46 protein-coding genes, 12 tRNA genes and 6 rRNA genes (2 of these 64 only partly in view) are annotated in these 57671 nt (G+C 42.9%); all 64 read right to left on the reverse strand.

Annotated elements, in window-relative coordinates:
• Nucleotides 1-345: the 5' portion of a PIN/TRAM domain-containing protein gene (locus SJY16_RS00380; RefSeq protein WP_377887116.1), read on the reverse strand. It extends 753 nt beyond the left edge of the window; the window shows 345 of its 1098 coding nt (coding positions 1-345); its start codon is at nucleotides 343-345; its stop codon lies off the left edge, out of view.
• A gap of 159 nt (nucleotides 346-504) precedes the next feature.
• The gene (gene disA / locus SJY16_RS00385) at nucleotides 505-1566 is read right to left on the reverse strand and encodes a DNA integrity scanning diadenylate cyclase DisA (RefSeq protein ID WP_377887117.1); all 1062 of its coding nucleotides are present in this window, start codon (nucleotides 1564-1566) and stop codon (nucleotides 505-507) included.
• A 3-nt stretch (nucleotides 1567-1569) separates the two neighbouring features.
• On the reverse strand, nucleotides 1570-2943 hold the full coding sequence (gene radA / locus SJY16_RS00390) for a DNA repair protein RadA (protein ID WP_377887118.1): 1374 nt from the start codon (nucleotides 2941-2943) through the stop codon (nucleotides 1570-1572).
• A 193-nt stretch (nucleotides 2944-3136) separates the two neighbouring features.
• Nucleotides 3137-5578 carry an ATP-dependent protease ATP-binding subunit ClpC gene (clpC, locus tag SJY16_RS00395; RefSeq protein ID WP_377887119.1) on the reverse strand — a complete coding sequence of 814 codons (2442 nt, stop codon included), beginning with the start codon at nucleotides 5576-5578 and terminating at the stop codon, nucleotides 3137-3139.
• Complete coding sequence (gene mcsB / locus SJY16_RS00400; RefSeq protein WP_377891995.1) at nucleotides 5575-6669, reverse strand: protein-arginine kinase McsB; 1095 nt, start codon at nucleotides 6667-6669, stop codon at nucleotides 5575-5577. Before mcsB ends, clpC begins: the two co-directional genes overlap by 4 nt.
• Nucleotides 6669-7202 (reverse strand): protein-arginine kinase activator protein McsA, encoded by a 534-nt coding sequence (mcsA, locus tag SJY16_RS00405; protein WP_377887120.1) that lies wholly within the window; start codon nucleotides 7200-7202, stop codon nucleotides 6669-6671. Before mcsA ends, mcsB begins: the two co-directional genes overlap by 1 nt.
• 29 nt (nucleotides 7203-7231) lie before the next feature.
• Entirely contained in the window at nucleotides 7232-7696 is a 465-nt protein-coding gene (locus SJY16_RS00410) for a CtsR family transcriptional regulator (protein ID WP_224885290.1), read from the reverse strand.
• A gap of 145 nt (nucleotides 7697-7841) precedes the next feature.
• The gene (locus SJY16_RS00415; protein WP_377887121.1) at nucleotides 7842-8555 is read right to left on the reverse strand and encodes an MgtC/SapB family protein; all 714 of its coding nucleotides are present in this window, start codon (nucleotides 8553-8555) and stop codon (nucleotides 7842-7844) included.
• A gap of 334 nt (nucleotides 8556-8889) precedes the next feature.
• Nucleotides 8890-9006, reverse strand: a 5S ribosomal RNA gene (gene rrf, locus SJY16_RS00420).
• Between the two features lie 239 nt (nucleotides 9007-9245).
• Nucleotides 9246-12174 (reverse strand): 23S ribosomal RNA (locus SJY16_RS00425).
• 261 nt (nucleotides 12175-12435) lie between these two features.
• Nucleotides 12436-13986 (reverse strand): 16S ribosomal RNA (locus SJY16_RS00430).
• A 167-nt stretch (nucleotides 13987-14153) separates the two neighbouring features.
• Nucleotides 14154-14229: transfer RNA gene (locus SJY16_RS00435), tRNA-Ala, on the reverse strand.
• A 12-nt stretch (nucleotides 14230-14241) separates the two neighbouring features.
• Nucleotides 14242-14318 (reverse strand) — tRNA-Pro (locus SJY16_RS00440).
• Nucleotides 14319-14335: 17 nt separating this feature from the next.
• Nucleotides 14336-14412 (reverse strand) — tRNA-Arg (locus tag SJY16_RS00445).
• A gap of 18 nt (nucleotides 14413-14430) precedes the next feature.
• Nucleotides 14431-14505 (reverse strand) — tRNA-Gly (locus tag SJY16_RS00450).
• 8 nt (nucleotides 14506-14513) lie between these two features.
• Nucleotides 14514-14598: transfer RNA gene (locus SJY16_RS00455), tRNA-Leu, on the reverse strand.
• Nucleotides 14599-14604: 6 nt separating this feature from the next.
• Nucleotides 14605-14680 (reverse strand) — tRNA-Lys (locus SJY16_RS00460).
• A 16-nt stretch (nucleotides 14681-14696) separates the two neighbouring features.
• Nucleotides 14697-14772 (reverse strand) — tRNA-Thr (locus SJY16_RS00465).
• A gap of 51 nt (nucleotides 14773-14823) precedes the next feature.
• Nucleotides 14824-14899 (reverse strand) — tRNA-Val (locus SJY16_RS00470).
• 9 nt (nucleotides 14900-14908) lie between these two features.
• Nucleotides 14909-15025, reverse strand: a 5S ribosomal RNA gene (gene rrf / locus SJY16_RS00475).
• Nucleotides 15026-15264: 239 nt separating this feature from the next.
• Nucleotides 15265-18193, reverse strand: a 23S ribosomal RNA gene (locus SJY16_RS00480).
• Between the two features lie 253 nt (nucleotides 18194-18446).
• A tRNA-Ala gene (locus SJY16_RS00485) sits at nucleotides 18447-18522 on the reverse strand.
• 61 nt (nucleotides 18523-18583) lie between these two features.
• A tRNA-Ile gene (locus SJY16_RS00490) sits at nucleotides 18584-18660 on the reverse strand.
• Nucleotides 18661-18772: 112 nt separating this feature from the next.
• Nucleotides 18773-20323: ribosomal RNA gene (locus SJY16_RS00495) — 16S ribosomal RNA — on the reverse strand.
• The 16S, 23S and 5S rRNA genes sit together here with 10 tRNA genes alongside, the layout of an rRNA operon.
• A gap of 284 nt (nucleotides 20324-20607) precedes the next feature.
• Nucleotides 20608-22095, reverse strand: a complete 1488-nt coding sequence (gene lysS / locus SJY16_RS00500) for a lysine--tRNA ligase (protein ID WP_377887122.1) — start codon at nucleotides 22093-22095, stop codon at nucleotides 20608-20610.
• A gap of 284 nt (nucleotides 22096-22379) precedes the next feature.
• Entirely contained in the window at nucleotides 22380-22598 is a 219-nt protein-coding gene (locus SJY16_RS00505; protein WP_377887123.1) for a helix-turn-helix domain-containing protein, read from the reverse strand.
• Nucleotides 22550-23074 (reverse strand): 2-amino-4-hydroxy-6-hydroxymethyldihydropteridine diphosphokinase, encoded by a 525-nt coding sequence (gene folK / locus SJY16_RS00510; RefSeq protein ID WP_377887124.1) that lies wholly within the window; start codon nucleotides 23072-23074, stop codon nucleotides 22550-22552. The genes SJY16_RS00505 and folK overlap by 49 nt, the downstream gene beginning before the upstream one ends.
• Nucleotides 23067-23432 carry a dihydroneopterin aldolase gene (gene folB, locus SJY16_RS00515; RefSeq protein ID WP_377887125.1) on the reverse strand — a complete coding sequence of 122 codons (366 nt, stop codon included), beginning with the start codon at nucleotides 23430-23432 and terminating at the stop codon, nucleotides 23067-23069. Before folB ends, folK begins: the two co-directional genes overlap by 8 nt.
• Nucleotides 23433-23444: 12 nt before the next feature.
• Nucleotides 23445-24272 (reverse strand): dihydropteroate synthase, encoded by an 828-nt coding sequence (folP, locus tag SJY16_RS00520; RefSeq protein WP_377891997.1) that lies wholly within the window; start codon nucleotides 24270-24272, stop codon nucleotides 23445-23447.
• A 67-nt stretch (nucleotides 24273-24339) separates the two neighbouring features.
• Nucleotides 24340-25197 carry an aminodeoxychorismate lyase gene (gene pabC / locus SJY16_RS00525; RefSeq protein WP_377887126.1) on the reverse strand — a complete coding sequence of 286 codons (858 nt, stop codon included), beginning with the start codon at nucleotides 25195-25197 and terminating at the stop codon, nucleotides 24340-24342.
• Nucleotides 25188-25772: an aminodeoxychorismate/anthranilate synthase component II gene (pabA, locus tag SJY16_RS00530; protein ID WP_377887127.1), complete on the reverse strand. Its 585-nt coding sequence runs from the start codon at nucleotides 25770-25772 to the stop codon at nucleotides 25188-25190. Before pabA ends, pabC begins: the two co-directional genes overlap by 10 nt.
• Before the next feature lie 3 nt (nucleotides 25773-25775).
• Nucleotides 25776-27218, reverse strand: a complete 1443-nt coding sequence (gene pabB / locus SJY16_RS00535) for an aminodeoxychorismate synthase, component I (RefSeq protein WP_377887128.1) — start codon at nucleotides 27216-27218, stop codon at nucleotides 25776-25778.
• A gap of 185 nt (nucleotides 27219-27403) precedes the next feature.
• Complete coding sequence (gene cysK / locus SJY16_RS00540) at nucleotides 27404-28327, reverse strand: cysteine synthase A (protein ID WP_377887129.1); 924 nt, start codon at nucleotides 28325-28327, stop codon at nucleotides 27404-27406.
• An 87-nt stretch (nucleotides 28328-28414) separates the two neighbouring features.
• Nucleotides 28415-29296: an Hsp33 family molecular chaperone HslO gene (hslO, locus tag SJY16_RS00545; RefSeq protein WP_377887130.1), complete on the reverse strand. Its 882-nt coding sequence runs from the start codon at nucleotides 29294-29296 to the stop codon at nucleotides 28415-28417.
• A 184-nt stretch (nucleotides 29297-29480) separates the two neighbouring features.
• Nucleotides 29481-30266 carry a type III pantothenate kinase gene (locus SJY16_RS00550; protein ID WP_377887131.1) on the reverse strand — a complete coding sequence of 262 codons (786 nt, stop codon included), beginning with the start codon at nucleotides 30264-30266 and terminating at the stop codon, nucleotides 29481-29483.
• 168 nt (nucleotides 30267-30434) lie between these two features.
• Nucleotides 30435-32366 carry an ATP-dependent zinc metalloprotease FtsH gene (gene ftsH, locus SJY16_RS00555; protein ID WP_377887132.1) on the reverse strand — a complete coding sequence of 644 codons (1932 nt, stop codon included), beginning with the start codon at nucleotides 32364-32366 and terminating at the stop codon, nucleotides 30435-30437.
• Nucleotides 32367-32436: 70 nt separating this feature from the next.
• Entirely contained in the window at nucleotides 32437-32976 is a 540-nt protein-coding gene (gene hpt / locus SJY16_RS00560; protein ID WP_377887133.1) for a hypoxanthine phosphoribosyltransferase, read from the reverse strand.
• A gap of 21 nt (nucleotides 32977-32997) precedes the next feature.
• Nucleotides 32998-34383, reverse strand: a complete 1386-nt coding sequence (gene tilS, locus SJY16_RS00565) for a tRNA lysidine(34) synthetase TilS (protein ID WP_377887135.1) — start codon at nucleotides 34381-34383, stop codon at nucleotides 32998-33000.
• Nucleotides 34384-34455: 72 nt separating this feature from the next.
• Nucleotides 34456-35427 (reverse strand): serine/threonine protein kinase, encoded by a 972-nt coding sequence (locus tag SJY16_RS00570; protein ID WP_377887136.1) that lies wholly within the window; start codon nucleotides 35425-35427, stop codon nucleotides 34456-34458.
• Nucleotides 35396-36127 (reverse strand): hypothetical protein, encoded by a 732-nt coding sequence (locus SJY16_RS00575; RefSeq protein ID WP_377887137.1) that lies wholly within the window; start codon nucleotides 36125-36127, stop codon nucleotides 35396-35398. Before SJY16_RS00575 ends, SJY16_RS00570 begins: the two co-directional genes overlap by 32 nt.
• 75 nt (nucleotides 36128-36202) lie before the next feature.
• Entirely contained in the window at nucleotides 36203-38662 is a 2460-nt protein-coding gene (spoIIE, locus tag SJY16_RS00580; RefSeq protein WP_377887138.1) for a stage II sporulation protein E, read from the reverse strand.
• A gap of 509 nt (nucleotides 38663-39171) precedes the next feature.
• A tRNA-Glu gene (locus tag SJY16_RS00585) sits at nucleotides 39172-39246 on the reverse strand.
• Between the two features lie 11 nt (nucleotides 39247-39257).
• Nucleotides 39258-39334, reverse strand: a tRNA-Met gene (locus SJY16_RS00590).
• Nucleotides 39335-39487: 153 nt separating this feature from the next.
• Nucleotides 39488-39940: a S1 domain-containing RNA-binding protein gene (locus tag SJY16_RS00595; RefSeq protein WP_270182896.1), complete on the reverse strand. Its 453-nt coding sequence runs from the start codon at nucleotides 39938-39940 to the stop codon at nucleotides 39488-39490.
• A 75-nt stretch (nucleotides 39941-40015) separates the two neighbouring features.
• Nucleotides 40016-40399, reverse strand: a complete 384-nt coding sequence (locus tag SJY16_RS00600; RefSeq protein WP_377887139.1) for an FtsB family cell division protein — start codon at nucleotides 40397-40399, stop codon at nucleotides 40016-40018.
• Nucleotides 40400-40411: 12 nt separating this feature from the next.
• Nucleotides 40412-41002, reverse strand: coding sequence for a spore cortex biosynthesis protein YabQ (gene yabQ / locus SJY16_RS00605; RefSeq protein ID WP_377887140.1), 591 nt, complete (start codon nucleotides 41000-41002; stop codon nucleotides 40412-40414).
• Entirely contained in the window at nucleotides 40999-41307 is a 309-nt protein-coding gene (yabP, locus tag SJY16_RS00610; protein ID WP_377887141.1) for a sporulation protein YabP, read from the reverse strand. Before yabP ends, yabQ begins: the two co-directional genes overlap by 4 nt.
• Before the next feature lie 126 nt (nucleotides 41308-41433).
• Entirely contained in the window at nucleotides 41434-41694 is a 261-nt protein-coding gene (locus SJY16_RS00615) for an RNA-binding S4 domain-containing protein (RefSeq protein ID WP_270182898.1), read from the reverse strand.
• 13 nt (nucleotides 41695-41707) lie between these two features.
• Nucleotides 41708-43168 (reverse strand): bifunctional methyltransferase/pyrophosphohydrolase YabN, encoded by a 1461-nt coding sequence (yabN, locus tag SJY16_RS00620; protein WP_377887142.1) that lies wholly within the window; start codon nucleotides 43166-43168, stop codon nucleotides 41708-41710.
• Between the two features lie 4 nt (nucleotides 43169-43172).
• The gene (locus SJY16_RS00625; protein WP_377887143.1) at nucleotides 43173-44765 is read right to left on the reverse strand and encodes a putative polysaccharide biosynthesis protein; all 1593 of its coding nucleotides are present in this window, start codon (nucleotides 44763-44765) and stop codon (nucleotides 43173-43175) included.
• Nucleotides 44766-44869: 104 nt separating this feature from the next.
• On the reverse strand, nucleotides 44870-45400 hold the full coding sequence (gene spoVT / locus SJY16_RS00630) for a stage V sporulation protein T (RefSeq protein ID WP_377887144.1): 531 nt from the start codon (nucleotides 45398-45400) through the stop codon (nucleotides 44870-44872).
• 148 nt (nucleotides 45401-45548) lie between these two features.
• Nucleotides 45549-49082: a transcription-repair coupling factor gene (mfd, locus tag SJY16_RS00635; RefSeq protein WP_377887146.1), complete on the reverse strand. Its 3534-nt coding sequence runs from the start codon at nucleotides 49080-49082 to the stop codon at nucleotides 45549-45551.
• A gap of 94 nt (nucleotides 49083-49176) precedes the next feature.
• Nucleotides 49177-49407: an anti-sigma-F factor Fin gene (fin, locus tag SJY16_RS00640; protein ID WP_377887147.1), complete on the reverse strand. Its 231-nt coding sequence runs from the start codon at nucleotides 49405-49407 to the stop codon at nucleotides 49177-49179.
• Between the two features lie 56 nt (nucleotides 49408-49463).
• A complete protein-coding gene (pth, locus tag SJY16_RS00645; protein WP_377887148.1) occupies nucleotides 49464-50021 on the reverse strand; it encodes an aminoacyl-tRNA hydrolase in 558 nt (185 codons plus the stop codon).
• Nucleotides 50022-50144: 123 nt separating this feature from the next.
• Nucleotides 50145-50795 carry a 50S ribosomal protein L25/general stress protein Ctc gene (locus SJY16_RS00650; RefSeq protein WP_377887149.1) on the reverse strand — a complete coding sequence of 217 codons (651 nt, stop codon included), beginning with the start codon at nucleotides 50793-50795 and terminating at the stop codon, nucleotides 50145-50147.
• 92 nt (nucleotides 50796-50887) lie between these two features.
• Nucleotides 50888-51838, reverse strand: coding sequence for a ribose-phosphate diphosphokinase (locus SJY16_RS00655; RefSeq protein WP_377887150.1), 951 nt, complete (start codon nucleotides 51836-51838; stop codon nucleotides 50888-50890).
• Nucleotides 51839-51937: 99 nt separating this feature from the next.
• Nucleotides 51938-53305, reverse strand: a complete 1368-nt coding sequence (gene glmU, locus SJY16_RS00660; RefSeq protein WP_377887151.1) for a bifunctional UDP-N-acetylglucosamine diphosphorylase/glucosamine-1-phosphate N-acetyltransferase GlmU — start codon at nucleotides 53303-53305, stop codon at nucleotides 51938-51940.
• A gap of 208 nt (nucleotides 53306-53513) precedes the next feature.
• A complete protein-coding gene (gene spoVG, locus SJY16_RS00665) occupies nucleotides 53514-53804 on the reverse strand; it encodes a septation regulator SpoVG (protein WP_224885464.1) in 291 nt (96 codons plus the stop codon).
• A gap of 139 nt (nucleotides 53805-53943) precedes the next feature.
• Nucleotides 53944-54318, reverse strand: coding sequence for a RidA family protein (locus SJY16_RS00670; RefSeq protein ID WP_377887152.1), 375 nt, complete (start codon nucleotides 54316-54318; stop codon nucleotides 53944-53946).
• Entirely contained in the window at nucleotides 54315-55169 is an 855-nt protein-coding gene (gene purR / locus SJY16_RS00675) for a pur operon repressor (RefSeq protein WP_377887153.1), read from the reverse strand. The genes SJY16_RS00670 and purR overlap by 4 nt, the downstream gene beginning before the upstream one ends.
• 60 nt (nucleotides 55170-55229) lie before the next feature.
• Complete coding sequence (ispE, locus tag SJY16_RS00680; RefSeq protein WP_377887154.1) at nucleotides 55230-56096, reverse strand: 4-(cytidine 5'-diphospho)-2-C-methyl-D-erythritol kinase; 867 nt, start codon at nucleotides 56094-56096, stop codon at nucleotides 55230-55232.
• 709 nt (nucleotides 56097-56805) lie between these two features.
• Nucleotides 56806-56988, reverse strand: a complete 183-nt coding sequence (locus SJY16_RS00685; RefSeq protein ID WP_377887156.1) for a small, acid-soluble spore protein, alpha/beta type — start codon at nucleotides 56986-56988, stop codon at nucleotides 56806-56808.
• 144 nt (nucleotides 56989-57132) lie between these two features.
• Nucleotides 57133-57390, reverse strand: a complete 258-nt coding sequence (veg, locus tag SJY16_RS00690) for a biofilm formation stimulator Veg (protein WP_377887158.1) — start codon at nucleotides 57388-57390, stop codon at nucleotides 57133-57135.
• Between the two features lie 214 nt (nucleotides 57391-57604).
• Nucleotides 57605-57671, reverse strand: the 3' end of a protein-coding gene (gene yabG / locus SJY16_RS00695) for a sporulation peptidase YabG (RefSeq protein WP_377887159.1). Its footprint extends 812 nt past the window's final position; only the last 67 of its 879 coding nucleotides appear in the window; its start codon lies off the right edge, out of view; it ends in the stop codon at nucleotides 57605-57607.

The following is a 57671-nucleotide window of genomic DNA, read 5'->3' on the forward strand; positions in this document are numbered from 1 at the left end:
CAGCACGTTGCTAATGACTGGCAGCTTAATTTCAGCCAGAGGCATATTAATTAAAAATGCAACTATAAGTCCAATAATCAGCCCAATTGTCCCAAATAACACATCACCAACAGGTGCTTTAACAACCTTCTCTTCAATAATACGAATAAAGTCAACGATATAATCTGTTATCCAAAAAGTTGCTAAGAAAAATAGCACCGCTCCAATGACAGCACCTGCATACGAGTTGCTGAAAACGGCTGGTATGTCACCTATATTGAGTAATTGAATAAATTCTGGCAAATAAACTAAGCCCAGTGCTCCGCCTAAAATGATAAAAAATAACTGAATGATCCACTTTATCATTGACGTTTTCACCTCCTTCTATCATTATATACAATTTACTAAAATTGAAACGTTATTCTTGAAGTTTGCGAATTTTATAGTATGATAATAGGTTAGCTTTTATACCTATAAATTAATTATAGAGTAGCACAGCCCCTATTGATTGTCTATTTGTTAGCCCTATATATGCCGGTCTACAAACAACTGTTCTTGAATCCGCTTCAGGCCTGCCTTTATCTTTTTCGCGCGAATTTCACCAATACCTTCTACCTTATCTAACTCTTCGATGGAAGCTGTTGAAATATCATTGAGGTTTCCAAAGCTGGCAACGAGGTTTTCTATAATATTTGAAGGTAAGCGAGGAATCTTATGTAGAATTCGATATCCTCTCGGTTTAACAGCTTCGTTTTGTTCTTCGTAACCCAATATTTTCATAATAGAATGATCTTCGAGCAGATCATCACTAGTCAATTTCTTAAGTCTTTTCATCACGTCCGCAGGGGTTTCATCAACGTCTTTAACATAATCCCCGATCAACCATCTTGCCTCTGCTTCAAGGTTTGTGACCAACTCTTCCATCTGCATGCTGATCAAGCGACCTTCAGTACCGAGCTCATTAATATAATTTAATATTTCCTGCTTAATTCGAAGTACCATCTCTATTCTATGAATAACTTGTGCTACCTCTTGTAAGGTCGCAAGCTCTTCAAATTCAAGAGCACCAAGATCCGTAATTCCTTGATCTAGCACTGATTTGTACTTCTCTAGCGTCTGCATCGCTTGATTGGCTTTCGTTAAAATAACGCCAATCTCTTTCAATGAATAGCGGATGCTCCCTTGATAGAGCGTAATGACATTCCTTCTTTGCGAAATTGAAATCACTAGATTGCCTGTTTGCTTGGCAACCCGTTCTGCGGTTCGATGGCGAATCCCTGTTTCCGTTGATGGAATTGCCGTATCAGGAATTAACTGCGTGTTTGCATATAGGATTTTATTCGCTTCTTTATTAAGAATAATGGCGCCATCCATTTTTGCAAGTTCATAGAGATATGCAGGGGTAAAGCGACAGTCGATTGAAAAGCCTCCATCAACTAAATCTTGCACCTTCCCGTTATAACCAACAACGATTAACCCACCTGTTTTCGCTCGTAATATATTATCTATACCATGTCTTAACATCGTACCTGGCGCAACAATCTTTAAAATGTCATTGATTACCTCCTGCTTTTTTTCTGTCTCCATCAGTTACCCTCCTAATGCTTCGTTTAATGCTTCATCTACGGTTTGGACGCCTACAACCTGAATGCCTTCTGGAAATGTCCATCCCCCAATATTCTTCTGTGGAATAATTGCTCGCTCAAAGCCTAGCTTAGCCGCTTCCTGCACACGTTGTTCTATTCTAGATACTCGTCTAATTTCACCTGTGAGGCCGATTTCTCCTACAACGATATCCGTTGCTCTCGTTGGTTTATCCCGGAAACTAGATGCAACGGAGACTGCAATAGCTAAATCGATTGCTGGTTCATCTAACCGTACACCACCCGCTACGTTAAGGTATGCATCCTGATTTTGAAGCAATAGTCCAACCCTTTTCTCAAGCACAGCCATTAGTAAGGATACCCTGTTATGATCAATACCCGTCGCAGTTCTTCTAGGATTCCCAAAACTCGTTGGTGATATGAGTGCTTGAATTTCCACTAGAACTGTTCTCGTCCCTTCCATGGAAGCGACTACTGTTGAGCCAGCTGCACCAGTAGACCGCTCTTCAAGGAAGATCTCTGAAGGATTGAGCACTTCTTCGAGTCCATCTTCTTTCATTTCGAAAACACCTATTTCATTCGTTGAGCCAAATCTGTTTTTGACACCCCGAAGAATTCTAAACGTATGATGGCGTTCTCCTTCAAAATATAAAACAGCATCTACCATATGCTCAAGAAGACGAGGTCCTGCAATCGCCCCTTCTTTTGTTACATGACCTACGATGAAAATCGCAATTCCACGCGTTTTTGCAATCCTCATTAGCTGCGAGGTACATTCTCTTACCTGAGAAACGCTTCCTGGTGCAGATGTAACTTCCGATCGAAATATCGTCTGAATTGAATCAATTATGACGAGTTTCGGCTCTATTTCATCTATCGCTTTACTAATATACTCTAAATCAGTCTCCGCTAATACAAATAGTTTTTCAGCGTCTACTCCTAATCGGTCTGCTCGAAGCTTTGTTTGCTTCACCGACTCTTCCCCAGATATATAAAGGACTGGATGATCTCTGTCTGCGAGTTTTGAAGAAGTTTGTAGTAATAACGTAGACTTTCCTATTCCGGGGTCGCCCCCTACGAGTGCGAGAGATCCAGGAACGATTCCTCCACCTAGTACGCGGTCAAGCTCCACGATCCCAGTTAAAATTCGATCCTCTTTCTCCTTTTTGACGTTTCGAATCGATTCAGGTTTGCTTGTTGTTGTATCACTGGATGTTACGAATCTTCTGCGATCTGTATCCGAAGGCACAAACTCTTCTACCATCGTATTCCACTGGTGACATCCTGGACATTTCCCCATCCACTTAGGAGATTCATACCCACAGTCCTGACACATAAATTTCGTCTTTTTCTTAGCCAAGCTCTTCCCCACCTTTACTTTACCGAACACTTTTTCTTTTATTATCATATCATAATTTTCAAGGTCCTATGACCTTACAACACTTGCATATGTAGTGGAAAATACTGCTCATTTTCCTTTTCCCTTAATTGATTCGAAACATGCCTATTAAAATTAGAAAACCGGAAGACAGCAGCCTTCCGGTTAAATCTCTTTACTTAGATGTCGCTTCAGACAGTGTTTCAACTACGAAATCATCATTGTTGTAGTCGATTTTCACTCGCTGACCTTTCTCGATGTTTCCTCTTAATAGCTCTTCAGAAAGGCGGTCTTCGATGTGACGTTGAAGGGCTCTTCTTAACGGACGAGCTCCATAATCTGGATCATAACCCTCTTCTGCAATCTTATCGAGAGCCAGATCAGAAAGTTCGAAATCAATACCGTGGTCTGAAAGACGATTCTTAAGCTGGTTCGCCATGAGAACGATGATTTCTTTCAAGTGTCTCTTCTCGAGAGAGTGGAACACAATGATTTCATCGATACGGTTCAAGAATTCTGGACGGAACGTCTTCTTCAGCTCATCCATCACTTTATCTTTCATATCTTGATATTCTTCGCCTTCAGATCCCGTTGTAAAACCAACGTATTTATTACGCTTCAATGTGCTTGCTCCTACGTTTGAAGTCATAATAACGACTGTATTACGGAAATCAACTACACGCCCTTTAGAATCAGTTAAACGTCCATCTTCTAACACTTGTAAAAGGATGTTAAATACATCTGGGTGTGCTTTTTCAATTTCGTCAAGCAAAATAACGGAATATGGCTTACGTCTAACCTTTTCAGTAAGCTGGCCACCTTCTTCATAACCTACATAACCTGGAGGTGATCCTACTAGTCTAGACGTTGCATGTTTCTCCATATATTCTGACATGTCGATTCTGATGACCGAATCTTCTTCACCGAAGAGAGTTTCAGCAACTGCTCTTGCAAGTTCTGTTTTACCTACACCAGTAGGTCCTAAGAAAATGAATGATCCAATCGGTCGCTTCGGATCTTTAAGCCCCGCTCGTGCTCTTCGAACCGCTTTTGAAATGGATTTAACAGCTTCTTCTTGCCCAATCAAGCGATTATGAAGAATCTCTTCCATTTTCAACAAACGCTCTGTTTCTTGTTCTTCAAGTTTAGAGACAGGAATTCCGGTCCAATTTGCTACCACAATCGCAATATCATCAGGGGAAACCTCCTGATTCTCTTTACCTTGCTTTTCTTTCCATTCTTTCTTTGTCTGCTCAAGTTCTTCTCTCAAGCGTTGCTCAGAATCTCGTAAAGATGCTGCTTTCTCAAACTCTTGACTCTGAACTGCTGCATCTTTCTCCTTGCGAACTTCTTCAAGCTTTTTATCTAGTTCTTTTAAGTTTGGAGGAGCAGTATAGGAACGTAGACGTACTTTTGAAGCAGCTTCATCAATTAAGTCAATGGCTTTGTCTGGTAGGAAGCGATCAGAAATGTAGCGATCAGAAAGCTTCACTGCAGCGTCAATTGCTTCGTCTGTAATCGTCACACGATGGTGAGCTTCATAGCGATCCCGTAAACCTTTTAGGATAAGCGCTGATTCATCACTCGTAGGTTCGTTTACTTGGATCGGTTGGAAACGACGCTCTAATGCTGCATCTTTCTCAATATACTTTCTATACTCATCTAGTGTAGTTGCTCCGATACATTGTAGCTCACCACGTGCTAGTGCTGGCTTTAAGATGTTAGATGCATCGATTGCACCTTCCGCTCCTCCAGCGCCGATTAATGTGTGTAGCTCATCAATGAATAGAATGATGTTTCCTGCCTGACGAATTTCATCCATCACTTTCTTTAGACGGTCTTCGAATTCACCACGATACTTCGTACCAGCTACTACAGTTCCCATATCTAGTGTCATAACACGCTTATCACGAAGAGTTTCCGGAACTTCGTTATTAATGATTTGTTGTGCAAGCCCTTCAGCAATCGCTGTTTTACCTACACCAGGTTCACCAATAAGAACTGGGTTATTCTTTGTTCTACGGCTTAACACTTCGATTACCCGTTCGATTTCTTTGCTACGACCAATTACTGGGTCCAGGCCACCGTCACGTGCAATTACAGTTAAATCTCGAGCAAGGCCATCTAGAGTTGGAGTATTTGCACTAGCTCCTGCTCCCTGATGACTAGATGAAGAGCTTTCGTTACTTCCTAAAAGTTGTAGAACCTGCTGACGAGCTTTATTTAAACTAACGCCAAGGTTATTAAGTACTCGTGCTGCTACTCCTTCACCTTCACGTATTAAACCTAACAGAATATGCTCTGTTCCAACATAAGAGTGACTTAGTTTACGAGCTTCATCCATTGATAGTTCAATTACTTTTTTTGCACGAGGTGTATAGTGAATGGATTGAACAGAATCCTGTCCTCTCCCAATTAGCTTCTCTACTTCTTTTTGGATTTTTTCAGAACCAAGCCCAAGAGCAGTCAATGCCTTAGCAGCTATCCCTTCACCTTCACGAATCAAGCCTAATAGGATATGTTCTGTCCCGACATTGTTATGACCAAGACGAATGGCTTCTTCCTGCGCTAATGCGAGCACTTTTTGAGCACGCTCTGTAAATCGTCCAAACATCATCGTTCATCACCCTCCGATTTCTTCAATTGTTTTTCTAGTTCAAGTCGTTCTCTGATTAATGTAGCTCGTTTAATATCTCGTTCTGCAGGATTAAGACTAGCTCCTGCATATTGCTGAAGAAAACCTGGTTGAGTTAAAATAACTAGCTCATTAAGTATTGACTTAGTTATACCAGCAACAAGACCGATATCAATTCCTAATCGAACATTTGAAAGGCACTTGGCAGCTTCCTTCGATTGAATGATTCTGCTATTCTCAAGAATTCCTAAAGAACGATATATTCTGTCTTCTAATTCAATTCTTGAATTATCTAGCAACATCCTTCTTGCTGAGCGTTCTTTTTCAATTACTTGCCTAACCACACCCTGAAGGTCCTCGATAATATCTGTTTCACTTTTACCTAGCGTAATTTGATTAGAAATTTGAAAAATATTACCCTGGGCTTCACTTCCCTCACCATAACTCCCTCTAACAACAAGGCCAAGTTGATTAATGGCGGGGATAATGTGATTTAACTGCTGTGTTAACACTAATGCTGGTAAATGCATCATCACTGAAGCTCTCATCCCTGTTCCAACATTCGTCGGACAGCTAGTTAAATACCCTTTTCGTTTATCAAACGCATAATCAACTTTACTTTCAATCCAGTCATCAAGAGAGTTTGCGAGATTTAATGCTTCCTTAAGTCTAAACCCAGCCTTCAAACATTGAATACGAAAATGATCTTCCTCATTAATCATAATGCTGATCGTCTCATTTTCACTAAGTAAAACTGCTCCATTTTTGGATTGTTCTACAAGGTTGGGGCTAACCAGGTGTTTCTCTACTAGAACTCTTTTTTGAGTTGGCTTTAGTGCTTCTATCTCAATTAGTTCTAGTTGCCCAATCTGTTCATTGGGTGCTTCATTAAATTTAGTTCTAACACTTTCAAGAACTTCTAAGTTTTGTTTCCCATTAGAAAGTACAGGAAAAACATAATTTTTCAAATTACGAGCAAATCTTATTCGACTACTCATAACGATATCTGAATCTGGTCCTTCGTCTTTCATCCATGGGCTAACAGCTTCGCTAATAAAACGCTGAAGTGACATCATTCTCCCCCTTCCGACGCTTTATATTCGAGAGAACGAATTAAATCTCTAGTTTCAGCAGCTTTTTCAAATTCCTCCTGCTGAATATACTCTTGCATCTTACTTCGGAGGTTTTGAACTTTACGTTCAATTTCGATCGCTGCTCCAGCGCGTTTTGGTAATTTACCAGAATGAACAGAATTACCACCATGAACCTTTTTAAATATAGGATCAAGGTTTTCTGAAAACGTATTGTAACACTCTGAACAACCAAATCGACCAACTTGCGTGAACTGTTGATACGTTAGCCCACATTTCGGACAACTTTGTCGCTCTTTATTGTAAATAGGGTGTGAAGAACTTTCGTTGATTGGTGTTTCAAAATTTAGTAACCCCGATAATAAGTTATGGATAGAAAAATGGTTAGTGCCTGGCTCAACATCACCTTTTTCTTTGGCACACATTTCACAGATATGGAATTCTGTTTTTTGTCCATTTACAATCTTGGTGAAATGGAGCGTAGCAGGACGCTCACCACATTCCTGGCAGGTCATAGGGCAACCCTCCTATTTGTACACTAATGCTATTGTTTATACTTCAGTGCCGTCAGCATTGCACGCAACATATTCGCTCTTAGGTGGTCTCGAAGTGGTAATTCAATAGTAATAACTGTTCGATCGAGAACACTTAGCATTAACTTCGCTTCCCGACCCGATATTACCTCTTCTTCTAACAGCCTAAGAATAATATTTTCAGATACTGCCTGTGGCACTTGATTTTTTACAATATTAAGCATGTCATCAATTAAATCCGCATGAGTTTCGGGTTTCACCTTCAAAATTCTTATATAACCGCCTCCACCCCTTTTACTTTCCACAATATATCCTTTTTCAATCGTAAAGCGGGTGTTGATAACATAATTAATCTGTGAAGGAACACATTGAAACTTATCAGCAATCTCACTTCTTTTAATCTCAACGGCATCTCTACCTTCTACCATCAAGATTTTTTTAATATATGCTTCAATTACATCGGAAACATTTCGCACTACTCTGCCTCCTCTCCGTCCCCAAACTGACTTTGACTATATTTGACGTTAAGTATATTATAACGTGTTTCTTGTGTATTGGAAAGTAACATGTCTCTTCATATTGCGGACGTGAACCTTACCATCATTCCCAGAAATAGTGCATTCATTCCTTGCAATTTATTCTTTTTATCTTATCAATTTCTTTAAGATGATCCACAAGAGTCGAGAGTTTCATTGAATTATTTGTATTAACAAGAATTGAATACGTGTAAATTCTTTCGTCCCTTTCGTAATGAGTTTCTTTCGGGTCGTCTGTTTTCATTTCTAGAACGCTAATATTCATTTCTTCGATTTTTTCTATAACGGATTTTAACGATAGTCCTTCTTCTACAAATAGATTGATCCAATGTTGAGATTTAGACATGTAGAGTTTCTCGATTTTACTTAAGAAAACCAAGCTCAACACAACAATCAATGTTGTGAAAACAGCTTCATACAACATCCCTACTCCTACTACCAATCCTATTCCAGCAACTACCCAAATCGATGCTGCAGTGGTTAGTCCCCTTACTGTCCAACCATTCGCTAAAATAGTACCAGCGCCTAAAAATCCTATACCACTAATAACATATGATGGAATACGAGAAGGGTCAAAATTAATATTCGCATGCGTTTCATTGTAATCTTCAAAACCAAACAAAGATAATAACATCATCAAACATGCTCCAACACCAACAAGAATATGAGTTCTAAAACCTGCTGGATGCCTTTTGAATTCTCTCTCGCTTCCTATAACTCCACTTAATACTGCCGCAATCAAGATACGTAGCGATATCGTACCAAAATTGTCCGCTAGTGTGATATTTAATACTTCCATTTGATATCCCTTTCTCTTAATTTTCTATCGTTTTATATTACCCTTCTTCTAGCAATAATTAACGTTCGATATTAGTATGAGTTCCAACAATCCTCGGTGTGAAATATGCGGCGAACTCCCCAGCTGCGCGATCCTGGATCCTCATAGATCTCCGACTATCTACTCCGGTCCAGTCTCACTTGCTTCCTCGAATTTCTTGCTTCTCCCACCCCTACGAAGCTTTCGAGGATGTTCTTGAATGTAAATCATGATGGAATACCACCTCACGGTACTACTCAAACGAAAAAAACATATAAAAAAGCCAGAGATCATAATGACCTCTGACTTCTCACTTGCCTAGCGACGTCCTACTCTTGCAGGGGGAGATCCCCCAACTACCATCGGCGCTGAAGAGCTTAACTTCCGTGTTCGGCATGGGAACGGGTGTGACCTCTTCGCCTTCATCACTAGACTGACAGGATGTTAGTCGTTCGATGTTCACCACAGGACGTGGTGGAACTTAGTCGAACTTCTTTTCATTCCCTGAAAACTAGATAGCACTCAACAACGTATTCCAATATTTTTTCGCGATGTCTAGTGCCGCAGGCTATATTCTTGTCCATTTCACTCTTTCACTTCAGGCGAAAAACGCCTTCTGTTCAAGAGCTCCAATGGTCTGCGAATATGACCAAGCCTGCTTTACTTTTCGTTTTGGTTAAGCCCTCGATCGATTAGTATTCGTCAGCTCCACGTGTCGCCACGCTTCCACCCCGAACCTATCAACCTCATCATCTCTGAGGGATCTTACCAGCTTGACGCTGTGGGAAATCTCATCTCGAGGGGGGCTTCATGCTTAGATGCTTTCAGCACTTATCCCTTCCACACGTAGCTACCCAGCTATGCTCCTGGCGGAACAACTGGTACACCAGCGGTGTGTCCATCCCGGTCCTCTCGTACTAAGGACAGCTCCTCTCAAATTTCCTGCGCCCGCGACGGATAGGGACCGAACTGTCTCACGACGTTCTGAACCCAGCTCGCGTACCGCTTTAATGGGCGAACAGCCCAACCCTTGGGACCTACTTCAGCCCCAGGATGCGATGAGCCGACATCGAGGTGCCAAACCTCCCCGTCGATGTGGACTCTTGGGGGAGATAAGCCTGTTATCCCCAGGGTAGCTTTTATCCGTTGAGCGATGGCCCTTCCATGCGGAACCACCGGATCACTAAGCCCGACTTTCGTCCCTGCTCGACTTGTAGGTCTCGCAGTCAAGCTCCCTTGTGCCTTTACACTCTGCGAATGATTTCCAACCATTCTGAGGGAACCTTTGGGCGCCTCCGTTACTCTTTAGGAGGCGACCGCCCCAGTCAAACTGCCCACCTGACACTGTCTCCGCACCGGATCACGGTGCTGGGTTAGAATGTCAGTACAGCCAGGGTAGTATCCCACCGACGCCTCCACCGAACCTAGCGGTCCGGCTTCTATGGCTCCTACCTATCCTGTACAAGCTGTACCAAAATCCAATATCAGGCTACAGTAAAGCTCCATGGGGTCTTTCCGTCCTGTCGCGGGTAACCTGCATCTTCACAGGTACTATAATTTCACCGGGTCTCTCGTTGAGACAGTATCCAAGTCGTTGCACCTTTCGTGCGGGTCGGAACTTACCCGACAAGGAATTTCGCTACCTTAGGACCGTTATAGTTACGGCCGCCGTTTACTGGGGCTTCGATTCAGAGCTTCTCCCGTAAGGGATAACCCCTCCTCTTAACCTTCCAGCACCGGGCAGGTGTCAGCCCCTATACATCGCCTTGCGGCTTGGCAGAGACCTGTGTTTTTGCTAAACAGTCGCTTGGATCTTTTCACTGCGGCTCCCCTGGGCTATTCACCCGAGGAAGCACCCCTTCTCCCGAAGTTACGGGGTCATTTTGCCGAGTTCCTTAACGAGAGTTCTCCCGATCGTCTTAGGATTCTCTCCTCGCCTACCTGTGTCGGTTTGCGGTACGGGCACCTCTTTCCTCACTAGAGGCTTTTCTTGGCAGTGTAGAATCAGGGACTTCGGTACTTAATTCCCTCGCCATCACGACTCAGCCTTCGCGGTGAACGGATTTGCCTATTCACCAGCCTAATCGCTTGGACGCGCATTTCCAGCAGCGCGCTCTCCCTATCTTTCTGCGTCCCCCCGTCGTTCAAACGGAAAGGAGGTGGTACAGGAATATCAACCTGTTATCCATCGCCTACGCCTTTCGGCCTCGGCTTAGGTCCCGACTAACCCTGAGCGGACGAGCCTTCCTCAGGAAACCTTGGGCTTTCGACGGACAAGATTCTCACTTGTCTTTCGCTACTCATACCGGCATTCTCACTTCTAAGCGCTCCACCAGTCCTTTCGGTCTGACTTCGCAGCCCTTAGAACGCTCTCCTACCATTGTCGTAAGACAATCCACAGCTTCGGTGATACGTTTAGCCCCGGTACATTTTCGGCGCAGCGTCACTCGACCAGTGAGCTATTACGCACTCTTTAAATGATGGCTGCTTCTAAGCCAACATCCTGGTTGTCTAAGCAACGCCACATCCTTTTCCACTTAACGTATACTTTGGGACCTTAGCTGGTGGTCTGGGCTGTTTCCCTCTCGACTACGGATCTTATCACTCGCAGTCTGACTCCCGCGGATAAATCGTTGGCATTCGGAGTTTGACTGGATTCGGTAATCCGGTAGGGACCCCTAGTCCAATCAGTGCTCTACCTCCAAGATTCTTGCCGCGAGGCTAGCCCTAAAGCTATTTCGGAGAGAACCAGCTATCTCCGGGTTCGATTGGCATTTCACCGCTACCCACACCTCATCCCCGCATTTTTCAACATGCGTGGGTTCGGGCCTCCATTCAGTGTTACCTGAACTTCACCCTGGACATGGGTAGATCACCCGGTTTCGGGTCTACGACCACGTACTATTTCGCCCTATTCAGACTCGCTTTCGCTGCGGCTCCGCCTTCTCGGCTTAACCTTGCACGGGATCGTAACTCGCCGGTTCATTCTACAAAAGGCACGCTGTCACCCATTAACGGGCTCCAACTAGTTGTAGGCACACGGTTTCAGGTTCTCTTTCACTCCCCTTCCGGGGTGCTTTTCACCTTTCCCTCACGGTACTGGTTCACTATCGGTCACTAGAGAGTATTTAGCCTTGGGAGATGGTCCTCCCGGATTCCGACGGGGTTTCACGTGTCCCGCCGTACTCAGGATCCGTCTCGGAGGGCAGCGGATTTTGACTACAGGATTGTTACCTTCTCTGATGGACCTTTCCAGGTCGCTTCGTCTATCCGTGCCTTTGTAACTCCAATGAGACGTCCTACAACCCCAGAGGGCAAGCCCTCTGGTTTGGGCTGATTCCGTTTCGCTCGCCGCTACTCAGGAAATCGCGATTGCTTTCTCTTCCTCCGGGTACTGAGATGTTTCAGTTCCCCGGGTATGCCTTCTATCTCCTATGTATTCAGAAATAGATACCATCCCATTACGGATGGTGGGTTCCCCCATTCGGAAATCTCCGGATCAAAGCGTACTTACTGCTCCCCGAAGCATATCGGTGTTCGTCCCGTCCTTCATCGGCTTCTAGTGCCAAGGCATCCACCGTGCGCCCTTAGTAGCTTAACCTTAGATTTCATTAGAAACAAAGTCTCTAACTCCATCGATGCACATCGTAAGATGTGACTAACTAAGAAATAACGCAAAAAATAATTCTTTATTGGATGTCGTTGTTTATGCTATCTAGTTTTCAAGGAACGTGGCTACTTCTTGAATCCGCTAATGCTTCATCAAATCAGCCTGTTTTGAAAGAATACAATCATTCTTTCAAAACTAAACGAAACGCTCATGCAAGTTTGGCAACCAATGTTGCCTCGTAATTCTCCATAGAAAGGAGGTGATCCAGCCGCACCTTCCGATACGGCTACCTTGTTACGACTTCACCCCAATCATTTGTCCCACCTTCGGCGGCTGGCTCCAAAAGGTTACCTCACCGACTTCGGGTGTTACAAACTCTCGTGGTGTGACGGGCGGTGTGTACAAGGCCCGGGAACGTATTCACCGCGGCATGCTGATCCGCGATTACTAGCAATTCCGGCTTCATGCAGGCGAGTTGCAGCCTACAATCCGAACTGAGAACGGCTTTATGGGATTCGCTTCACCTCGCGGTGTCGCAGCCCTTTGTACCGTCCATTGTAGCACGTGTGTAGCCCAGGTCATAAGGGGCATGATGATTTGACGTCGTCCCCACCTTCCTCCGGTTTGTCACCGGCAGTCACCTTAGAGTGCCCAACTGAATGCTGGCAACTAAGATCAAGGGTTGCGCTCGTTGCGGGACTTAACCCAACATCTCACGACACGAGCTGACGACAACCATGCACCACCTGTCACTCTGTCCCCCGAAGGGGAACGTCCTATCTCTAGGAGTGGCAGAGGATGTCAAGACCTGGTAAGGTTCTTCGCGTTGCTTCGAATTAAACCACATGCTCCACTGCTTGTGCGGGCCCCCGTCAATTCCTTTGAGTTTCAACCTTGCGGTCGTACTCCCCAGGCGGAGTGCTTAATGTGTTAACTTCAGCACTGAGGGTGGAACCCCCCAACACCTAGCACTCATCGTTTACGGCGTGGACTACCAGGGTATCTAATCCTGTTCGCTCCCCACGCTTTCGCGCCTCAGCGTCAGTTACAGACCAGAGAGCCGCCTTCGCCACTGGTGTTCCTCCACATATCTACGCATTTCACCGCTACACGTGGAATTCCACTCTCCTCTTCTGCACTCAAGTCCCCCAGTTTCCAATGGCCCTCCACGGTTGAGCCGTGGGCTTTCACATCAGACTTAAGAGACCGCCTGCGCGCGCTTTACGCCCAATAATTCCGGACAACGCTTGCCACCTACGTATTACCGCGGCTGCTGGCACGTAGTTAGCCGTGGCTTTCTGGTTAGGTACCGTCAAGGTACCGCCCTATTCGAACGGTACTTGTTCTTCCCTAACAACAGAGCTTTACGACCCGAAAGCCTTCGTCACTCACGCGGCGTTGCTCCGTCAGACTTTCGTCCATTGCGGAAGATTCCCTACTGCTGCCTCCCGTAGGAGTCTGGGCCGTGTCTCAGTCCCAGTGTGGCCGATCACCCTCTCAGGTCGGCTACGCATCGTTGCCTTGGTAAGCCATTACCTTACCAACTAGCTAATGCGCCGCGGGCCCATCCTACAGTGTTAGCTCGAAAGCCAACTTTCAACATTGCATCATGCGATGCTATGTATTACCCGGTATTAGCTCCGGTTTCCCGGAGTTATCCCAGTCTGCAGGGCAGGTTGCCCACGTGTTACTCACCCGTCCGCCGCTGAGAAATAGGAGCAAGCTCCTACTTCTCCGCTCGACTTGCATGTATTAGGCACGCCGCCAGCGTTCGTCCTGAGCCAGGATCAAACTCTCCGATAGAAAGTCTAATCTAGCTTTAAAACTTGTTGTTTCCGTAGAAACAATTTCTTGCATGGCGTTTCGTTCAGTTTTCAAAGATCGATTTGTTTCTTTCAATGTCGTTTTCAGCGACTTTATTAATGTAACACATTAACTCAATCGAAGTCAACAACTTTTTTAAAGAAAATTGGTGGAGCCTAGCGGGATCGAACCGCTGACCTCCTGCGTGCAAGGCAGGCGCTCTCCCAGCTGAGCTAAGGCCCCATTTTGTATAAGTGGTCGGGAAGACAGGATTTGAACCTGCGACCCCTTGGTCCCAAACCAAGTGCTCTGCCAAGCTGAGCTACTTCCCGAGAATGTTGTTTAAAAATGGCGCGCCCGAGAAGACTCGAACTCCTAACCTTCTGATCCGTAGTCAGACGCTCTATCCAATTGAGCTACGGGCGCAAAAACATATTATTATATTGGAGCGGAAGACGGGATTCGAACCCGCGACCCCCACCTTGGCAAGGTGGTGTTCTACCACTGAACTACTTCCGCAATTGAATTGGTGCGGGTGAAGGGACTCGAACCCCCACGTCGTAAGACACTAGATCCTAAGTCTAGCGCGTCTGCCAATTCCGCCACACCCGCAAAAAATGGTGAGCCATGAAGGACTCGAACCTTCGACCCTCTGATTAAAAGTCAGATGCTCTACCAACTGAGCTAATGGCTCTCTTCTACCGAAAAGATGGTGCCGGCCAGAGGACTTGAACCCCCAACCTACTGATTACAAGTCAGTTGCTCTACCAATTGAGCTAGACCGGCAAAAACTATGTAATTAAATTGTAATTTGTGCCCTTTCGGGCAAAAAATAAATGGTGGAGGATGACGGGCTCGAACCGCCGACCCTCTGCTTGTAAGGCAGATGCTCTCCCAGCTGAGCTAATCCTCCACTATATAAGCCTAGCGACGTCCTACTCTTGCAGGGGGAGATCCCCCAACTACCATCGGCGCTGAAGAGCTTAACTTCCGTGTTCGGCATGGGAACGGGTGTGACCTCTTCGCCTTCATCACTAGACTGACAGGATGTTAGTCGTTCGATGTTCACCACAGGACGTGGTGGAACTTAGTCGAACTTCTTTTCATTCCCTGAAAACTAGATAGCACTCAACAACGTATTCCAATATTTTTTCGCGATGTCTAGTGCCGCAGGCTATATTCTTGTCCATTTCACTCTTTCACTTCAGGCGAAAAACGCCTTCTGTTCAAGAGCTCCAATGGTCTGCGAATATGACCAAGCCTGCTTTACTTTTCGTTTTGGTTAAGCCCTCGATCGATTAGTATTCGTCAGCTCCACGTGTCGCCACGCTTCCACCCCGAACCTATCAACCTCATCATCTCTGAGGGATCTTACCAGCTTGACGCTGTGGGAAATCTCATCTCGAGGGGGGCTTCATGCTTAGATGCTTTCAGCACTTATCCCTTCCACACGTAGCTACCCAGCTATGCTCCTGGCGGAACAACTGGTACACCAGCGGTGTGTCCATCCCGGTCCTCTCGTACTAAGGACAGCTCCTCTCAAATTTCCTGCGCCCGCGACGGATAGGGACCGAACTGTCTCACGACGTTCTGAACCCAGCTCGCGTACCGCTTTAATGGGCGAACAGCCCAACCCTTGGGACCTACTTCAGCCCCAGGATGCGATGAGCCGACATCGAGGTGCCAAACCTCCCCGTCGATGTGGACTCTTGGGGGAGATAAGCCTGTTATCCCCAGGGTAGCTTTTATCCGTTGAGCGATGGCCCTTCCATGCGGAACCACCGGATCACTAAGCCCGACTTTCGTCCCTGCTCGACTTGTAGGTCTCGCAGTCAAGCTCCCTTGTGCCTTTACACTCTGCGAATGATTTCCAACCATTCTGAGGGAACCTTTGGGCGCCTCCGTTACTCTTTAGGAGGCGACCGCCCCAGTCAAACTGCCCACCTGACACTGTCTCCGCACCGGATCACGGTGCTGGGTTAGAATGTCAGTACAGCCAGGGTAGTATCCCACCGACGCCTCCACCGAACCTAGCGGTCCGGCTTCTATGGCTCCTACCTATCCTGTACAAGCTGTACCAAAATCCAATATCAGGCTACAGTAAAGCTCCATGGGGTCTTTCCGTCCTGTCGCGGGTAACCTGCATCTTCACAGGTACTATAATTTCACCGGGTCTCTCGTTGAGACAGTATCCAAGTCGTTGCACCTTTCGTGCGGGTCGGAACTTACCCGACAAGGAATTTCGCTACCTTAGGACCGTTATAGTTACGGCCGCCGTTTACTGGGGCTTCGATTCAGAGCTTCTCCCGTAAGGGATAACCCCTCCTCTTAACCTTCCAGCACCGGGCAGGTGTCAGCCCCTATACATCGCCTTGCGGCTTGGCAGAGACCTGTGTTTTTGCTAAACAGTCGCTTGGATCTTTTCACTGCGGCTCCCCTGGGCTATTCACCCGAGGAAGCACCCCTTCTCCCGAAGTTACGGGGTCATTTTGCCGAGTTCCTTAACGAGAGTTCTCCCGATCGTCTTAGGATTCTCTCCTCGCCTACCTGTGTCGGTTTGCGGTACGGGCACCTCTTTCCTCACTAGAGGCTTTTCTTGGCAGTGTAGAATCAGGGACTTCGGTACTTAATTCCCTCGCCATCACGACTCAGCCTTCGCGGTGAACGGATTTGCCTATTCACCAGCCTAATCGCTTGGACGCGCATTTCCAGCAGCGCGCTCTCCCTATCTTTCTGCGTCCCCCCGTCGTTCAAACGGAAAGGAGGTGGTACAGGAATATCAACCTGTTATCCATCGCCTACGCCTTTCGGCCTCGGCTTAGGTCCCGACTAACCCTGAGCGGACGAGCCTTCCTCAGGAAACCTTGGGCTTTCGACGGACAAGATTCTCACTTGTCTTTCGCTACTCATACCGGCATTCTCACTTCTAAGCGCTCCACCAGTCCTTTCGGTCTGACTTCGCAGCCCTTAGAACGCTCTCCTACCATTGTCGTAAGACAATCCACAGCTTCGGTGATACGTTTAGCCCCGGTACATTTTCGGCGCAGCGTCACTCGACCAGTGAGCTATTACGCACTCTTTAAATGATGGCTGCTTCTAAGCCAACATCCTGGTTGTCTAAGCAACGCCACATCCTTTTCCACTTAACGTATACTTTGGGACCTTAGCTGGTGGTCTGGGCTGTTTCCCTCTCGACTACGGATCTTATCACTCGCAGTCTGACTCCCGCGGATAAATCGTTGGCATTCGGAGTTTGACTGGATTCGGTAATCCGGTAGGGACCCCTAGTCCAATCAGTGCTCTACCTCCAAGATTCTTGCCGCGAGGCTAGCCCTAAAGCTATTTCGGAGAGAACCAGCTATCTCCGGGTTCGATTGGCATTTCACCGCTACCCACACCTCATCCCCGCATTTTTCAACATGCGTGGGTTCGGGCCTCCATTCAGTGTTACCTGAACTTCACCCTGGACATGGGTAGATCACCCGGTTTCGGGTCTACGACCACGTACTATTTCGCCCTATTCAGACTCGCTTTCGCTGCGGCTCCGCCTTCTCGGCTTAACCTTGCACGGGATCGTAACTCGCCGGTTCATTCTACAAAAGGCACGCTGTCACCCATTAACGGGCTCCAACTAGTTGTAGGCACACGGTTTCAGGTTCTCTTTCACTCCCCTTCCGGGGTGCTTTTCACCTTTCCCTCACGGTACTGGTTCACTATCGGTCACTAGAGAGTATTTAGCCTTGGGAGATGGTCCTCCCGGATTCCGACGGGGTTTCACGTGTCCCGCCGTACTCAGGATCCGTCTCGGAGGGCAGCGGATTTTGACTACAGGATTGTTACCTTCTCTGATGGACCTTTCCAGGTCGCTTCGTCTATCCGTGCCTTTGTAACTCCAATGAGACGTCCTACAACCCCAGAGGGCAAGCCCTCTGGTTTGGGCTGATTCCGTTTCGCTCGCCGCTACTCAGGAAATCGCGATTGCTTTCTCTTCCTCCGGGTACTGAGATGTTTCAGTTCCCCGGGTATGCCTTCTATCTCCTATGTATTCAGAAATAGATACCATCCCATTACGGATGGTGGGTTCCCCCATTCGGAAATCTCCGGATCAAAGCGTACTTACTGCTCCCCGAAGCATATCGGTGTTCGTCCCGTCCTTCATCGGCTTCTAGTGCCAAGGCATCCACCGTGCGCCCTTAGTAGCTTAACCTTATGACTTCGTTATTAGCTTCGAACTTCTTCGTTGGCTTCATTCCTCCGGTGCTCACGTATTCAAATACGCTCCGCTCCTCCGGAATTTCGCCGCCTCGAATTTCTCGCTTCTCACTCGTCATTGATGTTGCACATCGTAAGATGTGACTAACTAAGAAATAACGCAAAAAATAATTCTTTATTGGATGTCGTTGTTTATGCTATCTAGTTTTCAAGGAACAATTTCTTCTATAACTAAGAGAAGAAATAATTGGTGGAGCCTAGCGGGATCGAACCGCTGACCTCCTGCGTGCAAGGCAGGCGCTCTCCCAGCTGAGCTAAGGCCCCATTTTTAAATGTCGGTGAATATTATAACAAATCACAAAACATTTAGTCAATTTGGTTTTTATGGTGGGCCTGAGTGGACTCGAACCACCGACCTCACGCTTATCAGGCGTGCGCTCTAACCAGCTGAGCTACAGGCCCATAAAAGGTTGTGATTGACTATTTATATTGAAAGAATACAATCATTCTTTCAAAACTAAACGAAACGCTCATGCAAGTTTGGCAACCAATGTTACCTCGTAATTCTCCATAGAAAGGAGGTGATCCAGCCGCACCTTCCGATACGGCTACCTTGTTACGACTTCACCCCAATCATTTGTCCCACCTTCGGCGGCTGGCTCCAAAAGGTTACCTCACCGACTTCGGGTGTTACAAACTCTCGTGGTGTGACGGGCGGTGTGTACAAGGCCCGGGAACGTATTCACCGCGGCATGCTGATCCGCGATTACTAGCAATTCCGGCTTCATGTAGGCGAGTTGCAGCCTACAATCCGAACTGAGAACGGCTTTATGGGATTCGCTTCACCTCGCGGTGTCGCAGCCCTTTGTACCGTCCATTGTAGCACGTGTGTAGCCCAGGTCATAAGGGGCATGATGATTTGACGTCGTCCCCACCTTCCTCCGGTTTGTCACCGGCAGTCACCTTAGAGTGCCCAACTGAATGCTGGCAACTAAGATCAAGGGTTGCGCTCGTTGCGGGACTTAACCCAACATCTCACGACACGAGCTGACGACAACCATGCACCACCTGTCACTCTGTCCCCCGAAGGGGAACGTCCTATCTCTAGGAGTGGCAGAGGATGTCAAGACCTGGTAAGGTTCTTCGCGTTGCTTCGAATTAAACCACATGCTCCACTGCTTGTGCGGGCCCCCGTCAATTCCTTTGAGTTTCAACCTTGCGGTCGTACTCCCCAGGCGGAGTGCTTAATGTGTTAACTTCAGCACTGAGGGTGGAACCCCCCAACACCTAGCACTCATCGTTTACGGCGTGGACTACCAGGGTATCTAATCCTGTTCGCTCCCCACGCTTTCGCGCCTCAGCGTCAGTTACAGACCAGAGAGCCGCCTTCGCCACTGGTGTTCCTCCACATATCTACGCATTTCACCGCTACACGTGGAATTCCACTCTCCTCTTCTGCACTCAAGTCCCCCAGTTTCCAATGGCCCTCCACGGTTGAGCCGTGGGCTTTCACATCAGACTTAAGAGACCGCCTGCGCGCGCTTTACGCCCAATAATTCCGGACAACGCTTGCCACCTACGTATTACCGCGGCTGCTGGCACGTAGTTAGCCGTGGCTTTCTGGTTAGGTACCGTCAAGGTACCGTCCTATTCGAACGGTACTTGTTCTTCCCTAACAACAGAGCTTTACGACCCGAAAGCCTTCGTCACTCACGCGGCGTTGCTCCGTCAGACTTTCGTCCATTGCGGAAGATTCCCTACTGCTGCCTCCCGTAGGAGTCTGGGCCGTGTCTCAGTCCCAGTGTGGCCGATCACCCTCTCAGGTCGGCTACGCATCGTTGCCTTGGTAAGCCATTACCTTACCAACTAGCTAATGCGCCGCGGGCCCATCCTACAGTGTTAGCTCGAAAGCCAACTTTCAACGTTGCATCATGCGATGCTATGTATTACCCGGTATTAGCTCCGGTTTCCCGGAGTTATCCCAGTCTGTAGGGCAGGTTGCCCACGTGTTACTCACCCGTCCGCCGCTGAGAAATAGGAGCAAGCTCCTATTTCTCCGCTCGACTTGCATGTATTAGGCACGCCGCCAGCGTTCGTCCTGAGCCAGGATCAAACTCTCCGATAGAAAGTCTAATCTAGCTTTAAAACTTGTTGTTTCCGTAGAAACAATTTCTTGCATGGCGTTTCGTTCAGTTTTCAAAGATCGATTTGTTTCTTTCAATGTCGTTTTCAGCGACTTTATTAATTTAACACATTAACTCAATCGAAGTCAACAACTTTTTTTGTTTTTTTAACTCGCATGTTGCCGTGTTTTTAACGGCGAGTATTAATATACCATGTACTTCAAAGTAGCGCAATGGATTTTTATAAAAAAGATAAAAAAAGAAGCCCGGAGGCTTCTAATTATCTTTAGTTGTTTCTCATCTGTGGGAATAACAGTACATCGCGAATAGATGGAGAGTTCGTTAAAAGCATAACGAGGCGATCAATACCGATTCCAAGTCCACCAGTTGGAGGAAGACCATATTCTAATGCCTCAATAAAATCATGATCCATCATATGAGCTTCATCGTTACCTTGTTCTCTTTCAACAAGTTGTGCTTCAAAACGTTCTCTTTGATCGATTGGGTCATTCAGCTCGGTAAATGCATTCGCATGCTCACGAGCTACAATGAACAATTCAAAACGATCAGTAAAACGTGGATCTTCTGGGTTCTTCTTAGCTAGTGGAGAGATCGCAACTGGATGTCCGTACACAAATGTTGGTTGAATCAATGTTTCTTCAACTTTTTGTTCGAAGAATTCATTAACAACATGACCAAATTCCATTGTATCTTTCACATCTACATCATGCTCTTTCGCAAGAGAACGTGCTTCCTCGTCGCTCATTTCCTTCCAGAAGTCAACTCCTGTTGCTTCTTTAACGGCATCTACCATATGAAGTCTCTTCCACTCAGGCTCTAAGTTAATTTCTTGTTCACCATACATAATCGTTGTTGAACCTGTTACTTCTTTCGCAATATGTGCGATTAGATTCTCGGTTAATGCCATCACATCTTTATAGTCCGCATAAGCTTCATATAGTTCAAGCATTGTGAATTCTGGATTATGACGTGTCGAAACACCTTCATTTCTAAATACGCGACCTACTTCATAAACTTTCTCAAGTCCACCTACAATGAGGCGTTTTAAATGAAGCTCAATCGCAATACGCATATATAACTCCATATCTAGTGCATTATGGTGAGTGACGAACGGACGAGCTGACGCTCCACCAGGAATTGAATGCATCATTGGAGTTTCTACTTCAAGAAAGCCCTGGTCATCTAAATAACGACGCATCGACTGGATGATACGGCTACGAGAAATAAATGTTTCTTTAGACTCTGGACTCATAATAAGATCTAGATAACGTTGACGATATCTTTGTTCAACGTCTTTAAGACCGTGGAATTTGTCTGGAAGTGGACGAAGAGACTTAGATAGCAAGTGTAAATCACTCACTTTAACAGAAAGTTCTCCTACTTTCGTTTTGAAAGCCACACCACTTACTCCGATGATATCTCCAATATCCATGGAATCAAAAAGGTCATACTGCTCTTCGCCTACAGTGTCTTTTCGAATGTACATTTGAATCTGACCTGTAAGGTCCTGCATATGCGCAAATCCAGCTTTTCCTTTTCCTCGCTTCGTCATAATTCTACCTGCTAGAGATACGGTGTTCTCTTTTTCTGCAAGCTCTTCCTTAGTGAAGGAATCAAACTCCTCAAACATTTGTGTTGCTGTATGAGAACGGTCAAAACGATGTCCGAACGGATCTATGTTGTTATTCTTAAGTGTATCAAGCTTTTCTCTTCTTACGCGAAGAAGGTCATTCAGTTCTAGCTCTTGACTCATCTCTATCACTCCTGTCAAATCTAGGTTTATCCCGCTATAACTTTATCTGAAAGCAGCGTGAATAGCAAGTATTCACAGCATGGTTCTTCAATGACAAATGCGCCGGGTGTGTCACAGTTCAAAAGAAGAAAACTGCCAGTTAACGATCCTGGCAGCTAGTTAAATCTTAGATGTAGTATAGAAAATGCTAGTTAGAAAGTCAAACTACCTATTCAGATTTAAGGTCTTCGATAAAACTATACAATAATTAAGCAAGACCGTCTCATGTATCTAGTTCATTAATCTTAGTTCGGATTTTGTTCTTTTGGGAAAAGTTCTTCAAGAGAAACATTTAGTTGCTTTGCGACTAGTAGCAAAAAATCATTAGTCGGTGTCCGGTTTCCACGTTCTATTTCTCCAAGAACCGAAACGGAAACGCCAAGGTTTCTCGCTAATCCCTCTTGTGTAAAACCTTTTAGCTTTCGAAAAGCTCGAATACGCCTCCCGTAGATCTCTGCTTCCATAGACGTACACCTTCTTTATCTTCTATATGATCAACATACGACTCAATTCGCTTATTCGTAGTAGGAATAATCGCTTCAGGATTCAATTCATGTAAAGGAATAACAACAAATCCACGTTGAATAAGACGAGGGTGAGGAATAACAAGACCCTCTGCTACAATATTTTCGTGATTATATAGCAAAATGTCAAGGTCTATTGTCCTCGGTCCCCAGCGTATATCTCTTTCTCTCCCCAAGGATTGCTCGATTCCTTGTAAGATTTCTAGAACCTGAAAAGCATTCATATCTGTTTTGAGCAGGGCGACCATGTTTAAGAAGGCAGCTTGTTCTGTAACGCCTACAGGCTCAGTTTCATATAGAGATGAGACCTCAGAAACTTTAATATCTGGATACTCTTCGATTCTTTCAAGAGCTGTTCTTATATAATTTTCGCGATCCCCAATATTGGAACCAACTCCGACATATACATTATTCATTTCGTTCCCTCTTCATCTCGATTGCCACAGAATCATAATGTCCATTGATAGGTGGATCGGGTTTAATTACTTTCACTGTACATGCCTCAACAATATGAAAGGATTTAAAGATCGCTTTCGTAATTTCTTCTGCTATCGTTTCGACTAATTTCCTCGGTTCGCCCTCGACAATTTCTTTGGTTGTATTATAAGCTTCAGCGTAATTCACTGTGTAGTTAAGGTCGTCAGACTCACTCGCTTTAGATAGGTCCGCTTCCAATACAAGATCGACATAGAATCGCTGACCTAATTTATTTTCCTCTGGGAAAACTCCATGGTACCCATAAAACTTCATTCCACTCAGGTGAATCTTATCCATCCAACCACACTCCTAGTTAGTGATTATATCCGGCTTAAGCATTGCGTCCATCATCTTCGCCATTCTAACCATTGGCTTTACATCATGGACTCGAATGATTTGACACCCTCGTTCTATCCCAAGACAAACTGTTGCTCCAGTGCCTTCCACGCGGTCATCAGCTTGAGTATTCAGCGTTTTTGCTATAAGTGATTTTCTTGAGGTACCTAATAAAACGGGATACCCTAATGCTGAGAACTCGTTTAACCTTCTCATAACCTCAAGATTCTGTTCATGAGTTTTTGCAAAACCGATGCCGGGGTCCAAAATAATATTCCGATCTAGCACCCCCGCCTCTTTTACAATGGCAATACTTTCGTCAATATCGACTTTGATATCCTCCATAATATCCCCATAATTCATACCCTGACGATTATGCATCAATATGATAGGCACCTCATGTTTTGCTGCAATTCGCCCCATCATTGGGTCTGCTTTCGCACCCCACACATCATTGATGATATCAGCTCCTGCTGATAATGCTTGATCCGCTACTTCTGCTTTATACGTATCGATCGAAATCGGTACGTCGATGGCTGCACGCACTGCTTTAATTACAGGGATTACACGCTCAAGTTCTTCTTCAAGTGATACAGGAACAGCTCCTGGACGTGTAGATTCTCCACCAATATCGATGAGGTCTGCACCCTCCTGCACGAGCTGTACAGCATGCTGAACCGCTCGATCACATGTCACATAGTTTCCACCATCTGAAAATGAATCAGGAGTTGCATTCAAAATACCCATCACCCAGGTTTTTTTATTCCAATCGATTACCTTGTCCCGCCACTCCATGATCATGGGGTGGTTTGTTTGCTTTTTGATTACCGTGGCCACCAAGCTCACTCCTTTTTCTTGCATAAAGTCATCACGTTAAATCGTTGCTGCTTAATAACGAAGTGCGGTCTTGCTCATATTTCAGGATAAGCTTGCTGGTAACAGTACCATTACTACCTGGCATAGAGACACGATCTACGCTTCGCAAAGGGACAATTTCTTGAATCGAATTCGTTACGAATACTTCGTCTGCTTCCAATAGGTCCTCTCTCTTATATAAACCTTCTTTAACAGGAAGTCGAAGTTTTTCTGCTACTTTGAGCACATACTGACGGGTGATGCCATTTAATATCCCAGTCGATAGTGAAGGAGTGAACAGAGTGTTTCCTGTAACCCAAAATAAGTTCGAAACAATTCCTTCTGCTACATACCCTTCTTCCGTAAGAAAAATCCCTTCCACATTTTGGTCATTACCCACTTCTCTTTTCGCGAGGATGTTATTAAGATAATGGTGAGACTTTAGACGAAATTGACCTTCAGGCGTGTTTCTCCTTAAAGATAATACAGTACCATTCTTTTCATTTCGAACAGAATCGCCAAGCGATTTAACATAAATAATCAGTGTTGGCTGTTCATACGGTTCAGTTTGGAGCCCAATATTCCCTGCACCAGCTGAAACGTTAAGTCGTATATAACCATCGACCATCTCATTTGCTTGAAGAGTACGTTTCACCTCATGTAGCAATTCTTGAGGTTCTATAGGAAGTTGAATGTGCAACTCTTCTAATGATGCTCGCAGGCGTTGTATGTGATCATTGAACAAAAACGGATGCCCCTCATAGGTGCGAAACGTCTCAAACACACCTAAGCCATACAAAAACCCATGATCGTATGCTGATATTACAGCATTCTCTTCACGCAAGATTTCACCATTTATATTTATAAGCATAGTTTCTTTTTATGAGTATCTATAAAGTTTTTGAGAAGTGTTTTCCCAGTAGACGTCATGATTGACTCTGGATGGAATTGAACACCTTCAACTGCGAGCTCCTTATGGCGAATAGCCATAATTTCTCCTTCTTCGGTCCAAGCACTTACTTCAAAGCAATCTGGAAGTGTTTCCTTCTTTACGATTAATGAATGGTACCTTGTAGCGATAAACGGATTTGCCATCCCTCTAAAAATGCTTCTCCCATCGTGATGCATCTCGGAGGTCTTTCCATGCATCAATCGATCAGCTTTCACTACATCTCCACCGAACACCTGGGCAATCGATTGATGGCCAAGGCAAACGCCAAAGATAGGGATAGTGCCAGCAAAATGCTTAACCACCTGCATACTTATTCCGGCCTCATCCGGACTACATGGTCCTGGGGAGACCATTATAAATGAAGGCTTCAAATCTTCAATTTCGTTAATCGTAATCTCATCGTTCCTTTTAACGACAAGTTCCTCACCCATTTCCCCAAGGTATTGTACAAGGTTATACGTAAACGAATCATAGTTATCAATCATTAATATCATTATTTACTTCCTCCTCTGCTCTACTCTTCTAGGCTCTTCACTCAACTCTTTGGCTTTCCAAAGTGCTCTCGCTTTCTTTAATGATTCTTTATATTCTGCTTCGGGGTTAGAATCTATAACGATTCCAGCACCGGCTTGCACATGTGCAAGGCCATCTTTTATTACCATTGTCCTAATAGCGATATTTAACTCCATATCTCCATTAAAACCTATCCATCCGATAGACCCAGTGTATATGCCACGGCGAACAGGCTCAAGTTCTTCAATTATTTCCATTGTTCTCACCTTGGGCGCGCCTGTAATGGTGCCACCTGGGAAAGTCGCTTTGATTGCATCGAAAGCATCGTAATCCGGAGCACAAACCCCTCTGACATTCGAAACGATGTGCTGTACATGAGAATATTTTTCGATCACCATAAACTCGTCTACTTCGACCGAGCCATATTGGCACACTCTGCCTAAATCATTTCTTTCTAAATCAACAAGCATGACGTGCTCAGCGCGCTCTTTTTCATTTTCGATCAACGTTTGTGCAAGTTGTTGATCCTCCTCGTCATTCTTCCCTCGAGAGCGTGTCCCCGCTATCGGACGCGTGCTTAACTCGTAACCCTTTTTCTTTACGAGGAGTTCTGGAGAGGCACTAACGATATCGAATCGTTCCGTATGAATGTAAGACATATAGGGTGATGGATTTAATGATCGTAGCGTCTCATACACGTGAAGTGGATCTGCGTGTAGCGTTCTCGTTTCTCTAAGTGAAAGGTTCACTTGAAAAACATCTCCACTTGAGATATATTCTTGAACTTGTCTTACTGCTGAAGCAAATGATTCCTCATCCATTGAGAAGTGACGTTCATCTTCCAACGTAATACCAGATGGTGGATGGGAAACAGTTAGAGCAGGCTCCATCCATTCTTTTTTATATTGCTTCAATCGGGCTTGAGCGACTTCTGACCTACCTTCTTCCACCTGAGAGATAAACCACAGAACTTCATCTTCATGGTCATAAACCCCTACATCTTCATAAATGATAAAAGACAATTCAGGTAGTCCTAGATCATCCTCTGCATAAAGTGGTAGCTTTTCAATTTGTCGAGCGATATCGTAGCTTAAAAAACCCATCGCTCCACCTTGAAAATCCGGAAGACGATCATCCGTTTCTGCTACATGTTGCTGCATCCATTCGCGCATTAGATCAAGCAAGTTTCCTTCTAGCTTTCTTGTTGTACCTTTCTCTGTTATAGAAAGGCTACGCCCTTTACCTTTTAGGTTAGCCATTGGCAGAATGCCGAACATGCTATAGCGGCCTCCACGTGTGCTATCTAAAAGAGTGTGTTCAGAAAGATTAGATACAAACCGTTTATATTTCAAAAACCATTCATCTGCAGCTAGATGCACAGTTTCAAATATTGGAATGCGGGTTGTTTTGTCCTGGTGTTGCGCCACTATCTTCACACCCCTATTCGGAAGTCTGATCCTTCCCTCGGATTATGCCTCTATTTTACATGAAGACGAACAATCCTTCATCCTTTTTGTATACACTACGCCTTAGGATAACCGCTTACGGCTTCTCTCATGAACATAATTTCTATAGAAAAAGGCAGCCCCTTCATGGACTGCCTCATCAACTATTACTCACCCTCAAATTGAAAGAGTGGTGTGCTAAGATAACGTTCACCATTACTTGGGATAACCGCCAGTACTTTCTTTCCTTTTCCTAGCTTCTTCGCAACTTCAAGTGCTGCATAAATGGCAGCTCCGGAAGAAATGCCTCCAAGAATACCCTCTTCGCGAGCAGCTTTTCTTGCCCATTCAAATGCTTGCTCGTTCTCCACTTGAATGATTTCATCATACACATTCGTATCAAGGATCGACGGAACAAATCCGGCTCCAATGCCTTGAATCTTATGTGGTCCTGGTTTGCCACCAGATAAAATAGGAGAATCTGTTGGTTCAACCGCGTATAACTTAATCGAAGGGTAGTGTTGCTTAAGTGCTTCACCAGCCCCAGTAATTGTCCCACCAGTTCCAATACCGGCTACAAAAGCATCGAGCTCATCAAATTCATCTACAATTTCTTTCCCTGTCGTACGGCGATGTACTTCTGGATTCGCTTTATTTTGGAATTGCTGTGGCATGAAGTAGTTGTGCTCTTTCGCAAGTTCTTCAGCCTTACGTATTGCTCCGCCCATTCCTTCAGACCCAGGCGTCAATACAAGCTTTGCTCCATAAGCTTTTAATAGATTTCTTCGTTCCATGCTCATGGTATCAGGCATTACAAGTACGGCTTGATAACCTTTGGCAGCAGCTACCATCGCGAGGCCGATACCTGTATTCCCACTCGTCGGTTCCACAAATGTGTCGCCGGGTTTGAGTTCGCCTTTCTCTTCTGCCGCTTCAATCATAGACAATGCGATTCGATCTTTCACACTACTTCCTGGGTTCATGAATTCTAGCTTCAGGTAGACATCTGCGTCGTTTTCTCCAGTTATTCGATTCAACTTCACAATTGGAGTTTGACCGATTAAATCTGTTATTGAATTTGCCACTTTCATAAAATACGCCTCCCAATCCCTAGTGTTTTAATAGGAATAATTCCTTTAAAGATAGCATCAAGGTGAAAAGCCGTCAATCCTTAGGCCCTACACCTTGCTTTCTGCAGCTAATTCATTGAGCTCTTCTTTTGGAAAGTGGTAATGAGCATTGCAGAAATGGCACACAGTTTCTGCCTCTCCGTCTTCTTCAATCATTGAGTTAATTTCTTCTTTACCAAGTCCAATAATGCCATTAGCAAAACGTTCTTTTGAACAACTACACTCGAAAGAGACAGGCATTTTATCTAGGATTTTGATGTTATCCTCACCTAACAGCTCAGCTAGGATTTCTTCAGGAGAATGCCCCTGTTCAATTAATTTTGAGATAGGCGGGATATTTTGAATTCGTTTTTCAATGAATCTGATCGTTTCTTCTGCAGCGTCAGGTAAAAGTTGAATCATGAATCCACCTGCAGCAAGAATCGAGTTATCTGGGTTCACTAATACTCCTACACCTACGGAAGAAGGAACTTGTTCAGATGTGACAAGATAATAGGTGAAGTCATCTCCAAGCTCACCAGACACAATTGGAACTTGACCAGTAAACTTATCTCTCATCCCAATATCCTTTACGACTGATAGAAATCCGTCACGACCTACTGCACTTGCTACATCCAGTTTCCCTTGTTCATTTAAATCAAAATGCACATGAGGGTTACTTACATAAGCGCGAGTACTTCCCTGTGCATTGGCATCAACGATAATCGCACCAATGGGACCTCCACCTTCGATTTTGACGGTGATTTTTTCTTTCCCTTTTAGTGATGAAGCCATCATCGTCGATGCTGTCATAGCACGGCCCATTGCAGCAGACGCTGTTGGCCATGTTGTGTGACGTCTTTGTGCTTCAGCTACCATTTCTGTACTAGATATCGCATAAGCTCTAACATTTCCATCGAACGCTAGCGCTTTAATTAAATAATCATTCATTCTTATGAATCTCCTTTCAAATGAGCATATGCCCACTTACAACATACATGATTTTCGTCATAACTTCCATTAAGGGAACCTACATGGTCTTTACTATTTTATTTAAACTCCCCATGCATCGTACCATCTATGCTTCATCCTGAGTGATTGATGAAGAACATGAAGACAGCGAAAAACGCATCCCTTAGCGGTATGCGTTCAATTCTTCTTTATTCTTATTATAGATCAAATGAAGACCTTTGAGGGTTAAAAATGGATCAACAACATCGATTAGATCACACTCTTCTGCAATAAGAGACGCAAGTCCTCCAGTAGCAATAACAGTGGGTTCTTTTGTCGCGTTTTTCTTCATTCTTGAAACAATTCCCTCAACCTGTCCTACGTACCCATAAAGCGTACCACTTTGCATTGCACTTACCGTATTTCTTCCTACGATGTGATCCGGTTTTGCAATTTCGATGCGCGGCAGCTTTGCTGCATGCATATATAATGCTTCAGTAGAGATATTGATTCCCGGTGCAATTGCGCCACCAACGTATTGTTTGTTTTCATTAATGTAGCAGTAAGTTGTTGCTGTACCAAAGTCAACAATGATTAACGGTGATCCATACTGATGGATTCCAGCTACCGCATTAACGATACGATCGGCACCAACCTCTTTTGGATTATCATATTTTATATTCAATCCTGTCTTGATTCCAGGTCCAATTACTAATGGTTTATGATGAAAATACTTCTGGCACATTCGTTCCAGAGCGAACATTATTGGAGGAACGACTGAAGAAATAATGATTCCCTCTACATCGTCAAAAGAAAGGTTCTCATGTGAGAATAGCCCTTTAATGACCATTGCATATTCGTCTTCCGTTTGCTTTTTGCTCGTTCCCATTCTCCAATGATGAGTTAGTTCATTACCTTCATATACACCGAGAACAATGTTTGTGTTTCCTACATCAAGCACAAGTATCATATTATCACCTTATTTAAATATTTAGCCTTGGTCATGCTCTCTATAGTTATACCATAGATTGCCCGTAAAAACGAAGCACTTTTTTGGAAACGCTTTCCGTCCATGTTCGTAAAGACCTGAGTATACAAAATAAAGCAGGATGTCTGAACGACACCCTGCTTCTATCATCTACTCTTGATCTTCATCAGATTCAGTTTTGTCTTCTTCTTTTTTAGAAATATTAACTTTCACGTCATCTTCTTCACCGTTAGCGTGATGACCTTCAGGTAACTTTCCATCTTCAACAAGAGAGCGAATCTGTTCAGCATCTAGTGTTTCTAAATCTTTAAGCGTTTCTGCCACTAGATTGAGCTTATCCCGGTTATCGGTAAGAATCTGACGACAGCGCTCATAAGAATCCTTGATGATCTTCTGAATTTCAAGATCGATTGTATGTGCGATCGAATCACTGTAGTTAGGATCATTTTGAATATCGCGACCAAGGAAGACATTTCCACCCTGACTTGAACCAAATTGCATAGGTCCAAGTTTCTCACTCATTCCATATTCCGTCACCATACTACGAGCGATAGATGTTGCACGTTGGAAGTCATTACTTGCTCCGGTACTTGCTTCACCAAATGTAATTTCTTCTGCAACACGACCACCTAGTAGTCCAATGATTTTATCTTCTAGCTCAGGCTTTGTCATTAAGTAACGATCTTCCTTAGGAAGGGTTACAGCATAACCACCAGCCTGACCACGTGGAACAATTGTAACTTTATGAACAATATCTGCATTATCTAGCTCAGTACCAATAATGGTATGTCCAGCTTCGTGATAAGCAACAATGTTCTTTTCTTTCTCAGAGATGACACGACTCTTCTTAGCAGGACCAGCAATCACACGGTCTGTCGCTTCATCGATGTCATTCATATCGATTTTCGTTTTGTCATGACGAGCAGCAACTAGTGCAGCTTCGTTCAATAAGTTCTCAAGGTCTGCACCAGAGAATCCTGGTGTACGCATTGCGATCGTCTTCAAGTCAACTTCATCACTTAGAGGCTTATTGCGTGCATGTACTCCAAGGATCTGTTCACGCCCGTTTACATCTGGACGGTTAACCGGAATTTGACGGTCAAATCGTCCTGGACGAAGTAGTGCCGGATCTAGAATATCAGGACGGTTAGTAGCTGCAACAATGATAATTCCTTCGTTAGCACTGAACCCATCCATTTCAACTAGGAGCTGGTTAAGTGTTTGTTCACGTTCATCGTGTCCACCACCAAGGCCTGCACCACGTTGACGACCTACAGCATCGATTTCATCGATAAAGATAATACAAGGAGCATTCTTCTTCGCGTTTTCGAATAGGTCACGTACACGTGACGCACCGACACCTACGAACATCTCAACGAAGTCTGAACCAGAAATTGAGAAGAAAGGCACTCCCGCTTCACCAGCTACTGCACGTGCTAGTAACGTTTTACCAGTACCCGGAGGTCCAACGAGAAGAACACCTTTTGGAATTCGAGCTCCAACGGCTGCGAACTTACGAGGATCTTTAAGGAATTCCACGACCTCAACAAGCTCTTGTTTTTCTTCGTCAGCACCTGCAACGTCTTTAAATGTTACTTTCTTCTTTTCTTCACTATAAAGCTTTGCTTTACTCTTACCAAAGTTCATAACACGGCCACCGCCGCCTTGAGCCTGGTTAAGTAAGAAGAAGAATAGAATAAAGATGATTACAAATGGAATGATGGAAGTGAAGAAAGTAATCCAGCCACTTTGTTCTGGAGCTTTCTCAACTGTGACATCCGTATTTTCACCAGCAGCAGAAAGAATGTTCTCTACTGCATTTTCAGAATCTGGTACATTCGTTACAAAGGTGTTTTCTTCACCTTCTTCAGTATTACCAGTAAGCTGACCTTGAACAGTGTAAACACCACGTTCAGGTTGTATCGTTAATTCTTGAATTTCACCATTACTAAGTTTCGATTGAAATTCGCCGTAATTTAAAACATTCGCTTCGTTGTTGTTTCCGTTAAAGAAGCTGACAACACCTACTACGACGAGGAAAATCAATAAATAAAATATTGTATTTCGGAAGATACGATTCATTCCTTACCTCCTCCCACGAACAGGAAACCATAGATTATCTTACCATATTGGCACATTGAACTACAACAAATCAACCTTGATATACTTCGGGCTTAAGAATCCCAATGAACGGAAGATTTCTATACCGTTCAGCAAAGTCTAGACCATACCCTACTACAAATTCGTCAGGGACGATAAATCCAGCAACGTCAGGTTTAAGGTCGACTTTTCTACCAGTTGGTTTATCCAACAGCGTTACAATTTTGATGGATTTTGCTTTTCGATATTTCAATAGATCAACAAGATAGCTCAACGTCAAACCACTATCGATAATATCTTCGAGAATGAGTACGTCTCGTCCTTCTACTGAAGTATCAAGATCTTTAATAATTTTAACTTCTCCAGAGGATACTGTTGAGTTACCGTAGCTTGAAACATCCATAAAATCCATTTCAAGATGGCACGTAATACGTTTCGTTAAATCACCCATAAAAGGTAGAGCACCTTTTAATACGCCGATGACAAGTGGAAAACGATCGTCGTATTCATCTGAAAGCTGTTTGCCCAGCTCACGGCATTTCTCTTGTATCTCTTGCTCACTAATTAATGTTTCTTGTATTTCATTTAACATCTGTGATCCTTTCCTCCCAGCCTATGTAGATAATTTTTTTTCGTAGTGCAGATGCACGAGCTTTTTCCCTTTTGCAGGTAGTATAACTTTTTCAGACCGCGTCAGTCCTGCTACCCAGATAATGTTACCATATGAATTCTCCACTATTGGCCAGACATCACGCTCTGAACGGTTTATTTTACGGTCGATAAAAATATCCTTTACCTTTTTTGTTCCAATCATGCCTTTTGGCTGAATTCGATCACCCGCTCGTCTTGAACGGACGATGACTGGGAACATTGTTTTCTCAATGATTAAATCCTCACCTGATAAATTCAGGGGCAGTTCATCCACTAGCTCAGCTGTAATGGTTCCTAATGGTGTTTCAACGGAACCTGAAATAGTTAGCTGTTCTGTATACGACTCTACACCCTCAAAAGTTTCAAAAGTAAAACAACAGGTGTCATAGGATTTCACTGCCTTTAATTCCAATGGCAAATCAAGGGAAGCTGAAGGATGCTCAGAATCGAGCAAAGACCGCAAATCCTCAATATGTATAGAAGAAAAAGGAGCATTGCTTTTGTAAAGATAGTTTAATATTAGATGAATCACTCTTCTTTGTAAAGGAATAGGCAAGTAATGATAGGACTTGATCTTGATCTTCACAAATTTGTCATTTTGATCAATGATCACATCTTCTAATCGCCTGCCCGCAAGCTCCATTAAATAATCTTCATCACTCTGCATCCGTTCACTATATAATTGATACCTTTCATGGACATTTGGATTTTCTTCCTTTAAGAAAGGAAGAACGCTTTTCCTGAAACGATTTCTCATATATCCTTCACTTTCATTAGAGGGATCGTTACGAAAAGAAAGGGAGTGCTGATTGCAATAAGAAAGGATTTCATCTTTCGTTACACATAAAAAAGGACGAATAAGAAGGCCGGTAGCAAACTTTCGTTTCACCGCGATGCCTGAAAGACCGGTTATACTTCCGTGAACTTGTCTCATCAACATCGTTTCGATTTGATCATCACCATGGTGCGCTAGCGCTAGACATGTCGCATTGTATTTCTCCATAACCCGTTCGAAAAACATATATCGACACTCTCTTGCCGCTACCTGGGTAGAAACTCTCTTCTCCTCTTTATAGCTGGCAACATCGATGGACGAAGACTCAAATTGAATTCCTTCTCTTTCGCACAGACGTTTAACAAAAACAAGATCATCAGCTGATTCTTCTCCGCGTAGCTTATGATCGACATGGGCCGCAATGACTTTTAGCTTTAACTTCGAGGCTAACCTATTTAAGTAGTGAAGGAGCGCTACAGAATCAGGACCTCCTGAAACACCTGCAACGATCACATCGTCTTCATGTAGTAAATCATGCTTTTGAATAAATCGGTCAACGTCCTGCAGCAACATCAAGTCTTCCTTTCTTGCGGTATATTTACAACTAATAACCTATCCGATTGGGAATGAAACATTCATTTATTTCTAAAACCCGTACCCAACTAAGTATAAGGTATAGATGGTTAGAATTAAAGCGAACAACAGCACGGTTTCAACCCATCTAGTCCTCTTATGTTTCTTCGTCTTTTTGGATTGTTTTCTTGTGGTCACTCTTGAGGTTGTTTTGACTCTTGCTGGTGATTTAGGTTTATCTTCTTGCAAAAGGGTAAATAGCTCATTCCTCATTTCCAGAGCATGCCGGTACTTTCCTTTCAGTGCTTTTTTCAGAATCACACTATAGGGTTTTAACATTGAAGCTGAATCAATCTTGCTTATCAAATATGCCTCTGAATTCTCCTTTGGACGATCGAAGCGTTTCGGGTATGCTGCATTAATAATAATCATGGCTGTCGCGAACAAATCATAGGAAGGCTCTGCAACTCTAGAGCCCATTCCCCAGTACCCTCGATCAAAGAACTCTGTGAATTCTTTAACAGATCTGCCTATAACTGTTGTGCCTCCGACATCTAACCACCTCATCTTTGGTGGTGCTCCTTCCACAAGAAGATTATCAGGCTTCAAATCTCCGAAGACCCAACCCTCCCTGTGCAGTGCTGACAAATCTCTTAGAAGCTGTAATATTAAAATGCCTAGCCACTCTTTTCCTCTCCGATGGATAAATGAAAAAAGCGGTTCACCATGAATATATTCCATTACATAGAAGGGATGACGCCTTCCGTTCACTTCCCAATCATCCATCTCATAGAAAAACGGTCCAAGAACGGATCCCTGGACCTTTGATAACTGTTTAAGAACGTTTACCTCAGAAGAAATCGACATCGTGTCATTGCCAACTTTTACAGCAACATGACCCTTCCGAGAGTTTGCTAGATAGACAGTACCCAGCGCTCCACTGCCAAGCCTTTTTTCAATTTGATAATTCTCTTTGTTCCATTTCCCTTTTATACTTGTTCCATATGAAACATTAGCTGCCTGACTCTTCGATGTATCCGTCATCTTCTAGCAGTCCTCTCTTTGAACGCTTTTTCTGATATGCATCGATTGCTTCCTTCAACGCAGGCCCGGTTGGCGTCACCCCACCTGATGATAGTTTCGGGAAAATCTTATGAATATCTTTCATTTGAGGCGTCCAACCCATTAACTGATCAACTTGTTTCTTCCTACCAGGAAAAGCATACAGTGAATATTCATTTTGACCTATTCTTGAATGAAGACTAATAGAGAGATCGAGCAGGGCATCTTCAACCGTAGGCAGTTTATGCTGCATACTCGCGCTAGTGTCGATCAATATCAACACTTCTAAATCCATCGTTTCCCCCAAATCATCCACTACCTCTACCACCTGTCCTCTTTTTTCTGGTGGCAAATCTTCTATCTCTTTCTCACTACCAAGGATTGTTTGTAATTCCTTATGAATAAACCCCTGAATCGTCTGAGTCATTGCCTTTCTTGTAACCATCTGTACAGTGTGCGATAGTTGGCGCGCATAAACCAACTGGTGAATCCCCCCGCCAGATAAAGCAATGTTCTCGATCTCCTTTAAGCCATCTGTCCGCTCATTTTCATCAAGAACTCCAATCACATTGACTGTCATTCCATATTCTCTTGCAAGCGCAGCCATAGCTACCGGATCTTCTCCCTGATTGGAGCATCCGTCCGTGATCAATAAAATCTGTCTCAGCGTTCCTTTTTTCATCTCGACCTACTCCCTCCTTTTGCTGTTACAAGCATCGCCTTCCGGAGGAGAGTTTATACATCAGTAATCAAGTCATCACTGTGCTTTTTTCTTTCTAAATGAAGGCGCTGAATAGATAGGAATGGTAGACCACTTTGGTATGTTACGCTTAACCTTTGCAACCACGACAGTCATATCATCATCGATTCTACCGTACTCTGTACGGATCACCTCTTCCATGATCAAATCAGCTACTTCCTGAGGCTTATCTGTGCTTAACTCTCTGATTTTGCGTTTCATCCAGAACTCTGGATTTTCAATGTTTTTAACCCCTTCATATATCCCATCACTCATCATGATCAGAAGATCACCAGCTTTTAGTTGTTCACTTACCACTTCAACATCAAACTCTGGAATGATCCCCATCGGTAGATTTGCAGATTCTACCATCATCACGCGGTCCCCGCGTTTGATAAAGCTTGGTATCGAGCCTATCTTCAAAAACTTGGCTGAAGCATCCTGCAAATCTACCATTGCGAGATCAAGCGTGGAAAAGATTTCATCGGTATTACGTAAGGACAGCACCGAGTTAACCGATTTAATAGCGACCGTTTCATCGATACCAGAATGAAGGATTTTCTGGAGAAGTTGAATGGTTTCTGTGCTTTCTTTATGTGCTCTCTCACCGTTCCCCATTCCATCACTTATAGCAATCGCATATTTTCCTGCTCCTAGTTCAATAGTTGAATGACTGTCTCCAGAAATCCATGCACCACCTTTCGCAGCATTTGCCACACCAGTTTCTACAAGGAATTCTTTCGCTGATCCAAAGTAAAGATGGCACGTTTGATGTTCGTGTTCAGCACACACTTCTTTTTTCACAATAATATTTTCTTTTAAAATATCAGAAAGCATTGGACCTATGACCTTCTCTCCCTCACCGCGCCCTCCACACGCTGGAATTTTCATCTCAATGTCTACATTACCTTCTTCGAGACTATAAATCTCAACCTGCCCTACCTCAAGACCCATGCTTTGAATTGCATCTATGATTTGGTCCTCTTGTTGATGTAAGTTGTCTCTTTCTTTTTGTATCTCTTTAGCGAAGTCTCCCATTACTTGTGAAACTCCTAGTAATTGGTCCGCTACTATCTTTCTACTCTCTCGGACCTGTTTCTTCAACATGCGATTGGCTTGATAATGACTCATTTCTTTGCCTATAATCTCGATTACTTTATTGGCTTTAATACAGTGTTGATCAAAATCACGTTTTAAACTATGGTTTCTTATCTCAGTCGTCTGCTCAAGTTCTTCCATAATGTTAGTCATGTGAGAATAGGTTGTATCGAAATCTCTCGCCCAGCACGTTTCCTTCTTAAAACATGTCTGACACGTTTTCTCCGTTACATGACTTAAGAAATAATCTACTTCCCGCTCTGACTGTTCTTCAGGTAATGTATCTGAATCAGAGAAGCTTGTAGATAAGGCTTGAAACAAACTTGAGAATTGTTCTACCCTACTTGCGGTAACATCTCTTACTTTTCTAAGATATTGTTGTTGCTCGTTAGCATGTTCAACTGTTCCAGGGATGTACTTAGATAATTGGGAGGTTATCCGTGATGGCGTACAAAAGAATAGAAGAACCGCAATACCAGACTCTATCAAATTAGGATACAGCAACTCTGGTCCACTACCATATAAGGCGATTAATAGCGTTCCAATAAGGAGCCCCATACCTACTCCAATTTTCCTTCCATCTTTCAGAAGTCCACCAAGCAACCCCGAAAAAGCTAGCATACTCATTTGATAGAGGCTGGCGACATTTGCGAGCGCAAGGATTAACCCTGTTACAACACCAACAGTTGATCCAATGGCTGCGCCGCCGACGTAAGCGAATATTAAGACAAGATATCGGGACAAGATATTTTCAATTGAGAAACCGTATATAACCCAACCAATCGTACCGGTTAACACCGTAGCAAGAAGAATGATAAAACTAATAATTTCTTCATTCTTTAAAGCCTGTGTTCGTTTTTTCACTGAAATGATTGGGATGCTTTGGATGAAGATGATGGTTAAGATCATTCCTAACGCACCTTCAACAACGGCCAAGATCCAATTGGTGTTCGCAAGCGTACCTTCCATGATTAAGCTCAGTACAAGTCTCCCCATCATACTTGTGATGAACACTAACACGGGGAGTGTCTTTATTAGTGACAAGGAGGAAAGTTTAATAAAGCGATTAATGAGAAGGAAAAACACGATTCCGATCATGATAAAACCTGTATTTTCTAAATTTGATGTTGAAACAGCACCAGCTAATAATGCCATCATGATCATAACCGTTCGTTCTTTTTTCAAAAAGAAAACTGCACCAAAGAAAGGAAGCGCAAATGGTGTGACTTGTGTGAGGATCACTGCTCGTCCAAGCAGAAAACCGATTGCAAACAGTAAGAGACCACGTTGGAACAACAATAGTTCAAGCTTTTCCTTTAACCCTTGAACCCACTTTCCCATCTTTGATCTTGATCGCTCCAAAACCAAATCGCTTTGCATTCCCGCACCTGCTTTCATCATTCTTATTTTACTGCCGAACATTACGAATAAGTTTGTGTTATTCATTAAAGCACAGGGAAAATTCACTTTTTGTCAAAAAAAGAAGCTAGAACAATTAAAAGTTCTCGACTTATTCGTGTGAAGCTTGTCATTAAGATGTAGACACAGGAAGAAATCTGTAAACACCTGGAAGATGAGGATTGTAGTCAATACCTTCTAACTTGAACGAGGGCAATGGTTGCTTTGTTTTTTTACATTAAATTGAGACAGGGAATAAAATCGTCGAAAAGAAGAGATAAAAGGGGATAAAAAACATAAAAAACCCTGCATTAATTTCTCAATGCAGGGTATATTTATTAGTTTAGCTTTTAGGTTTAGAAAATCAATTGTTTAAAAATTAGTGACCCTTATGGAATTCCGACGCGTTAGCTAGTCCTGCTGAACTATCATCTTGGGATGACTTCGGCAGGGGAACCCTTGGGTGAGAAGCCCGTAAGCTTCTTTGAAGATGGTGACCCGTACGGGATTCGAACCCGTGTTACCGCCGTGAAAGGGCGGTGTCTTAACCGCTTGACCAACGGGCCAAAGATAAAAATGGTAGCGGCGGAGGGGATCGAACCCCCGACCTCACGGGTATGAACCGTACGCTCTAGCCAGCTGAGCTACACCGCCATATTATCTGTGGCTTTTATAAGCACAAGATATATAATACATCGCCTGAAAGTATGTGTCAACTAGTTTTTTAGATAACTTATTCATAAAAAAACAGACATGCAAAAGCACGTCTGTTTAAGTTAATCCAATATATTTAGTAGACAACAAGGTCTAGCCGCGTCGAGCTCCACGCCCACCTCGTTTAGACTCAGTTTGTTTCTTCAAGGTTGAAAGGCGATCTTCGCTATCTTTAAGGAATTTACTCATCTTATCCTCAAACGACTCTACCTGCGGGCGTCCTCCTCCGCGTGGCTTTCCTTTGAAACCTCCACCACCGGGTCTTCCTCCACCAGGTCTTCCACTACTTCGTGGACGCTCTGATACAGGGCGATCTTTTGCCTTCTTAATTGATAATCCAATCTTACCGTCGTTCTCAACCTGGATTACCTTAACTTCAACCTGGTCACCTACTGATAGAAAATCATTGATATCCTTGACGTAGTTGTCTGCAACTTCACTGATGTGAACGAGACCTGTCTTTCCATCTGGCAGCTCAACAAACGCGCCAAAATTAGTAATACCTGTTACCTTTCCCTGTAACTTGCTGCCTACTTCGATTGCCATTTTAAAAAAAGCTCCTCCTTAAAATCTTTAAAAGATCAGTCGTATTTTAATTATACCTCTTTCGAAAACAACGTGTCAATTTGATGAAGAAGGAAGCTTGAATATTGTCTCGCCGGGTTTTGACATCGAGTAATCTCTTCTTGCTAATTCCCCAATATAATCTAAATTATTGAGCTTTTTAATCTCTTCCTTCAGATATTTCTCTTGTTGTTCGAGTTTGACTAGTTCTTCTTCGGCCTGCTTTTGCTGTATTTGTTTTTCTTTGATCGTTGCAGCTTGTGAAGTGAATACGGAGATAAATAGAATAGTTAGGACTAAAGCAGGTACCGCGAATGCAATAAGGCGGCGAATCAGACCTCTTCGTCTACGCTCTTTGACTTTATCTTGTAATTGTTGTTCCTTATTATAGTCCGAGTGTACCTCTGTTACTTTAGGCTTTCGCTTATTCGCAGAAACCAAGCTCTTCCCTCCTCACTTTCTAAATTTCATTAACCAGTTTTGTATGTAGTTCTTTATTGTATCGGCAATTCCTGCTGTTTTTATTAGCTTAGAACGAATTGACCGAGGAATCAATCTCCATAACAATAAACAACCCCACTTAACCGGTACCCAAAAGAGCTTGATAATAAACCAAAATATGGTTGTAATCATACTAACTAACATCATACATAAGCTCAATAGAAGTTTCAATATAAACAATACTGGTCGATAAACAAGATTTGTAACTAATGACTTTATAACATTTATGACACTCACTGTTATTATAATCATTCGTTCCAAAGTATGACGGTATAGCTGTTGAAATAATGCCCGATATGCTGCGTATCCACATAATAGCGCTAAAAATACATATAATCGCAATGATCCTTCATTCACAGTGAATAATACATAAAATATGAAAAGTCCTTGCAAAAGCCAAAACACAACATCATTGAGGTAAAGCCAAAGACTTTTGCTCCTCCTCGGATGAAGAAAACGGCTATAGGTATCCATGGCTACTCCCAGCCACACCCCCATAGCCACCATGGCAACCATTGTATAGAATTGAACGGTAAGCGTCATTTGAACAACTTGCTAAAGAACCCTTTAGCTTTATCCCCTTCATGATGATCCAGATAGCTAAGATCAAAAATCTTCCCCTCAATCGACACACGACCTTGCTCAACATTGAGATTTTTCATTTTTAGATGCTGTCCTCTTATTGCAAGGAATCCCATCGAAGTTTCGAGGAGAAACTCCTCGTTATCAAAGCTATCTACATGTTTTACTCCTGTAATTTCAAGTGATTTGCGGGCTTTCATGACAAGGTCATGATCAGGTGTACTTGCTGAATTTTCGTAAGAGCTATACTCATAATAATTATCCATCGCTCTCCCCCTCTTCTCGATACATTACTATGAGTAGATTTGGCGATTTAGAACAAGCTGTATAACTCTCTTTAAGCAATTAGAAACAAGGAATTTAGTGCACAAAAAAAGGCCGTTTCCGGCCTTTTACTCTCCTGCTGCTTCTTCTTTCAATATGGTAAACATATTTCCCGCTTCGTCTTTTTTGGTCGTTTCCTTCAGTTCATCGACTCGAGCTGTTACCTTTTTATGTCCGAATGAAATAACAAGTTCATCTCCAGGTTTAACGTTCGTCCCTGCTTTAGCCTTATTACCATTAACTTCGATTCGTCCTTTGTCACAAATTTCTTTTGCAATCGAGCGACGTTTAATTAATCTAGATACTTTAAGAAATTTATCTAATCTCATCGTTCTCTCCCCTTTACTTTATCCCTTTTGATTTCGCTTCTTCCCAATATTGATCCAATATTTCAAGCGACATGGCATCGATTAACTCGTTATTTTCTAATACTCGTTTCTCAATATATTGAAAACGTTTTTCGAATTTATGATTCGTGCGATGTAAGGCTACTTCGGGATCGATTTTATAAAATCTAGCAAGGTTTACAATAGCAAACAACAAATCACCAAGCTCTTCTTCTTGAGAATCATATGTGTGGTGTTTAACCGCCTCATAGAATTCGTCTAATTCCTCTTTAACTTTATCCCAAATTGGTTCAGCTTCATCCCAATCAAAGCCAACCTTTGCAGCAGCTTTCTGAAGTTCTGAAGCTCGCATCAAACCAGTTAACCCTTTCGTTATTCCATCAAGCTTGGAAGAAGTAGATCCTTTTTCTTCCTGCTTTACACGGTTCCAAACACCAACAACTTCTTCTTCTGTATTTACTTTCTCTTCCCCAAACACGTGCGGATGTCGACGTATAAGCTTTTCATTCAAATGGTAAATAACATCGTCGACAGAGAACATCCCATCATCTTCACCGATTTGAGCGTGCAGCATGACTTGCAGCAGCACATCACCAAGTTCCTCAGCTAAATGGTCGACATCCCCTGAATCGATTGCTTCAATGACTTCATAGGATTCTTCTAGTAAGTATTTCTTCAATGATTCGTGCGTTTGTTTCTTATCCCACGGACATCCATCTGGACCCCGCAGTGTCGCCACTACATTTCTTAACCATGAAAAATCTCGATATAAAATGGTTTCTTCCTGAACGGGAGGAACATAAACCGCTGTTAAATTATTCACTTCCACTGATCGATCAAGCTCAAACAACGGAACGGATAAGACGCTTTCGTCTTTACTCCCTGCAGCTTGCAGAATGGTTACCTCATAATCATCAGGAAGTAATTCCATAAGAGTTAACTTCACGTTCGAAGCTGTAAATTGGTCATAGACTTGAACAAATACGAGATGATTCCTTACCTGAACCTCATCTCTGATAAAACGTGTTGCATCGAGTATTTGGCACCCCTCAATAGGATCGATACGTACTGCAGTAAACAATGCATCAAGAAAACTTTGTCCTCCCGCTACCTCAACATCGATCCCTTGCTTCTTACTTTCATTCAGTAACAGTTGTACTGTAGCTTCTGCCATCATGGGGTGTCCAGGCACAGCGTAAACGAGTGACCCCTTTGTCGCTTCAGCCCACAGTTCATCTACAATCGCACGGTATGTCTGCTCAAAAGATTCATTTCCTTCATAAATATGATCAAAACCATGTATGTCTAATCCCTCGTTCGTAAGCTCTTGGATAACGGGGTGGTCTATTGTTCTTGCATACACTCGCTCTGCTGATTGGAGTTTGCGGTAGCTTCCCATTGAAAGCTGATCGAAATCACCAGCGCCCGTTCCTATTATTGTGATTTTATTATTCATGTATTTATGCTCCTTTACTGAGTTTCTGTTGTAGGGCAACCAATTTCTCTCCTTTTGGGAGCTGTAACAATTCAGTTGTAGTGAAAACACGAACCAAGATAACCGTAATACTTAATACGATGACGCCAACAATTGCCCCTGATAATGCAGCGACACTTGCAAACATACGCGATTGACTGGATGGAATGAACGTACAAAGCATCCATACTGAACCGCTCATCGCTATAAGAGCTAGCACAAATCGAAAGAAACGAAAAGAATATTTCTCTAATCCAATATGCGAATACACAGCTTTACTTGCTAACCCAGCAACTGCAAGAAAACCAACGACACTAGATAGTGCAGCACCATTGATTCCGATAACAGGAATGAGCAAGATGTTACCTAATGCTTTTACGATTACGCCAACCACTGTATACCGAGCAGCTAACCTCTCTAGTCCAATCCCTTGCAAAATACCTGCGGCGGTCATAGCAATTGCACAAAAAAGGATTGCTGCAGCAAGTATGCTTAATGTGAGCGACAAAGAATCATCTGTAAACAACATCGTGTTTGTGTCTCTCATAATAAGAGCAAGTCCCACCGACGCTGAAGCACCCGTAACAAAACTGATTTTTAATGCCAGTCCTGTTTTTTCCCGAAGGATATGGTAGTCTCGATTGGAAACCGCTTTAACAATAATGGGAACGATGGACAAGGAGAGGGAAGTCGCTAATACGGTTCCTACTTGAATCAGTGGTTGCCCTCGATCGTATATCCCCTTCGTTTCTTTTGCTTGATATGAATCTAACCCGTATTCGCCTAAGGCAGGAACGATCGTTAGTGCATCCATTAGCTGAAAAAGAACCATAATCAGAACGCTCACACAAATTAATGTACCTTCTGATAATAGTCTGCGACCGACCTCGAAGATTTTTGTGAAATTAATCGAAATCTCTTTCTTCCTTTCTGTTCTCTTCTTCATACGGAGAAAAGTAAGAAGGATAAGCGCTAATAAACCGCCTATCAAAGACCCAACCGCGGCACCAGTACCAATTGTATAAGCATTATGGTGATTTGCAACTAAAGTAATCGATATAAGAAGAATCGCCGTCACTCGCACTGACTGCTCCGTAACTTGTGACCAAGCAGTTGGAAGAACATTTTCATTACCTTGAAAATATCCTCGTATAGAAGCGATCCCTGGCATTAATAGAAATGAAAATGAAGTGGCTTTTAAAGGAACTGTTAGATCTGAATCTTCCATTAATTCAGCGATCAATGGGGCACCAAAGAAAAGAAAACTAAACCCAACTACTCCTAACATGCTTAAAATATAAAAACTGTATCGAGAAATTTGTTCTGCTTCCTCATACTGCTCACCTGCTAGTTTCTCGGATACAAGTTTAGAAACGATGACCGGAAAACCATATGTAGCTAAAATGATTGTAATGGAATAAAAGGGATATATTTGTTGGTATACGTAAAAACCAATGTCCCCCGCAATATTTTGATAAGGAATTCGATATCCGACGCTTAACACCTTCATAAAAAGTGCTACGGCTGTGAGCAAAAATGCGCCGTGCCAAAATCCTTTTTGAACTTCGCTTGTATTCATAGTCACCCGCCATACTTACAACTTCTAATTATGTACGAATTATATCATAACACCATATTTTACAAATAAAAAAATGGAGGCAACGAGGCCTCCATTAGCTTGTCCTATTGTTCCATCTGTTTAGCCAGAAAACCAGCTGCTGTTTCTGAGAGCTTTTGTTCTAATTCAGTAACTTGCCCAGCTTCTTTCGCTAGCAAAATAACGGATCCAATCGGGTCTCCATTTGCAATAATAGGAGCGATAACATGCCCGGTGTCATTTGGGACACTGTCAATAAGTTCGGCATTTTCTGGATTAAGAAGACATTTGCGTTCATCCATAGACTTTTCTACAGTGCTTCCAATACTCTTGTTCATATACTCTTTTTTCGGGCCGCCTGCAGCAGCAATGTACACATCACGGTCAGAAATCAAAGCAATGTGCCCTGAGTGCTCTGCTAGTGATTCCGCATACTCTCTTGCAAAATCACCCAATTCGCTGATAGGGGAGTATTTTTTTAAGATTACTTCCCCTTCGCGATCCACGAAAATCTCCAGTGGATCTCCTTCTCTGATTCTAAGTGTTCTGCGAATTTCTTTCGGGATGACAACACGACCTAAGTCATCAATACGACGAACGATACCTGTTGCTTTCATCTAAGTTGCCTCGCTTTCTGGAAATATAAGTAATTTCTTCAACCATTGATGATTAGCTGATCTACAATATCTTTCCATTAGTATCTTTTCGTCTATTGAGTTCTATTCATAAAACTGTCAAATTTATGTTGTTCACCCAAAATCGCCTTTATTTCGCATTCATCGGTTGTTGCATCGCTTTCTTCATTTTCTTTAACACTTTTTCAACAAGCTGAAGGTGAGCCTTCGTTTCCAGCCCTCTTCCTTTAACGGTTATCGAGACTTTGTTACCCTCTGCTCCTAGTGCTAATTTGTTTCCATATTCATTCGCTACTTCAAAGATTGTTTCTCCTCCGATTGCTTCACGAGCAGACTCATGGAATAGAAGCTTGATATCTTTCTTGCTGCGGCCAATCTTTTCAACCTTCAATTCTTTTGCCATTTCCTTTAAGCGAGAAATTTGGAAAAGATAAGCGACCTCTTCAGGGAAATCACCGAATCGATCCATCATCTCATCTTGAAGATCCATAATATCCTTTAACGATTCAATCGAACGGAAGCGTTTGTACATGTCGATCTTCTGTTTTTCATCGCTAATATATGTTCCTGGAATATAAGCATCGACCTCAACATCAATTTCAACCGTGAACTCAGGTTCTTTCGGCTTGTCACCTTTTCGCTCCTCAATAGCATCCTTAAGCATTTGTGAATAAAGGTCAAAACCAACCGAGTCTATAAAACCATGCTGCTCAGCACCAAGTAAATTCCCAGCACCTCGAATGGAAAGATCTCGCATCGCGATTTTGAATCCTGAACCTAACTCAGTGAATTCTTTAATCGCTTGCAACCTTTTCTCTGCAACTTCTGTAAGCACTTTGTCTCTTTGATACGTGATGTATGCATAAGCCACCCGATTCGATCGTCCTACACGTCCTCTTAGCTGATAAAGCTGAGAAAGCCCCATTTTATCACCGTCATACACTAAAAGAGTGTTTACATTTGGTATATCTACACCCGTTTCAATAATTGTTGTACTTACTAATACATCATAACTTCCATCAAGGAAATCAATCATAACTGATTCGAGCTCATTTTCACCCATTTGCCCATGCGCGAAGGTAACACGTGCTTCTGGAACGAGTGTCTGAATTTGATCAGTCATATACTCGATCGATTCAACTCGGTTATACAAAAAGTAAACTTGACCCCCGCGAGCAAGCTCCCGCTCTATCGCTTCTCTTACTAGCGTCCCACTATGTTCAACAACATACGTTTGGACTGGGAAGCGGTTCTCAGGCGGAGTTTCAATGACTGAAAGATCTCGGACGCCTAGCATAGACATGTGTAGCGTACGCGGAATTGGAGTTGCTGTAAGCGTAAGTACGTCCACATTTGCTTTTAATCTCTTTATCTTTTCTTTATGTGTAACGCCAAATCGCTGTTCTTCATCAACGATCAATAACCCTAATTGGCTATAGGTTACATCCTTGGAAAGCAGACGATGGGTACCGATTACAATATCAATCGTGCCATTCTTCAAGCCTTTGATTGTTTCGTTCTGTTCTTTTCTGGAACGGAAACGACTCAATAAACCTATATTAATAGGATGGTCAGCAAATCGTTCTCGAATCGTTTCGAAGTGTTGTTGCGCGAGAATGGTAGTAGGAACAAGCAACGCTACTTGTTTTCCATCCATAATCGCTTTAAACGCAGCACGAATACTCACTTCGGTTTTCCCATATCCTACATCCCCGCAAAGGAGACGATCCATCGGACGAGATTTCTCCATATCTTCTTTTATTTCTTGGATTGCCCTCAGCTGATCATCCGTTTCTTGATAAGGGAATGCCGCCTCAAACTCTTTCTGCTCGAGCGTATCTTTCTCGAAGCTATGACCGACACTCGCTTCTCTGTCAGCGTATAGCTTGATCAAATCATCCGCAATATCTTCAACGGATGATTGTACTTTACGCTTTACTTTCTTCCATTCCGTTCCGCCCAATTTATAGAGCTTAGGTTCTTTCCCTTCTGACCCTACGTATTTTTGAACTTGATCAATTTGATCCACCGGAACGTATAAATTGTCATTCCCCGCATAGCTAACGTAGAGGTAATCTTTATGGATTCCTCCAACATCAAGCGTTTTAATACCAAGATATTTTCCTATACCGTGGTTAACGTGTACGATATAGTCGCCAACTTTTAGTTCGGAATAACTCTTGATACGTTCAGCGTTCGACATCTTTTGTGAGCGACGAGGCTTTTTGGATTGCTTAGTAAACACTTCTGCCTCAGTTAATACGGCTAGTTTTTGCATTGGAAGCTCAAAGCCTCCATTCAAACTACCGATTAACATCTGCGGTTTGTTATGAGAGATCGGTGTATCTTGTTCTACAACCATCGCATCAATTTCATAATCTTCTAGTACACGTTCTAAGCGTTTACGACGTTCTTTGGTTGCAGCAAGAAAGACAATCGCCATCCCACTCTTTTTCCACCGTTCAATTTCAGTTGTTAACACCTTCATCTGGCCATGGAAATTCTGCATCGCCTTACAAGAAACATTGATGATGTTTTGTGGATTCGTAAATGGAACATGCCTCAAAAAGATAGATAAGTATAGTGTTACGTGATCAGGTTGTGAAAACAATGCATCATATGACCTCGACAAAGAAACAGATGAAACAATCTCTCCTTGTTTTAAGAGAGCAGTTTGCCACTCGGCTTCTTCCTTGTCCAGATCTGATGACATTTCCTGAATGCGACTAACCTCATCAAAAACGACCAAACCATCCTCTGGCAAATAATCTAGTAAACTGGCTGGTTGATCGTAATAAAAGTCCATGTACTTGATAATGCCTTGAAAGTTCTGTTTATTTTTCAATTGATCGATTTCATACGTAATGTTTTGGTGCATCGCTTCTTTAGCCTTCTGATCTTTCACTTTGTTGAGGGAAGACTGAAGTTCTTTCTGCAGTCGCTCTGCCCCTTTTTCGAACTGTTCTGGGAACAACACAACCTCTTCTGCTGGCCCTATTGTGATATGTTCTGTCTTTTCAGCAGAACGCTGTGACTCGATATCAAAGAATCGTATCGAATCTACTTCAGTATCAAATAATTCAATTCGAATAGGGTGATTTTCTGTTAAAGGATAAACATCAAGAATTCCACCACGCACACTAAACTCGCCTGGAGAAGATACCATCGGAACCCGATCATACCCAAGCGATACAAACGTATTAAGAGTTTCTTCGAGAGATATGTCATCTCCCACTTTAAAAGAAACCTGACTCTTCTCCCAGATTGCTTTTGGAGGCAAATAGCGACGCACGCCTGATATAGGTGCGATAACAATTCCCTTTTTATTTTTGATCCAATAATTCAAAGCTTCCATTCTCTGGCCTCTTAACTCAGGACTAGCAATTGCTATTTCTGAGGAGATCAGTTCATTTACGGGATATAAATAGACTTCATCAGCTGGAACCAGCTCACTCATATCCTCATAGAGTTTTTGAGCTTGAAACAAGTTATGGGTAATAATGAGCTGGGGACGCTTTGTTTCATGGTAAAGGGAAGCCATTAAAAGCATGCGTGCAGAACCAGATAACCCTGCGACAAGCTGCTCTTTAAGTCCTTCTTTTACTCCTGAAAAGATAGACTGAAATTCATCACCTTTACTAAAATATTCTCTTAGGCCTAACATCGTTTGCTTATTCTCCCCTCTCATTCTTAAAAGCAACGAAACATCTATGTTCTTTTAAGAACGCAAAAATGCTTTGGTTTTCGCCCAAAGCCTCTTATTGAATAAATGTGTCTAACTCATGATAGGATGGCGTTCTTTCCATCGCTTCATGACAGTCTTCGCAGATTGTCTTCACCTCAATTGTACCATCCTGCTTATATTGAAGCATCGATTGTCTCTCTTCCTCTGTTAGCTGATGAAAACCTAGCCCATCTAGTGAACAATCGTTTTGTTTAAGTGAACCAACCTCGACATAACAATGCCGGCAAACATAATTAATATCCATAGTTATCCTCCCTGTCACTACCTATTCCTAGTATTGACGGGAGAAAGAACGGATATTCAAGCGTTATATTGATTCATAACTTCTGGGAAAGATTCAGTTGTCCACGCTTCACATGCTTTTACAGTTCGTTCAATCGCTTCTTGAATGGAAGGTTGCTCTTCCTTTGAGAAAGGCTTTAACACATAATCAATAACAGAATCCCTACCAGAACGATCGATTCCGATCCGAACCCTCTTAAATTCTTGAGAATGAACATGCGCAATAATAGACTTCATGCCATTATGGCCACCAGCACTACCTTTTTGACGTAATCTCACTTTGCCAGTTGGTAGGTCTAGGTCATCATAAATGACAAGCAGGTCATCCACCTCAATATTGAAATATTCCATGAGGGGCCGAACAGATTCACCTGATAAGTTCATATATGTTTGTGGTTTGAGTAAATAAACTGTCTCTCCATTTACAATACCTTTTCCATATACCCCATTAAATTTTTTTGAATCAATCGAAATGCCGAGCTCCTTTGAAAGTTCATCTATTGCCATAAACCCTACGTTATGGCGGGTATTATTAAATTTCTTGCCTGGATTGCCAAGACCTACTATAAGTTTCAACGGTTAACGTCCTACCTTTCGTTACTTTTCTTCTATCGTATCAAAAAAACAGCTCATTATTCATTAAACAAAGAAATAAATCTTGTAAAAAAGACGTAACCAGGCAGGTTACGTCTTTTTTGGCTATTCTGTTTTAGTTGTTTCGTCGTCTTTGTCTTCTGCGTCAGCAGGTGGTTCTTCTGCTACTTCGTCAGCTTCTTCTTCATCTTCAACAGGCTCTTTTGTCGGAGGCACAACTGATGCGATTGGTTCTTCTCCATCAGCCGTTACTTCGTATTTATTACCCTTCGGAAGATCGCTAACTAGAACAGCGTCTCCTACATTCAACTCAGAAATATCGATATCGATACTATCTGGGAAATCATTAGGTTTTGCTTTTACTGTGATTTCATGAAGCATTTGCTGCACGACGCCACCGTCTTTGTCTCCTTGTGCTGTTCCTTTTAGATGTACAGGAACTTCTGCTTCAACTTCTTTATCAAGATCTACAGAATAGAAGTCAACGTGCATGATTTGGTTTTTCAGATGATCTACCTGCATGTCATAAACCATTACAGGGTATTTACCTTGTCCTTCAAAATCAAGCTCGATTACACCGTTCTTACCTACTTCACGGTATACTTTGATGAACTCTAGTGCATCAACAGAAACCGGTGCGCTACTGCGATCCTTGCCGTACAATACTGCTGGAAGTCCTTCTTGTTCTTCACGCAGTACTCTTAATTCGCTTCTTTTTGTTGTATTACGATCTAATGCTTTCAATGTTGCTGCCATTTGGAAATCACCTTCCTGAATAGGTTTTATGTCTTCTATATGAATACCCTTATCCAGTTAGGAATAAACCCATGTTTTATATCTTATTTATTTTAATCAAATAATTTACTTACAGAAAGCTGTTCATGAACACGGATGATCGCTTCTCCAAGTAGTGGGGCAACTGAAAGTTGAGTGATTTTGTCGATTTGTTTTTCATCCTGTAGCGGAATTGTATTTGTTACTGCGAGCTCTTTAATCTTAGAATTATCGATTCGTTCAATTGCAGGTCCAGAAAGAACTGGGTGCGTACAGCAAGCATACACTTCTTTCGCTCCGTTCTCTACAAGAGCATTAGCAGCGAGAGTAATCGTGCCTGCTGTATCGATAATATCGTCGATAATGATGGCTGTCTTTCCATCAATGTTCCCAACGATATTCATTACTTCAGCCACATTTGGACGCGGACGACGTTTATCGATAATAGCGATTGGGGCTTTCAAACGTTCAGCAAGCTTCCGCGCTCTTGTTACTCCACCATGATCCGGAGAAACGACTACAAGATCCTCTAAATCCTTCTCCTCAAAATGTTTAGCAAGTGTTGGTACGCCGAGCAATTGGTCAACAGGAATATCGAAGAATCCCTGAATTTGAGAAGCATGAAGATCAAGCGTAATTAAACGTGATACACCAGCTACTTCTAGTAAGTTTGCCATCAATTTTGCTGTAATAGGCTCTCTTGATCTTGCTTTACGGTCCTGACGCGCATAACCATAATATGGAATAACTACGTTGATGGTTTTAGCAGAAGCTCGTTTTAACGCATCAACCATAATAAGAAGCTCCATAATGTTTTCATTTACTGGTGAGCAAGTGGATTGAATCACATAAACATCACACCCGCGAATACTTTCTTCAATGTTTATTTGAATTTCGCCGTCGCTAAAACGTACAACCGAACACTTTCCCATATGAACACCGATATGATCAACGATTTCCTCAGCAAGGTCAGGATTCGAATTTAAACTAAACACTTTCAAGTTTGGATCTAAATAATTAGCCATTGGCCGTTACCCCTCCATTAATTAATAAGAAAAGCGCAAGCGCTCGAAGACAGAGCGCTGAATCCACTCTACAATTCGGATTTTCTTATCATTTCAAAATTAATTGTCGTTTGATTTCGAAGCATAGTCTTCTTTATTTGTCTGACGAGAGCGCGCAATCGACAATGCTTGTTCCGGCACATCATCCGTAATCGTTGAGCCAGCTGCCACAAACGCTCCTTTACCAACATTAACTGGTGCAATCAAATTCACATTACAGCCAATAAACGCTCCATCTTCTACTTTAGTGAGGTATTTATTCTTACCATCATAATTTACAGTTATTGATCCACAGCCAAGATTCACTTCTTTACCGATTTCAGCATCACCAATATAACTTAGGTGGGAGGCTTTGCTTCCTTCACCCATAACGGACTTCTTCACTTCTACGAAATTCCCGATTTTCACACCATCGTGAATTTCAGAAGAAGGACGCACATGAGCAAAAGGCCCTATCGTAACATCATTGCCCACTTCGCTATTATGAACGACAGATTGCTTAACGACACTATTACTACCGACTTTGCTGTCTTTGATCTCACTATTTGGTCCAATGACGGTTTCATTACCGATAACGACTTCTCCGCTAATTGTAGTACCAGGATAAATCACAGAGTCTTGACCTATTGTTGCATCAGGAGAAATGTAAGTCGCATCTGGATCAATAAGAGTCACACCGTTACGCATATGTTTCTCATTAATTCGCTTTTTCATAGCTTGCTCAGCACGAGAAAGTGCTACTCGGTCATTTACACCCATCGTTTCATTGAAATCTGCTGTTTGATAAGCAGCTACAACCTCGCCTTGTTGTTGAAGAATTTCAACTACATCTGGTAAATAGTACTCCCCTTGAGAGTTTTCATTATTTACTAATTGAAGGGTTTCAAAGAGTGTCTTATTATCAAAACAGTATGTACCTGTATTTATCTCAGTTACGTTTTGTTCTGCTTCGTTTGCATCTTTTTGTTCAACGATACGCTGTACGCTTCCGTTCTCATCACGAATAATACGACCATAGCCAAACGGGTTATCCGCTTTGGCAGTAAGGATTGTTGCCTTTGCTGTCTGCTCTTCATGATACGAAAGCAAAGAATCCATCGTTTCTTTCGTAATCAAAGGGGTGTCACCACATACAACTAGAGTTACTCCGTCTTTATCAGAAAGAATATCTTTAGCCTGCATAACTGCATGAGCCGTACCAAGCTGTTCTTCCTGAAGAACATACTCTGAACGCTTTCCTAACTGTTCACTTACCAGTTCAGCTCCGTGTCCAACAACAGTCACAATATTTTTTAGCTCGAGGGCATTAAGTTGGTCGACGACATGTTCTACCATCGGCTTCCCACAAACAGGGTGAAGGACTTTGTATAGCTTTGACTTCATACGTGTACCTTGACCTGCTGCCAATACCACTGCGTATCTATTCATGTATATGGAACCTCCATTGTATCCTTTTTTTCCACTATGACTATATCTTAAAAACCCCTTATTTTCAAGGAAGTTCCCTAATTATCAAGCATTTTACCCTAAAAAAGAAATAATCGTCATTTTCTAGATCCATCTCTTCCATATTAATGAAGATACCTGTATTTTCCCTATATAAAAAAGCCCAGTCATACGACCGGGCTTTCACCTATTAAGAAGCACCAGCTTCTTCATATGCAGATTCCATTTCTCCAACACGATGATATTCAGCTAATACTGCTGATTGAATTTTTTCCCTTGTATTCGAGGAAATCGGATGAGCGATATCGCGAAATTCTCCATCTGGAGTTCTTTTGCTTGGCATCGCTACAAACATGCCGTTATTTCCATCAATCACACGGATGTCATGAACAACAAACTCATGATCCATAGTGATGGAAGCGATTGCGCGCATGCGTCCTTCCGTATTCACACGACGTAGGCGAACATCTGTAATTTCCACCTGTGAGTACACCACCTTTTTCCATTAGTTAGAGCATATATGCAATATTCAACTTATTTACAAAAATCCCTTCTTCTAAAAATAAAAAATGTTATAAAAATTTATTTAGATATAAAAAAACACCCATTTAATGAGTGTTTTAATGAACAAGAGCGATAACTTCCATTTCTACCAAAGCATCCTTCGGTAAGCGAGCAACTTCCACGCAAGACCTCGCTGGTTGATGTTCAGAAAAGTATTCGCCATAAATGTCATTGATGGCGCTAAATTGATCCATATCTTTGATATATACCGTTGTTTTCACGACATCTTCTAATGAAGAGCCAGCCTCATCAAGAACTGCTTTAACGTTAGCAAACACTTGATGCGTCTGTTCTTCTATCCCCTCACCAATCATGGTTCCCTCTGGTGTTAATGGGATTTGACCTGAACTATAAAACAAGTTATTTACAATGATTCCTTGTGAATATGGACCTATTGCTTCTGGCGCTTCCTGGGTAAATATTTTCTTCATTCGGTTTCCACTCCTTCTGTAGAATTAGTGAGAAAATCCTTATAATTACCTGGAGCTACTTGAATGGTTCGCTGTTTCATATCGACCCCACCGAGGTTCATCATCGATACATACTCTTCAACTAACCGTTCTTCTCCTCCGCCTTCTGCTTCAACGAGAACGCCGATCCCTGCTACTTCAGCTTGAAATTCTTCTAGAAGATTCACCATTCCTTGAATGGTTCCTCCTACTTTCATAAAGTCATCGACAATAAGGACGTTTGCGCCAGGCTTTAAGCTTCGTCTCGCTAAAGCCATCGTTTGAATTCGTTTGGATGAACCAGAAACATAATTAATACTTACAGTAGAACCTTCTGTCACCCTGCTGTCTCTCCGTACAATCACGACGGGGACATTTAAATGACTCGCTACTGCGTAAGCAAGCGGGATCCCTTTTGTAGCGACTGTCATCACAACATCGATGTCTCGATCCGCAAAGACCGAAGCGAATAAACGTCCTACCTGATTCATCATTTCTGGATTTCCAAGGATATCTGTTAAATATAAATACCCACCTGGCAAAAGTCTTTCAGGACTTTCTAAAAACTCACAGAGTTCTGAGACTACTTTGTCAGCTTCAGGGCGGCTAATCAACGGGATGTACCGCACACCACCTGCTGCACCTGGAACTGTTAGCAATGAGCCCACACCCTGTTGTTCAAAGTTTTCCTTGATGATTACCAAATCCTCACTAATTGAGGATTTGGCAGCTCCATATCGTTCAGAGAAATTTGTTAATGATACTAACCGATGCGGATGCTCAAGTAGATACCTTGTCATGTCCACCAGTCGAGAACTTCGCTTCATCTTCATAGAAGAACCTCCAAAAATCCGAATAATTACCAACAATATACCACTAACATACGGATTTTATCAAGGGTTCTTCTCTCCTAATAACCTAACAGCGTAAACTTGATCACAAAAGCCTCTTAATCCGTTATATATCCTTTGCATACGTGATTCATGCCTTGTTAATCCAAACACCGTCGGACCACTTCCGCTCATCAACACACCATCCGCTCCAAGCTGTTCCATCTTTTCTTTAATCTGACGAACTTCCGGATGAAGCTTGAGCGTCACATCCTCTAGCACATTACCAAGCTTGCCACATATCGATTCATAATCTTTTGACTCAATTGCCTCAACCATTCCTTCAATATCTGGATGAATCATCTTGGAAGTGTTAAGTCTTTTGTATACATCGGCAGTTGAAACACCGATCGAAGGTTTAGCAAGAATCACCCAGCATGGTGGAGGAGCATCGATCGGCGTAATAATCTCGCCGCGCCCTCTCGCTACAGCCGTTCCTCCATATACGCAAAACGCAACATCAGAGCCTATTTCTGAACCAAGTTCAGCAAGCTCATCATAACTAAGTCCTAACTCCCAAAACTCATTCAGACCACGAAGTGTCGCTGCTGCATCACTACTCCCACCTGCTAGCCCTGCTGCAACTGGGATTTGCTTATCGATTTTGATTGAAATTCCTTTCTTAATGGAATAGCGCTCCTTTAAAAGAGCCGCTGCCTGATAAGCTAAATTTCTCTTATCATCTGGAACAAACCCACTTGTTGATTCCAGAACAATTCCATTATAACGAAGGTCAGACAGTTCCAATCGATCAGCTAGATCAACATTTGTCATAACCATCTCTACTTCATGAAAACCATCAGAGCGTTTATACAAAACATCAAGCGCTAAGTTAATTTTCGCTGGTGCCTTCACACTTAGTTTCTTCATCTCGTTCACCTTCATTTTAGTTCTACCGTTCGACAAATTTATTTCTCCGAATAATTGTAACACATAGGAAAAGCGGAAACGAGCGCTTAGAAATGAAGATATTGGAACTCTTGAAATGGAACACGCTTTTTGTGTTCCTTTGAAAGAGTGAAATATCAGAGTTTCTGCGAGTTGAAAACGAAAAGCGGAAGTGGCCCGTTAAAATACGCAGGAAGTTGGAGGAATGTAGAATGAGACGCTTTTTGTCTCAATCTACATTCCGAAACTGACGGAGTATTTGGCCACTGCAGCTAGACACCAGAAAAGCGGAAACGAGCGTCTAGGAACGGAGATATTGGAACTCTTGAACGGGAATACGCTTTTTGTATTCCTGTGAAAGAGTGAAATATCAGAGTTTCTGCGAGTTGAAAACGAAAAGCGGAAGTGGCCCGTTAAAATACGCAGGAAGTTGGAGGAATGTAGAATGAGACGCTTTTTGTCTCAATCTACATTCCGAAACTGACGGAGTATTTGGCCACTGCAGCTAGACACGAGAAAAGCGGAAGTGGCCGTTTAGGTCCGACAAGCGCTGGAGCCTTTTCAAGGAAACACGTTCTTTGTGTTCAATTGAAAAGGTGAAGCGATCGAGGACCTGGCCACTATAGCTAGCCACCGAAAAGTAGAAAAAACAAAAACCCCGGCAGGTAGCCGGGGTTCGTCGTCACAGGGTTCAGTTTTTTTGTTGGTTTGCAAGTTTTTCTTGTGCCATCTCAACAGCACGCTTCACGATGTTACCTGCATCGCGAGCTTTAATTCCTCCCCAACCTTCTTTCTGAACCGTATCATAAAAACCAAGCTCTTTCGCAATTTCTTCCTTCAAATGGTCTGACATGATTCCTTTATGTCTACCCATGCGAATTCAGCTCCTTTCACTCCTGTGACACTCTTAGTGTTAGAAGCAAAAGAAGTTACTATCCCTTAAATATGTATCCAATAATGGGAAGCATTGCACCAAAAAGCTCTCTAAAAAGCAAAAAAAGCAGTTAGACCGATCGCCTTAACCGCTTACTGCTGCTGGTTCTTCGTTAAAAGTTAACTGTACTGTTTCGGTCAGTACGTCCGTGTAGCTGTAAGAGACACGTTCAAATGCATTGGTGTCCTGATCGAGCTTAACAATGAACACTGCCGGGTAGGTTTCTTCAAGGATGCCTGAACGTTGAATTGTCTTCCTGCGACCTCCGTTTGCCTTCAAGGTCAACCGTTTGCCAACTTGGGATTGTAACGTCTGTTTAATCTCTACGATCGATTTTGCCATAGGACCATCCACCTCACTTAGACAAATTATAACATCTTTTGCGCCGTTTTGTCAAATAAAACTTAAATTATAACAACGAATGAAAAACTATGTCAATTGTTATTTATCAAAGATGTGTAATTTTAGTCTTCGCAAGTTTGTCGAAAAATATGTGAATGCGCTTAAAAATCTTCCAATAAGCGGCTGAAGGATGGTGTAATCACCATCCTTCAACCTATTCTGAATATTCCTCGTGGTCTTTCATCGGCATGCCCGTTCTAAGAATCCCTTTTGTTTCCACT

Origin of the sequence: Alkalihalobacillus sp. R86527 (assembly GCF_042466185.1) — a bacterium.
GTDB lineage: Bacteria > Bacillota > Bacilli > Bacillales > Guptibacillaceae > Guptibacillus.

Bases quoted from the DNA above. Each gene is read 5' to 3' on its own strand.
- disA (WP_377887117.1), bottom strand. From the start codon at position 1,566: ATGGAGACAGAAAAAAAGCAGGAGGTAATCAATGACATTTTAAAGATT.
- clpC (WP_377887119.1), bottom strand. From the start codon at position 5,578: ATGATGTTTGGACGATTTACAGAGCGTGCTCAAAAAGTGCTCGCATTA.
- mcsB (WP_377891995.1), bottom strand. From the start codon at position 6,669: ATGTCACTTCAGCGTTTTATTAGCGAAGCTGTTAGCCCATGGATGAAA.
- mcsA (WP_377887120.1), bottom strand. From the start codon at position 7,202: ATGACCTGCCAGGAATGTGGTGAGCGTCCTGCTACGCTCCATTTCACC.
- SJY16_RS00415 (WP_377887121.1), bottom strand. From the start codon at position 8,555: ATGGAAGTATTAAATATCACACTAGCGGACAATTTTGGTACGATATCG.
- lysS (WP_377887122.1), bottom strand. From the start codon at position 22,095: ATGAGTCAAGAGCTAGAACTGAATGACCTTCTTCGCGTAAGAAGAGAA.
- SJY16_RS00505 (WP_377887123.1), bottom strand. From the start codon at position 22,598: ATGGAAGCAGAGATCTACGGGAGGCGTATTCGAGCTTTTCGAAAGCTA.
- folK (WP_377887124.1), bottom strand. From the start codon at position 23,074: ATGAATAATGTATATGTCGGAGTTGGTTCCAATATTGGGGATCGCGAA.
- folB (WP_377887125.1), bottom strand. From the start codon at position 23,432: ATGGATAAGATTCACCTGAGTGGAATGAAGTTTTATGGGTACCATGGA.
- folP (WP_377891997.1), bottom strand. From the start codon at position 24,272: ATGATCATGGAGTGGCGGGACAAGGTAATCGATTGGAATAAAAAAACC.
- pabC (WP_377887126.1), bottom strand. From the start codon at position 25,197: ATGCTTATAAATATAAATGGTGAAATCTTGCGTGAAGAGAATGCTGTA.
- pabA (WP_377887127.1), bottom strand. From the start codon at position 25,772: ATGATATTAATGATTGATAACTATGATTCGTTTACGTATAACCTTGTA.
- cysK (WP_377887129.1), bottom strand. From the start codon at position 28,327: ATGAAAGTGGCAAATTCAATAACAGATTTAATCGGTCAAACTCCAATT.
- hslO (WP_377887130.1), bottom strand. From the start codon at position 29,296: ATGAATGATTATTTAATTAAAGCGCTAGCGTTCGATGGAAATGTTAGA.
- SJY16_RS00550 (WP_377887131.1), bottom strand. From the start codon at position 30,266: ATGATACTTGTGCTTGATGTAGGAAACACAAACATTGTTCTCGGTGTA.
- ftsH (WP_377887132.1), bottom strand. From the start codon at position 32,366: ATGAATCGTATCTTCCGAAATACAATATTTTATTTATTGATTTTCCTC.
- hpt (WP_377887133.1), bottom strand. From the start codon at position 32,976: ATGTTAAATGAAATACAAGAAACATTAATTAGTGAGCAAGAGATACAA.
- tilS (WP_377887135.1), bottom strand. From the start codon at position 34,383: ATGTTGCTGCAGGACGTTGACCGATTTATTCAAAAGCATGATTTACTA.
- SJY16_RS00570 (WP_377887136.1), bottom strand. From the start codon at position 35,427: ATGACGGATACATCGAAGAGTCAGGCAGCTAATGTTTCATATGGAACA.
- SJY16_RS00575 (WP_377887137.1), bottom strand. From the start codon at position 36,127: ATGAAAAAAGGAACGCTGAGACAGATTTTATTGATCACGGACGGATGC.
- spoIIE (WP_377887138.1), bottom strand. From the start codon at position 38,662: ATGCAAAGCGATTTGGTTTTGGAGCGATCAAGATCAAAGATGGGAAAG.
- SJY16_RS00595 (WP_270182896.1), bottom strand. From the start codon at position 39,940: ATGGCAATCGAAGTAGGCAGCAAGTTACAGGGAAAGGTAACAGGTATT.
- yabQ (WP_377887140.1), bottom strand. From the start codon at position 41,002: ATGACGCTTACCGTTCAATTCTATACAATGGTTGCCATGGTGGCTATG.
- yabP (WP_377887141.1), bottom strand. From the start codon at position 41,307: ATGGATAATTATTATGAGTATAGCTCTTACGAAAATTCAGCAAGTACA.
- SJY16_RS00615 (WP_270182898.1), bottom strand. From the start codon at position 41,694: ATGAGATTAGATAAATTTCTTAAAGTATCTAGATTAATTAAACGTCGC.
- yabN (WP_377887142.1), bottom strand. From the start codon at position 43,168: ATGAATAATAAAATCACAATAATAGGAACGGGCGCTGGTGATTTCGAT.
- SJY16_RS00625 (WP_377887143.1), bottom strand. From the start codon at position 44,765: ATGAATACAAGCGAAGTTCAAAAAGGATTTTGGCACGGCGCATTTTTG.
- spoVT (WP_377887144.1), bottom strand. From the start codon at position 45,400: ATGAAAGCAACAGGTATCGTTCGTCGTATTGATGACTTAGGTCGTGTT.
- mfd (WP_377887146.1), bottom strand. From the start codon at position 49,082: ATGTTAGGCCTAAGAGAATATTTTAGTAAAGGTGATGAATTTCAGTCT.
- fin (WP_377887147.1), bottom strand. From the start codon at position 49,407: ATGGATATTAATTATGTTTGCCGGCATTGTTATGTCGAGGTTGGTTCA.
- SJY16_RS00650 (WP_377887149.1), bottom strand. From the start codon at position 50,795: ATGGCAGCAACATTGAAAGCATTAGATCGTAATACAACAAAAAGAAGC.
- SJY16_RS00655 (WP_377887150.1), bottom strand. From the start codon at position 51,838: ATGGCTAATTATTTAGATCCAAACTTGAAAGTGTTTAGTTTAAATTCG.
- glmU (WP_377887151.1), bottom strand. From the start codon at position 53,305: ATGAATAGATACGCAGTGGTATTGGCAGCAGGTCAAGGTACACGTATG.
- SJY16_RS00670 (WP_377887152.1), bottom strand. From the start codon at position 54,318: ATGAAGAAAATATTTACCCAGGAAGCGCCAGAAGCAATAGGTCCATAT.
- purR (WP_377887153.1), bottom strand. From the start codon at position 55,169: ATGAAGATGAAGCGAAGTTCTCGACTGGTGGACATGACAAGGTATCTA.
- ispE (WP_377887154.1), bottom strand. From the start codon at position 56,096: ATGAAGAAACTAAGTGTGAAGGCACCAGCGAAAATTAACTTAGCGCTT.
- SJY16_RS00685 (WP_377887156.1), bottom strand. From the start codon at position 56,988: ATGGGTAGACATAAAGGAATCATGTCAGACCATTTGAAGGAAGAAATT.
- veg (WP_377887158.1), bottom strand. From the start codon at position 57,390: ATGGCAAAATCGATCGTAGAGATTAAACAGACGTTACAATCCCAAGTT.